At 61.7% G+C, this 57,671-nt stretch carries 48 protein-coding genes and 1 pseudogene (2 of these 49 cut by a window edge); 20 read left to right on the top strand and 29 right to left on the bottom strand.

The features are described 5' to 3' along the window. From FJ988_RS19495 to tnpA, 3 genes and pseudogenes are all read left to right on the top strand, one after another. Positions 1–96 carry the end of a thiamine pyrophosphate-binding protein gene (locus FJ988_RS19495; RefSeq protein WP_140819967.1) on the top strand. The gene continues 1,578 nt to the left of window position 1, outside the view, so only the last 96 of its 1,674 coding nucleotides appear in the window; its start codon lies off the left edge, out of view; the stop codon is at positions 94–96. Continuing rightward, positions 81–893 (top strand): SDR family NAD(P)-dependent oxidoreductase, encoded by an 813-nt coding sequence (locus FJ988_RS19500; RefSeq protein ID WP_246688598.1) that lies wholly within the window; start codon positions 81–83, stop codon positions 891–893. The genes FJ988_RS19495 and FJ988_RS19500 overlap by 16 nt, the downstream gene beginning before the upstream one ends. Before the next feature lie 105 nt (positions 894–998). Then, positions 999–1,400, top strand: a pseudogene (gene tnpA / locus FJ988_RS19505) (IS200/IS605 family transposase); the annotation flags it as partial. Between the two features lie 249 nt (positions 1,401–1,649). On the opposite strand, the gene FJ988_RS19510 reads toward tnpA, so the two are convergent. From FJ988_RS19510 to FJ988_RS19525, 4 genes are read right to left on the bottom strand one after another with little or no spacing between them, the layout of a single operon-like run. After that, positions 1,650–2,654: an ABC transporter ATP-binding protein gene (locus FJ988_RS19510; RefSeq protein ID WP_140819968.1), complete on the bottom strand. Its 1,005-nt coding sequence runs from the start codon at positions 2,652–2,654 to the stop codon at positions 1,650–1,652. Between the two features lie 4 nt (positions 2,655–2,658). Beyond that, positions 2,659–3,693, bottom strand: a complete 1,035-nt coding sequence (locus FJ988_RS19515; RefSeq protein ID WP_348644483.1) for an ABC transporter ATP-binding protein — start codon at positions 3,691–3,693, stop codon at positions 2,659–2,661. Positions 3,694–3,698: 5 nt separating this feature from the next. After that, positions 3,699–4,484 (bottom strand): ABC transporter permease, encoded by a 786-nt coding sequence (locus FJ988_RS19520; protein ID WP_140820055.1) that lies wholly within the window; start codon positions 4,482–4,484, stop codon positions 3,699–3,701. Positions 4,485–4,540: 56 nt separating this feature from the next. Further along, the gene (locus FJ988_RS19525; RefSeq protein WP_140819969.1) at positions 4,541–5,554 is read right to left on the bottom strand and encodes an ABC transporter permease; all 1,014 of its coding nucleotides are present in this window, start codon (positions 5,552–5,554) and stop codon (positions 4,541–4,543) included. Between the two features lie 122 nt (positions 5,555–5,676). On the opposite strand from FJ988_RS19525, the gene FJ988_RS19530 reads away from it, so the two are divergent. Then, positions 5,677–6,492 carry an IclR family transcriptional regulator gene (locus tag FJ988_RS19530; protein ID WP_181183601.1) on the top strand — a complete coding sequence of 272 codons (816 nt, stop codon included), beginning with the start codon at positions 5,677–5,679 and terminating at the stop codon, positions 6,490–6,492. Positions 6,493–6,513: 21 nt separating this feature from the next. Here the strand turns inward: FJ988_RS19530 and FJ988_RS19535 are convergent, their stop codons facing one another. Then, positions 6,514–7,953, bottom strand: a complete 1,440-nt coding sequence (locus tag FJ988_RS19535; protein ID WP_210242779.1) for an NAD-dependent succinate-semialdehyde dehydrogenase — start codon at positions 7,951–7,953, stop codon at positions 6,514–6,516. 338 nt (positions 7,954–8,291) lie between these two features. Here FJ988_RS19535 and FJ988_RS19540 point away from each other — a divergent pair, with 338 nt between their 5' ends. Together FJ988_RS19540 and FJ988_RS19545 are read left to right on the top strand one after the other, a co-directional pair. Continuing rightward, entirely contained in the window at positions 8,292–9,845 is a 1,554-nt protein-coding gene (locus FJ988_RS19540) for an ABC transporter substrate-binding protein (protein WP_181183610.1), read from the top strand. A 137-nt stretch (positions 9,846–9,982) separates the two neighbouring features. Next, positions 9,983–11,134 (top strand): GNAT family N-acetyltransferase, encoded by a 1,152-nt coding sequence (locus FJ988_RS19545; protein WP_181183602.1) that lies wholly within the window; start codon positions 9,983–9,985, stop codon positions 11,132–11,134. Positions 11,135–11,142: 8 nt separating this feature from the next. Here FJ988_RS19545 and lhgO read toward each other — a convergent pair whose 3' ends face one another. After that, entirely contained in the window at positions 11,143–12,348 is a 1,206-nt protein-coding gene (lhgO, locus tag FJ988_RS19550; protein ID WP_140819974.1) for an L-2-hydroxyglutarate oxidase, read from the bottom strand. Positions 12,349–12,398: 50 nt separating this feature from the next. Continuing rightward, on the bottom strand, positions 12,399–13,277 hold the full coding sequence (locus tag FJ988_RS19555; RefSeq protein WP_140819975.1) for an SMP-30/gluconolactonase/LRE family protein: 879 nt from the start codon (positions 13,275–13,277) through the stop codon (positions 12,399–12,401). 158 nt (positions 13,278–13,435) lie between these two features. On the opposite strand from FJ988_RS19555, the gene FJ988_RS19560 reads away from it, so the two are divergent. The 5 genes from FJ988_RS19560 (at position 13,436) to FJ988_RS19575 (ending at position 17,423) form a co-directional block, all read left to right on the top strand. Next, positions 13,436–14,227, top strand: coding sequence for an HpcH/HpaI aldolase/citrate lyase family protein (locus FJ988_RS19560; protein WP_140819976.1), 792 nt, complete (start codon positions 13,436–13,438; stop codon positions 14,225–14,227). A gap of 8 nt (positions 14,228–14,235) precedes the next feature. Further along, complete coding sequence (locus tag FJ988_RS19565; RefSeq protein WP_246688602.1) at positions 14,236–14,736, top strand: RidA family protein; 501 nt, start codon at positions 14,236–14,238, stop codon at positions 14,734–14,736. Beyond that, a complete protein-coding gene (locus FJ988_RS31395; protein ID WP_281407750.1) occupies positions 14,737–14,865 on the top strand; it encodes a hypothetical protein in 129 nt (42 codons plus the stop codon). It begins immediately after the preceding gene. 50 nt (positions 14,866–14,915) lie between these two features. Next, positions 14,916–16,484 carry an ABC transporter substrate-binding protein gene (locus FJ988_RS19570; RefSeq protein WP_140820056.1) on the top strand — a complete coding sequence of 523 codons (1,569 nt, stop codon included), beginning with the start codon at positions 14,916–14,918 and terminating at the stop codon, positions 16,482–16,484. Between the two features lie 216 nt (positions 16,485–16,700). Further along, positions 16,701–17,423, top strand: a complete 723-nt coding sequence (locus FJ988_RS19575; RefSeq protein ID WP_140819978.1) for a GntR family transcriptional regulator — start codon at positions 16,701–16,703, stop codon at positions 17,421–17,423. 9 nt (positions 17,424–17,432) lie between these two features. Here the strand turns inward: FJ988_RS19575 and FJ988_RS19580 are convergent, their stop codons facing one another. From FJ988_RS19580 to FJ988_RS19655, 16 genes are all read right to left on the bottom strand, one after another. Continuing rightward, positions 17,433–18,257 (bottom strand): SDR family oxidoreductase, encoded by an 825-nt coding sequence (locus tag FJ988_RS19580; RefSeq protein ID WP_140819979.1) that lies wholly within the window; start codon positions 18,255–18,257, stop codon positions 17,433–17,435. 13 nt (positions 18,258–18,270) lie between these two features. Beyond that, positions 18,271–19,563 carry an amino acid deaminase gene (locus FJ988_RS19585; RefSeq protein ID WP_246688604.1) on the bottom strand — a complete coding sequence of 431 codons (1,293 nt, stop codon included), beginning with the start codon at positions 19,561–19,563 and terminating at the stop codon, positions 18,271–18,273. 410 nt (positions 19,564–19,973) lie between these two features. Further along, on the bottom strand, positions 19,974–21,167 hold the full coding sequence (locus FJ988_RS19590) for an OmpP1/FadL family transporter (RefSeq protein WP_140819981.1): 1,194 nt from the start codon (positions 21,165–21,167) through the stop codon (positions 19,974–19,976). Positions 21,168–21,416: 249 nt separating this feature from the next. Beyond that, positions 21,417–23,003, bottom strand: a complete 1,587-nt coding sequence (locus FJ988_RS19595) for an AMP-binding protein (protein ID WP_140819982.1) — start codon at positions 23,001–23,003, stop codon at positions 21,417–21,419. A gap of 183 nt (positions 23,004–23,186) precedes the next feature. Beyond that, a complete protein-coding gene (locus FJ988_RS19600) occupies positions 23,187–24,113 on the bottom strand; it encodes an alpha/beta hydrolase (RefSeq protein WP_140819983.1) in 927 nt (308 codons plus the stop codon). Then, the gene (locus FJ988_RS31520) at positions 24,110–26,584 is read right to left on the bottom strand and encodes an NAD(P)/FAD-dependent oxidoreductase (RefSeq protein ID WP_140819984.1); all 2,475 of its coding nucleotides are present in this window, start codon (positions 26,582–26,584) and stop codon (positions 24,110–24,112) included. Before FJ988_RS31520 ends, FJ988_RS19600 begins: the two co-directional genes overlap by 4 nt. A gap of 23 nt (positions 26,585–26,607) precedes the next feature. After that, positions 26,608–29,838 (bottom strand): cytochrome P450, encoded by a 3,231-nt coding sequence (locus FJ988_RS19610; protein ID WP_140819985.1) that lies wholly within the window; start codon positions 29,836–29,838, stop codon positions 26,608–26,610. A gap of 295 nt (positions 29,839–30,133) precedes the next feature. Further along, positions 30,134–31,165, bottom strand: coding sequence for an AraC family transcriptional regulator ligand-binding domain-containing protein (locus FJ988_RS19615; RefSeq protein WP_140819986.1), 1,032 nt, complete (start codon positions 31,163–31,165; stop codon positions 30,134–30,136). A 71-nt stretch (positions 31,166–31,236) separates the two neighbouring features. Continuing rightward, positions 31,237–32,166 (bottom strand): electron transfer flavoprotein subunit alpha/FixB family protein, encoded by a 930-nt coding sequence (locus FJ988_RS19620; RefSeq protein ID WP_140819987.1) that lies wholly within the window; start codon positions 32,164–32,166, stop codon positions 31,237–31,239. A gap of 157 nt (positions 32,167–32,323) precedes the next feature. After that, positions 32,324–33,073, bottom strand: a complete 750-nt coding sequence (locus tag FJ988_RS19625; RefSeq protein ID WP_140819988.1) for an electron transfer flavoprotein subunit beta/FixA family protein — start codon at positions 33,071–33,073, stop codon at positions 32,324–32,326. A gap of 372 nt (positions 33,074–33,445) precedes the next feature. Then, positions 33,446–34,345: an NmrA family NAD(P)-binding protein gene (locus tag FJ988_RS19630; protein WP_140819989.1), complete on the bottom strand. Its 900-nt coding sequence runs from the start codon at positions 34,343–34,345 to the stop codon at positions 33,446–33,448. A 618-nt stretch (positions 34,346–34,963) separates the two neighbouring features. Further along, a complete protein-coding gene (locus FJ988_RS19635) occupies positions 34,964–37,126 on the bottom strand; it encodes a beta-galactosidase (RefSeq protein WP_140819990.1) in 2,163 nt (720 codons plus the stop codon). Between the two features lie 25 nt (positions 37,127–37,151). Further along, positions 37,152–38,297, bottom strand: a complete 1,146-nt coding sequence (locus FJ988_RS19640; RefSeq protein ID WP_140819991.1) for an ABC transporter ATP-binding protein — start codon at positions 38,295–38,297, stop codon at positions 37,152–37,154. A gap of 67 nt (positions 38,298–38,364) precedes the next feature. Then, positions 38,365–39,216, bottom strand: coding sequence for a carbohydrate ABC transporter permease (locus FJ988_RS19645; protein WP_140819992.1), 852 nt, complete (start codon positions 39,214–39,216; stop codon positions 38,365–38,367). Beyond that, positions 39,216–40,100 carry a carbohydrate ABC transporter permease gene (locus tag FJ988_RS19650; protein ID WP_140819993.1) on the bottom strand — a complete coding sequence of 295 codons (885 nt, stop codon included), beginning with the start codon at positions 40,098–40,100 and terminating at the stop codon, positions 39,216–39,218. The genes FJ988_RS19645 and FJ988_RS19650 overlap by 1 nt, the downstream gene beginning before the upstream one ends. Positions 40,101–40,164: 64 nt before the next feature. Beyond that, positions 40,165–41,436, bottom strand: a complete 1,272-nt coding sequence (locus FJ988_RS19655; protein ID WP_140819994.1) for an ABC transporter substrate-binding protein — start codon at positions 41,434–41,436, stop codon at positions 40,165–40,167. A gap of 114 nt (positions 41,437–41,550) precedes the next feature. Between FJ988_RS19655 and FJ988_RS19660 the strand changes: the two genes are divergently transcribed. The 4 genes from FJ988_RS19660 to FJ988_RS19675 all read left to right on the top strand — a co-directional run bounded on the left by FJ988_RS19660 (position 41,551) and on the right by FJ988_RS19675 (position 45,390). Beyond that, positions 41,551–42,741: an ROK family transcriptional regulator gene (locus tag FJ988_RS19660; RefSeq protein WP_140819995.1), complete on the top strand. Its 1,191-nt coding sequence runs from the start codon at positions 41,551–41,553 to the stop codon at positions 42,739–42,741. Between the two features lie 115 nt (positions 42,742–42,856). Next, complete coding sequence (locus FJ988_RS19665; RefSeq protein WP_140819996.1) at positions 42,857–43,150, top strand: hypothetical protein; 294 nt, start codon at positions 42,857–42,859, stop codon at positions 43,148–43,150. Further along, positions 43,122–44,246, top strand: coding sequence for an MFS transporter (locus FJ988_RS19670; protein ID WP_246688605.1), 1,125 nt, complete (start codon positions 43,122–43,124; stop codon positions 44,244–44,246). The genes FJ988_RS19665 and FJ988_RS19670 overlap by 29 nt, the downstream gene beginning before the upstream one ends. A gap of 109 nt (positions 44,247–44,355) precedes the next feature. Beyond that, positions 44,356–45,390: an alpha/beta hydrolase gene (locus FJ988_RS19675; protein WP_140819998.1), complete on the top strand. Its 1,035-nt coding sequence runs from the start codon at positions 44,356–44,358 to the stop codon at positions 45,388–45,390. A gap of 165 nt (positions 45,391–45,555) precedes the next feature. Here FJ988_RS19675 and FJ988_RS19680 read toward each other — a convergent pair whose 3' ends face one another. Then, positions 45,556–47,208: a GMC family oxidoreductase gene (locus FJ988_RS19680; protein WP_181183603.1), complete on the bottom strand. Its 1,653-nt coding sequence runs from the start codon at positions 47,206–47,208 to the stop codon at positions 45,556–45,558. Between the two features lie 382 nt (positions 47,209–47,590). Between FJ988_RS19680 and FJ988_RS19685 the strand changes: the two genes are divergently transcribed. After that, the gene (locus tag FJ988_RS19685) at positions 47,591–49,561 is read left to right on the top strand and encodes an FAD-dependent oxidoreductase (RefSeq protein WP_140820000.1); all 1,971 of its coding nucleotides are present in this window, start codon (positions 47,591–47,593) and stop codon (positions 49,559–49,561) included. A gap of 44 nt (positions 49,562–49,605) precedes the next feature. On the opposite strand, the gene FJ988_RS19690 is transcribed toward FJ988_RS19685, so the two are convergent. After that, positions 49,606–50,649 (bottom strand): zinc-dependent alcohol dehydrogenase family protein, encoded by a 1,044-nt coding sequence (locus FJ988_RS19690; protein WP_140820001.1) that lies wholly within the window; start codon positions 50,647–50,649, stop codon positions 49,606–49,608. Between the two features lie 479 nt (positions 50,650–51,128). Further along, complete coding sequence (locus tag FJ988_RS19695; protein ID WP_140820002.1) at positions 51,129–51,857, bottom strand: TetR/AcrR family transcriptional regulator; 729 nt, start codon at positions 51,855–51,857, stop codon at positions 51,129–51,131. A 619-nt stretch (positions 51,858–52,476) separates the two neighbouring features. Here FJ988_RS19695 and FJ988_RS19700 point away from each other — a divergent pair. The 4 genes from FJ988_RS19700 (at position 52,477) to FJ988_RS19715 (ending at position 55,450) form a co-directional block, all read left to right on the top strand. After that, positions 52,477–53,016 (top strand): VOC family protein, encoded by a 540-nt coding sequence (locus FJ988_RS19700; protein ID WP_140820003.1) that lies wholly within the window; start codon positions 52,477–52,479, stop codon positions 53,014–53,016. A 36-nt stretch (positions 53,017–53,052) separates the two neighbouring features. Next, complete coding sequence (locus FJ988_RS19705; RefSeq protein WP_140820004.1) at positions 53,053–53,928, top strand: alpha/beta fold hydrolase; 876 nt, start codon at positions 53,053–53,055, stop codon at positions 53,926–53,928. Between the two features lie 264 nt (positions 53,929–54,192). After that, a complete protein-coding gene (locus FJ988_RS19710) occupies positions 54,193–55,041 on the top strand; it encodes a DMT family transporter (protein ID WP_246688606.1) in 849 nt (282 codons plus the stop codon). Between the two features lie 226 nt (positions 55,042–55,267). After that, a complete protein-coding gene (locus tag FJ988_RS19715) occupies positions 55,268–55,450 on the top strand; it encodes a hypothetical protein (RefSeq protein ID WP_140820006.1) in 183 nt (60 codons plus the stop codon). A gap of 81 nt (positions 55,451–55,531) precedes the next feature. Here FJ988_RS19715 and FJ988_RS19720 read toward each other — a convergent pair whose 3' ends face one another. The 3 genes in view from FJ988_RS19720 to FJ988_RS19730 are tightly spaced (at most 4 nt apart) and all read right to left on the bottom strand, a layout consistent with a single transcriptional unit that may run on beyond the window. Then, the gene (locus FJ988_RS19720) at positions 55,532–56,386 is read right to left on the bottom strand and encodes an ABC transporter permease (protein WP_140820007.1); all 855 of its coding nucleotides are present in this window, start codon (positions 56,384–56,386) and stop codon (positions 55,532–55,534) included. A gap of 4 nt (positions 56,387–56,390) precedes the next feature. Beyond that, the gene (locus tag FJ988_RS19725; RefSeq protein WP_140820008.1) at positions 56,391–57,302 is read right to left on the bottom strand and encodes an ABC transporter permease; all 912 of its coding nucleotides are present in this window, start codon (positions 57,300–57,302) and stop codon (positions 56,391–56,393) included. After that, positions 57,299–57,671, bottom strand: the end of a protein-coding gene (locus FJ988_RS19730) for an ABC transporter ATP-binding protein (protein ID WP_140820009.1). Its footprint extends 788 nt past the window's final position; only the last 373 of its 1,161 coding nucleotides appear in the window; the start codon falls outside the window, past its right edge — the gene reads right to left on this strand; it ends in the stop codon at positions 57,299–57,301. Before FJ988_RS19730 ends, FJ988_RS19725 begins: the two co-directional genes overlap by 4 nt.

The following is a 57,671-nucleotide window of genomic DNA, read 5'->3' on the forward strand; positions in this document are numbered from 1 at the left end:
GCGCTGCGCGAGGCGATTGCGCTCAAGGCGCCCGTCGTCTTGGACGTCGTCACGGACATCGGGCCACGCACGCCCTCGCCGTGGAAGCCTGCCTGAACGCCGCCGAAAAAGATTTGAAATGGAGTTTTGACATGGCGCCCAATTACGATCTGACAGGCAAATGCGCGTTGGTGACGGGAAGCGCGTCGGGGATCGGCCTGGCGACGGTGCGGCGCCTTGCGGCGAGTGGCTGCAAAGTCGCGTTGAACCATCTTCCCGATGATCCCCGCGGTCCCGATGAAGTCGCCAGCCTGGTGGCCGAGGGATATGACGTAGTTGGGTTTCCAGCCGCGATCGGTCAGGGCGGTGAGGCCGACCTCTTGCAGTCGGTCGCCGAGGAGTTCGGGGGCCTGGATCTGCTCGTCAACAACGCCGGCACGCCTGGTGCGAAGTCCTCGATTCCGGCCACAGCGCTCGACGACATTACCGACGCCTTGTGGTCGACTGTGCTGGAGACCAATCTTGTCGGCCTCTTCCGGGCCACACGCGCCGCGGCGCCGCTGCTGCGTCAATCCGGTGGCGCGGTCGTAAACCTTGCATCCGTGTCGGCGTTCACATCGCGCGGATCAAGCATGGCCTATGCGGCGAGCAAGGCCGGCGTCATGACGCTGACAAGGCATCTTGCCCAGGGACTGGCCCCGGCCATTCGCATCAACGCTGTGGCACCCGGAGCAGTCGACAGCACCTGGGACATACGCTGGACCGACGAGCAAAGGCGCGCCTCCATCGAGGCGACGCCGTTGCGCCGGCGCTGTTCTCCTGAAGACATCGCCGAAACCGTCATCTATCTCGGCTTCGCGGCGCCGATGATCACCGGCCAGACCATTGTCATCGATGGCGGGCTCACGCTTTAAAGTCCCCGATAGGGGATCTGTAAACCCCACGCCTTTAGGCGGCCTGGGATTGCGGCGCTTCCAGTGTAGATTGGCTGGATGGAAGCGTAGAAGCGCGGCAGCCACACAGCCTGGGACTGCAAACATCATCTGGTGTGGGTGACGAATTACCCCTACGCGGTGCTTGGCGGCGACGCGGGCAACCGCTGCCGGGAGCTATTGCGCGAGACGGCAATGGCACACGAGATGATCATTCACGCCGGGTCGATCAACCGTGACCACGTGCATGTGCTGGTGTCGATACCGCCGAGCCTGTCGGTGTCACGCGCCGTGCAGCACCTAAAAGGGCGCAGTTCGCACAAGCTGCTGGGCGAGTTCGCGATATTGCGCAGGCGCTACTGGGGTCAGCATCTGTGGGCAAGGGGCTATTGGGTTGCCACGAGCGGCAACGTCACGGACGAGATGTGGATGGAATATATCAAGAACCAGACGCCGCCGGAGCCCGACGACAACTTCAACGTGACGTGAGCGAGCACCCCGTCCGCCCATTGGCGGACCGATCCGGCTTTGAGCCGTAACCTGAAGCCACCGCCTTTAGGCGGTGGAGCATTCACAGTCCAACCCTTCAAGGGACGACAAAGCTTCATCTCTCTGCGTCCACGACCTCCTGGCGCAGAGACGAACACACTTTTCCTGGAATTGCTTTTGAGCCGCTGGCGCAACGTTGGGCGCGCCATGCGCCGAAGCTTGCCGTGGCCACGCCCAGTCCGGCGCAGGTCAATCCGGGAAATGACAGGCGACGCGTCCGCCGTCGCCTGTTTCTGCGAGGTCTGGCTTGACCGAGGCGCAGATCGCTTGAGCCTTCGGACAACGTGTACGAAAGGCGCAGCCCGAAGGCGGCGATAGCGGACTTGGGATCTCCCCCTTGAGCACGATATGCTCCCGGCCTCGCTCAGCCACGGGATCGGCGATCGGCACCGCCGACAGAAGCGCGGTCGTGTAGGGGTGACGGGGATGCCGGTAGAGTGTCGCCGCATCGGCAATCTCGATAATCCTGCCCAGATACATGACCGCCACATTCTTGGAGATGTGCCGCACGACCGAAAGGTCATGGGCAATGAACAAGTATGCAATGCCAAGCCGCTGCTGCAGGTCTTGCAAAAGGTTGAGGACGCCCGCCTGGACGGACACGTCGAGCGCCGAGACCGGCTCGTCGAGAACAAGGGCATCAGGCTCCACCACCAGCGCGCGGGCGATGACCACACGCTGTCTTTGGCCGCCTGAGAGTTCGTGGGGAAAGCGTTTGCCGTGCTCTGGCGTGAGCTGGACCTGGCCAAGAATTGCGCGGGCGCGATCCCTGCGCTCGGCCTTCGGCATGTCGAGGATTCGCAACGGCTCGGCGATGATGTCCTCGACAGACATGCGCGGATGCAGCGAGGAGTAAGGATCCTGGAACACGAATTGCAGGTGCTGGCGCATCCTGCGCATTTCGGGCGCCGGCAGCGACAGGATATCGGACCCCCGATAACGGACCTCACCGGACGAGGGTTCTGTCAGTCGCAAGACGGCCTTGCCGAGCGTGGACTTGCCACAGCCCGACTCGCCAACCAGCCCCAAAGTCTCGCCATGGCGCAGCTCGAAGGACACGCCGTCGACGGCCTTTACCTGGGCGACCTCGCGTCGCAGGATCATCCCGGCCATGACAGGAAAGATCTTCCTCAAGTCGCGAACGTCGAGGACGACATCCCCGTCAGCGCCGCGCTGTCTGTCAGGTTGCTTCATGACGCTATTCCTTCACCCGTGCTTCGGCGCTGTCCCATTCGGGAAGGGCGTTGGCGAAATGACATGCCGAGACATGGCCGGACCCCCCAATCGTCGTTTTAGGCGGCGCAAGCTGTTGGCAGATATCGCCGGCGCGCTCGCAACGCGGATGAAAAGCACAGCCTGGTGGAAATCGTCCAAGCGCAGGTGGGGACCCGGCGATGGAGTACAGCCGTCCACCGGACTCCGTCAGCTTGGGGATCGATGCGATCAGGCCCCGTGTGTAGGGATGGCGTGGATTCTGGAACAGGTCGAACACGTCGGCCTGCTCGACGACCTGGCCGGAATAGACGACTGCCACACGGTTGGCGTGACCAGCCAGCACGCCGAGATCATGGGTGATCAGGACGAGCCCAAGCCCCAGTTTAGCCTGGAGTTCGCGCAGCATGCGCATGATCTGGGATTGCACCGTGACGTCGAGCGCGGTCGTCGGCTCATCAGCGATCAGAAGGTCCGGTCCGTTGGCGACAGCCATGGCGATCATGACGCGCTGACGCATGCCGCCCGAAAATTCGTGCGGGAACTGCCGCAACCGGCGGTCAGGCTGGGGTATCGAGACGAGCTCGAGCAGCTCCAGCGCGCGCTGGGTCGCTTGCCGGGCGTTCATCTGCGGCTGATGCAGGCGCAGCGCCTCGATGATCTGGTCACCGACGCGCATTGTCGGGTTAAGCGAAGACAGCGGGTCCTGGAAGATCATCGCGATCTTGGCGCCGCGGATGCGGCGCATCTCCCGCCTCGGCTTGGTGAGCAGCTCCTCGCCCAGATATTGGACTGAGCCAGAGACGACGGCGTTGGGGGGAGCAAGACCCAGTGCGGCCAGCATTCCGATCGACTTGCCCGAACCGGATTCGCCAACGATGCCGAGGACCTCGCCGCGGGCGATGTCAAGGTCAATGCCGCGCACGGCTTCCAAGACTTGGCCGTGCTTGCGAAAGCCGACGCGCAAGTCACGAACACGCAGCAAAGGCGGATGGCTGGCGGGCGAAGAGAACTGCATCATGTCTGTCACCGGGATCTCGGGTCGAAATAGTCGCGAACGCCGTCGCCGATGAAGTTGAAGCCCAAAACCACGCTGACAATGGCCAGGCCAGGTCCGAAAGCTATCCACCAATTGTAGAAGAAGGCGGCGCCGTCCGAGATCATGGAGCCCCATTCCGGGGTGGGCGGCGTGGCGCCGAGCCCGATAAAGCTCAGGGAAGCAGCGAGCAGTATGACCTGACCAAGGTCCATGGTGGCGCTGATCAGGATGGGCGTCCAGCACAAGGGCAAGATGTGCTTGAGCAGGATCCTCGCATTCCCGGCACCGCCGGCGATCGCTGCCTCGACATGCTCGCGCTCTCTGACCTCCAGGACCTGTGCACGCATCAGACGAGCATAGACGGGCCACCAGACGGCGATCATGGCGAGAGCGGCATTGCCAAGGCCAGGCCCTAGCGAGGCCGCGACCGCCATGGCGAGCAGCATCGGCGGGAAGGAAAGGGTGACGTCGACCAGTCGCATGATTGCCGACCCAACCAAACCGTCGCGGTAACCTGCGATCGCGCCGGCAGCCGAGCCCAGGACAACGGAGAAGATCACCACGACCAGCGCGATCGGCAGCGAATGCCGGGCGCCATGCAGGGTGCGCGACAGGACATCCCGGCCGAGCGCGTCGGTCCCGAACCAATGTTGCCATGAGGGTGGTTGGAGGCGCCGCGCGACCATCTCGAACGGCTCGTAGGGAGCGATATGGTCGGCAAACAGCGTCACAACGATCCAAAACAGGATGACAGCGACCCCGAACAGAAGCATCGGCGAGGCGAGTGTGCCGGCGAAAGGCTTGCGAAGGTAGAGGCGGGCAGTGGCGATCACGTCAGCCTCACGCGCGGGTTTGCGATGACATAGGCAATGTCCGTCAAAAGATTCGTGACCAGGAACATCATCCCGCCGACGATTGTGACGCCGATAATGGCAGGGAAATCCAGCGAACGGGCGGCCTGCACGGCGTAGGAGCCCATGCCCGGCCAGGTGAAAACGGCTTCGGTCAGGACTGCGCCGGTGATCAGGTAAGCGAAGGAATAGCTGATCAGCGTCAGGACCGGCACCAGGATGTTGCGGAAGGCGTGGCGGAAAACGACCCGCAGTTCGCCAGCACCCTTGGCCCTGGCCGTCAGGATGAACTCCTTGGCCATCACGTCAAGCATGTTGGCGCGCACAAGCCTGGAAATCGTTCCGGCGACCGCCCAGCCAAGGACGAGCGAGGGCAGGACCAGATGCGAGACGGCGCTGCGGAACCCGTCGATGTCGCCAGCCAAAAGGGTATCGACGGTCATCAGGCCGGTAATCGGCGGCGGCGGCGTCATGCGTGGATCGATCCGTCCCGGCCCGGGCAGGATCTGAAAATGGACAGAGAGCAGGAAGAGAAGCGCAAGCCCGATCCAGAAGACGGGAAGCGAGGATCCAAGCAGCGCGAACACCCGGGCTATCTGGTCGACGGCGCTGTCGCGATAATAGGCGGCCAGAAGGCCAAGCACGATGCCACTTGTCGTGCCAACGAGCATAGCGGCGATGACCAGCTCAAGCGTGGCGGGCAGGCGCGCGGCAATGTCGGTCAGCACGGGTCGTTTGGTGACGAAGGATGTTCCCATGTCGCCATGCAGCAGGTTGCTGACATAGGTGACGTAACGCTCAGGCAGGCTCTTATCCAAGCCCCAGCGCTGGCGGGCCGCCGCGACGACCTCGGGGTTGTTCAGCTGTTGCTCCGAGACGAGCGCGGTCAGCGGGTCACCTTTGGTCACCGTGGTCAGGAAGAAGGCCATGGTGACGATGCCCAGCACCAAGAACGGCATTGCGACGAGGCGCCGGAATATATAGTGCGACATGGGAGAGAACCTTTGTCATCGACGAAATGCAAGGCGACGCGTTGAGGTCATTGACGTGTCCCTCGGGTCGCGTCAACGTATGTGGAATTAAATTCCACATGTATGCTATTGGAGGGTTGGCCGTGAAGAAGCGCACCAAGACGAGCGGAGACGAGGCCGACGAGGCAACGCTCTATCCGACGGCCCTTGCCCGTGGGCTTGACATCCTTGCCGCGTTCACGCCGGCCGACCGCACCCTTGGCAACCAGGAGCTGATCGAACGCACAGGGTTGCCGAAAGCCACGATCTCGCGGCTGACCTTTGCGCTCGTCGGCCTGGGTTACCTGACCTATGATCAGGTGCTCGGCCGCTACAGCATCGGCGCGGCCACCATTGCACTTGGCTATTCCGGCCTCAGCGCCAATCCGGTAATCGCGATCGCCAAACCGCTGATGCAGGAGCTTGCCAACCAGACCAACCTCACGGTTGCCATGGGCGAACGCCAGGGCATGGAAATGCTTTACCTGGCCAGCTGCCGTTCGCTGAGTCCGGTGACGCTGCGGCTGAGCATCGGCTCGCGCCTGCCGATGTGGACGAGCGCCATGGGGCTCGCCTATCTGGCGGCTTGCCCGGAGACCTCGCGCAGCCTGATCGTCGATGAGCTGATCGCCGCCGATCCGGAGAATGCCGTCCGCATCAACAGCCTCGTCGCCGTGGCAGGGGAACAGCTTGCCCGCGACGGCTTCGTCGCGTCCCTTGGCGAATGGTACCCCTATATCAATGCCGTTGGCGTGCCCTTCGAGCCGACCGATGGGTCGCCGATGCTGTCCATCACCTGCGGCGGCATAACCGATATCGCCACGCGGGCCGTCTGCATGGACAGGCTGGGGCCTGCCCTGCGCGATCTGGCCAGCGAATTGCAGCTGCGCCTGATCGGGCAGGCGCCCGCCGGCAGGTGAGGGGGCAGGGCGGGACACGATCTAGCTCGCCTGCAGATGCGTCACGAAACGGGTGTTGTGGTAGGGCTCCAGCGCATCCGCGCCGCCCTCGGTGCCATGCCCCGATTCGTTGATGCCGCCAAACGGAACTTCGGGCAATGACAGCCCCTGATGATTGATCGATACCATGCCGGCGCGGATTTCGCGCGACATGCGCCCCGCGCTTGCGGCCGAGCTCGTGAAGCCATAGGCGGCCAGCCCAAACCCCAAGCGGTTTGCCTCCGAGATGGCGGCGTCTAAATCTTGCACGGGCGCCATGAGGGCAACCGGGCCGAAAGGCTCCTCATTCATGGCGCGCGCCGTTGTCGGGACCCGGCTGAGCACGGTGGGCTCGAAGAAATAGCCGGCATTTCCGGGTCTGCGGCCGCCCGTGGCCAGTTCCGCGCCTGACTGTACGGCGTCCTGCACCAAGGAAGCGATGGCCTCGACGCGACGCTCGCTGACGAGCGGGCCCATCGTGGTCCCCTCGGCCAGTCCGTCGCCAACCTTGAGAGCTCGGGCCTCGGCAACGAAACGGTCAACGAATTCGTCATAGACAGGCTCGCCGACGAGGAAACGCGTCGGCGATATGCACGCCTGGCCGGCATTCCTGTACTTGAAAAAGGCCATCGTCTTGGCGGCTTTAGCCAGATCGGCGTCAGGCAGAACGATGACGGGGGCGTGACCGCCGAGCTCCATCGTTGCGCGCTTCATGTGCAGCCCAGCCAGGCTGGCAAGCTGCTTGCCGACAGGTGTTGAGCCAGTGAAGGAGATCTTGCGGATGATCTCGTTGGGGATGAGATAGGACGAAATCTCGGCCGGTACGCCGTAAACCAGGTTGACAACGCCGTCCGGGATGCCGGCCTCGGCGAAGGCGGCCACGAGGCTTGCGGGCGAGGCCGGCGTCTCTTCGGGTCCTTTCAGAATAATCGAGCAACCAGCCGCGAGCGCGGCGGACACTTTGCGAACCACCTGGTTGATCGGGAAGTTCCATGGCGTGAACGCGGCGACTGGACCGACAGGCTCCTTGACGGTGAACTGCATGACATTGCCAAGCCTGGGCGGGATGACGCGCCCATAAGCGCGCCGGCCCTCCTCGGCAAACCACTCGATCAGGTCCGCGGCGGCAAGCGCCTCGGCGCGCGCCTCAGCCAGGGGCTTGCCCTGCTCCAGCGACAGCAACCGCGCGGCCGCTTCGGCGCGCTGGCGGAAAATATCGGCTGCCTTGCGCATGATCTTGCAACGTTCGAAGGCGGATACCGCCAACCATGTGGCGAAACCCTTTTGCGCCGCGGCCAACGCGGCATCGAGATCGGTCGCGCCTGCTTGCGCCACCTTGCCAATGACGGCCTCCGTCGCCGGATTGACGACCGGCAGGAACCGTCCGGCCCGCGACGGACCCCAGCTTCCATCGATGTAAAGCAGCACGTCAGGATAGTCCATCATACACCTCTTCCAAGCGATCTTTCACAAGATTTTGCTGCGGACGACCCGGGTTGGATCGCCGCTTCAGCGCCCGCAAACGAGCACAAAATTTCTGTTGCAAATTCATGTTGGCACGGCTTAGTGTCCGGTTCAATGGGACATGGAATTAAATTCCAGATTTCCCGTGAACTTGCCAGAAGTCTGATCAAACCGCGCCGGGACATGAGGCTGGCGGCGGGCGGATAGGTTCGTGCCCTTCCTCCCGCGCTCACAGGTGCAAACAGCAATGCAACCGGGAACAATGGGAGAAAATCATGAGCAGCAGTCGATATAGACGAATGGGTGCAGCGGGCCTGATGCTGATCGCCGCCATGGCGGCGACGGGTCGTGGACCTGCGTTTGCCGCCGACGACAAGCCTCTTGTCGTGGCAAGGGATCTCGACTTCCCGTCGCTCGACCCGCAAAGGGCGTTTTGCGACTCGTGCATGATCTACAACAGCGCTGTCTATCAGTCGCTTGTCACGCTGGACAAGGACAACAAGGTCGTCCCTGTGCTGGCTTCCAAATGGGAGATCAGCCCCGACCAGACCAAATTCACCTTCACGATCGACCCCAAAGCCAAATTCGCCGACGGTTCGCCGGTCGAGTCCAACGACGTGAAATGGTCGTGGGAGCGGCTCAAGAACATGAAAGGCAGCGCAGCCTTCTTCATGGGCAGCGTCGCCAAGCTCGAGACCCCTGATCCGAAGACCCTGGTGGTGACGACCAAGTCGCCGAATTCGGAGTTCATCAACATCACCGCAAGCTCGTTCATGAATGTCGTCAACAGCAAGCTTGCGATGCAGCATGGCGCCAAATCCGACGAGACGGCGCCGACGGCCGACACCAGCGAGGCCTGGTTCCTGGCGCACTCGGCCGGCAGCGGCCCCTTCGTTCTCGATGGCTACGAACCCAATGTTGAGCTGCGGCTGAAGCGCAATGAGGGTTACTGGGGCAAACCGGCCGCGCTGAAGGAGGTCATCATCCGGGCCGTCAAGGACGCGGTCAGCCAGGCACAGATGTTGCAGAACGGTACGGCCGATATTGCCATGCAGATCGATCCTGAAACCGCTAAACAGCTGCAGGGCAGCAACGTCAAGGTCGAGACCGCCCCTTCCTTCAACTTCATCTACGTTGCGTTGTCGCCCGGCGCCAAGGCCAACAAGGTGCCGCTGACGCCCGAGGTGCGCGAAGCGATCTCGCTGGCCCTCGACCGCAAGGGAATCCTCGATCTGACCCTTGGCGGGCAAGGTCGCCTGATCAGCACGCCAATCCCGCTCGGCTTCCCCGGCAGCCGCGGCTTTGCCGACCAGCCCACCGACGTCGAGAAGGCGAAGGCACTGTTGGCCAAGGCAGGTTATCCTGACGGTTTCGAGCTCGCGGCCGCATTTCCTGCGCTCAACGTCTATGGCGTCGACCTCTCGCTGCTCATGCAGAAGGTGCAACAAGACCTTGCCAAGATCGGCATCAAGGTGACGCTGGAGCCCATGCAATTCTCGAACTGGCGCGAACGCGTCAACGGCGACGGCATTCCGCTGACCGCAGTCTACTACGCGCCAGACTATTTCGGCACTTCGCAGTATCTCGACTATTTCGCCATGATCCCGGGAACGAATTGGTCCAAGCGTGCCGGCGCCAGCCGTGATCCGTCCATCCTCAATCCGCGGATCGCCGATCTCTACAAGAAGGCGCTTGCGGCGTCCGGCGACGACGCCGAGAAGCTCTGGCACCAGGCCGGGCAGGAAATGATCGACGACCGCATCATCCTGACCCTGGTGAGTCCGGATCTGATCCTGACCTACAATCCCGACATCAAGGGGGTGCACTACAGCACGTCGGCGATGTTGTCGCTGGCCGACCTCAGCCGGTAGCTCTCGGCACATAAGCGATGACCTCACCTAAGCTTCCAGGACCGGGGACCTCGACGTCCCCGGTCGCTTTCCCCGAAATCCGCGTCCTCAACGCTCCCGAGGAACTGACGGCTGCGGCGCATGTCTTTCGCTCGGCGATGGTCGGCCTGCCCGCTCTCCACGTCGTGGATGAGGGGGTGCTCGGCCGGCTCTTCGAGCCAGCGCGTGCTTTCGGCGCATTCGATCGCGGCGAACTGGTTGGCACGACGAATTCGCATGCATCGGCGATCCGGGTGCCGGGCGGCTTTTGGCTGCCGCAGGCGGCCGTCACCCATGTTGGCGTGTTGCCGAGCCACCGGCGCCGTGGCATCGCCAAGGCGATGCTGGCCGCCCAGCTTAGGCAGGCGCGCATGGCGGGCGAGCCAGTGGCCACGCTGCGGGCCACGGAAGGCCGCATCTATGGCAATTTCGGTTACGGCGTCGCCACCAGGGTCATGGATGTCGACCTGGTCCGGTCGGAAGCGAGGCTGCGACCTGGCCTCGAAGCGGCAGCGATCGTCAGCGTCGAAGCGGCCGATCAATGCTGGGAGCGGCTGCGGCAGATCTTCGAAGGCCAGGCTGGCCCGCGGGTCGGCGCGGTGTCGCGCGGTGCGATCTGGTGGCGCGCCAGCCTTGCGCGCGTCGCGATCGGCCCAACGCGTGCCTATGTGGCGATCTGCGGCGATGCCAGGGGCGATAGTGGCTATGTCCGCTACCACGCGGCCAGCGGCGGCGACTGGTTTGAAAGCAAGGACCGGGTGGTGATCGTCGACGACCTCGTCGCCCACGATGCCCGCGCCTATGTCGCGTTGGTCGGATTTCTGCTTGATCTCGACATCGCCCATCGCATTGTTCTGCCGACCCGCCCTCTCGACGACGTCCTTCCCCTTGTCCTGGAGGACGGTCGCAGCATGCGGGTGAGTGCCATCCGCGACGAGACCTGGCTTCGTCTGGTGGACGCGGAGGCGGCCTTCGCCGCCAGTTCCTGGGAAGGCGCCGGCGCCGATCCGGTGGTGCTTCAAATTGTCGACCGCTTGCTGCCCGAGAATACGGTCAAGCTGCGGTTCACGGCCGAAGGTATCGAACGCGCAACAGGCACGCCCGACATTGTGGCCGACATTGGCTCGGTGTCGGCCGCATATCTCGGCGGCACACGCTGGTGGCAGCTCGCGGAGGCCGGACGTCTTGAGGTCGGTGACCGGTCGGCGGTGGCAAGACTCGATCGACTGATGGGCAGCCCGGTCTTGCCGCATGGCGGCACCTTGTTTTGAATGTCCGGTCATTGCCACCCGAACTGGCTGGCAGCGGTCTGCACGACGTGATCGGCAATGGGGATCGCCGAAGTTGCCGCAGGCGAGGGTGCGTTGCAAACATGGATGCTGCGCGAGGTCCCGCGGATGATGAAGTCATGTTCGATCGAACCGTCGGCCATGACCGCCTGGGCGCGGATGCCGGAGGGATGGGGCTCAAAGTCTGCGAGGGTCAATTCCGGGCAGTAACGCCTGCAAAGCGCCAGATACCGGCGCTTGCTCAGCGAGTTGTGAAGTTCCGAGAGACCGAGCCGCATGTGATTGCGAGCCAGCTTGCGGAAGCCGCCATAGCCCAGATATTCGCACATGTCGCCAAGGTTGACGTCGCCGAAACGGTAACTCTCGCGCCCGAATGCGAGCACGGCGTTCGGGCCGACCGTAACGAAGCCGCCGATCATGCGTGTCAGGTGGACGCCGAGGAAGGGGAGCGCAGGATCCGGCACCGGATAGATCAGGTGGTTGACGATGCCGTTCCTTGCAGATCGAAGCCGATAATACTCGCCGCGGAATGGCACCAGCTGAAAGTCCAGTTCCAACCCGCACAGCTTGGCCATCCGGTCGGCCATGATCCCCGCGCAAAAGATGGCATGACGAGCCCTGACACTGCGGCCGCCGACCTCCATCGTCACGCCGGCGGCATCCTCGCGGACCGCCGTCACGGCCCCACCTGTCAGGACATCGCCGCCCCTTGCCACAAGGTCGTCACCCATCTTACGCGCAACAAACCCGTAATCGACAATCCCGGTCGTCCTTACGAAGATGGCGCCGCGCCCGGTTATGTGCGGCTCGCGTCGTGACAATTCGGCCGCATCGATGCGCTCGATGTCCATGCCGTTTTCCAGACCACGCTGGTAAAGGCCGGACAGGCGGGGCAGATCCTCGGGCTCGGTCGCGACAATCATCTTGCCGCATTGCTCGAAAGGTATGCCGTGATCGGTGCAGAAGCGCGTGGTCGCCTCGACGCCGGCCTTGCAGAAACGGGCTTTAAGGCTCCCGGGCTTATAGTAGATTCCGGCGTGGATGACGCCGCTGTTGCGGCCGGTCTGGTGGCGTGCGAGCCCATCCTCCTTTTCGAGGAGCGCGATGGAGAGGTGCGGGTAGCGTTGGGCTAGGCGCCGCCCAGTCGCCACGCCGACGATGCCGCCGCCAACAACTGCCACGTCGTATTCTGCCATGTCGTCTCAGTCCTCGGATTCTTTGTGGTGTTGCATCGCCGTCCGGCAACTCAGGTGACTGCCCCGAACACCGGGGTCGCAAGGCCAGTCACCTTTAACTCGGCCGATACCAGGGTGCCGGGCTGGTGCGATCCTCCCCTGTCGGTGGCGAGCGAGGTGATGAACATGGTCTTCAAGTCCCGTCCGCCGAAGCATGGCATTGTCGGGGCTCGGACCGGCAGGCGGATAATGTCAAGGCGCTGGCCGTCGGGAGAGAGCTTGGACAAAACGCCGGCCGTGACGCCGGCCGTCCAGTAATTGCCTTCGACATCGACGGCGGCCCCGTCGGGAAGCCCATCGCTCTCGGCGAACGTCGCCAGTGAGCGGCCATTCGAGATCCGGCCCTCGCGATCGAAATCATAAGCGCGCACATAGGCCGCGCGAGAATCAGCGTGGTACATGGTCTTGCCATCGGGACTCCAGGCCAGCCCGTTCGAGACAAAAAGGCCATCGATGATTTTGGTGCAGCGGCCCTCCGGCGTCACACGGTAGAGCGCCCCCGAAGGTGCCCGTGGCAGTGCGTCATGCATGCTGCCGACCCAAAAACAGCCGTCTGGCCCGACCTTGCCGTCATTGAGGCGGTTGACGGAGATGTCAGGCTCGGGGTGGACCAGAAACTCGAGCACGCCCGAGGCTGGATCGAAAAGATGGACGCCTGTGCGCAGGGCAACCACAAGACGTCCCCGGTCCGCGATTGCGATGCTGCCGACCGGTGTCGGCATGGGATAGCTATTGGTCTCGCGCGATAGCGGGTCGAACGCGTAGACGGCGGGCGCGAGGATGTCGACGAACCAGAGCCGTTGCCTGTCTACGTCCCAGACCGGACTCTCCCCAAGCCGCATCTCGAAATCGATGCATTTGGCGAAATGGATGGTTGGGTCAGCGGGCATGAATCCTCCGGTAGGCGGCCAACAGCATCCTTTCGGGAGCCTTGGCCGGTTCAAAATCTCAAACCTGTGTTCGGCTGCATAAAATACGCTCTTGCCTATTTTTGCAATATGATACATCAAAATGGGGCAAAGAAGATTTCGGCGACGGGAGTCGGCATATGGAAAACGCGCTCAGGACGCGGCTGCTCGCCGGGGATGTCTGCTTCAACGGCTGGCTGTCCATCGCTAACGGCTACTCAGCCGAAGTGATGGCCAGGGCGGGTTGGGACAGCGTCACGATCGATCTACAGCACGGTGTGCAGGACTATCAGGGCATGGTCCACTGCCTGCAGGCAGTAGCGGCATTCCCTGTGACACCGCTGGTGCGGGTCGCAACGAACGAACCAGGCATGGTCGGCAAGGCCCTCGATGCCGGTGCCTGGGGGATCATCTGCCCAATGGTCAATACCCCGGACGATGCCAGCGCCTTTGCCCGGGCTTGCCTCTACCCACCGCGCGGTGCGCGCTCCAACGGACCAAACCGGGCGGCCGCCTATGGCGAGTCCACGCCCTACCAGGGCCTCGCCAACGACCGCGTGCTGGTGTTGCCGATGATCGAGACGGCCGAGGCGGTCAGCAATCTGGAGTCAATCCTCGATGTGCCTGGCGTGAGCGGCGTCTATGTCGGGCCAAGCGATCTGGCCCTGTCGAGGGGCATGGAGCCGAAATTCGACCTCGAAGACGACGCCACGCTCGCCATCTATGCCACCATAGTCCGTGAGACCGCCAGGAGGGGACAGGTGGCCGGCATCCACACTATTGGGCCAGCCTATGCAGGTCGCATGGCCGAGATGGGTTTCCGTCTGGTCACGATCGGCAGCGACGCCTCCCTCCTGCTCAGGGCCGCGCGCGACGCTTTGGCGATAGCCCATAGCGCTGCGGCGAGTGGCGGCGCGCTGAAAGGGGCATGACAACTGCGATGGCACCGATCACCAGGCTTCATTCCGATCCGAGACCAGACGATCAACTGCGGCTGCTTGGCATTGCCTTGCCGCCGCCGCGCCGGCCCGTGGCAAACTTCGTTCCCGCCATTCGCCACGGACAACTCCTCTATCTGTCGGGCCAAGGGCCGGTCGACGGGCAGGGGACGGCCCGCCGCGGAACCGTCGGCCGCGACGTCACCGGTGAGGAGGCTTATCAGCACGCCCGCCAGACGGCCATCAACCTGCTGTCGGTCGCAAAGGAGGCCCTGGGTTCCCTCGATTGCATCGAACGCGTCATCAAGGTTCTTGGCTTCGTCAACGCCGTGCCGGGTTTTGAGGACCATCCGCGGGTGATCAATGGCTGCTCGGACCTTTTGCTGGATGTCTTCGGTCCCATCCGCGGAGCCCATGCGCGCTCCGCGATCGGCGCCGGCTCCCTGCCGCGTCAGATCACGGTGGAGATCGAGATGATCATCGCGGTCAAGGAGGCGGGCTGAATGGCCGCAATGGGCATGATCGCGCGGCTGGAACAAGCCCAGCCTGCAAGAGGAACAAGGCGGCCGCGCGCGCTGGCCGCCCATGCAGAAAAATGTGAGCGCGCGTTCAAGAAATACCAATGGGAGTAATTATGACAAACTCACTTGAAAAGAACCTCATTCGGTCCTGGCGTGCCGCCATGCTGGCCACGCTCATGGCCGTCCCTGCGACCATGCCGACAGACTTCGCCGCCGCGCAGGGCAAGCCACTTGTGATCGCCCGCAATCTGGCGATCAATTCGCTGGACCCGTCACGGGCTGCCTGCGACACGTGCCTGATCTATTTGAGCGCCGTGTATGAGACGCTCGTCCGTCTCGGCCCTGACGGCCGCTCCGTCGTCGCGGGGCTGGCCGAGAGCTGGCAAGCCAGTGACAACAACACAAAATTCACCTTCAAGCTCAACCCGAAGGCGGTCTTCTCGGACGGCTCGCCCGTCGAGGCCAAGGATGTGGTCTGGTCATGGAACCGCCTGGCAAATGCCCAGGGCGGAATGTCCTGGCTGCTTGACACGATCAAGACCATCGACACCCCGGATGCGCACACCATCTCGATCACGCTGAGCCAGCCCGACGCCGAGTTCATCGGCAAGGTGATGGGACCGAATGCGGCGATCATCAACAGCGTCGTGGCCGAACGCAACGGGGCACGCGCGACAAAGGAAGCGGCCAACACCGACACCGCCGAACCCTGGTTCCTGGCGAATTCGGCCGGCAGCGGTCCGTTCGTCCTTGAGGCCTATAGCCCCAATGACGTGCTGCGCTTCAAACGCAACGAGAAGTATTGGGGCGATCCCGCCAAGATCGATGAGGTGGTGATGCGGCAGGTCAAGGACTCGATCGCCCAGTCCCAGATGATCCAGAACGGCGACGCCGACATCGCTATGCAGATCTCACCCGACACGGCGCTCACCATGCAATCGCCGGATATCAAGGTGGACAAGGCGCCGTCCTACAATTTCATCTACATGGCGATCAGCCCCGGCGCCAAGGGCAATACGGTGCCTTTGACCAAGCCGGTGCGCGAAGCGATCTCGCTGCTGGTAGACTATGACGGCCTTGTCGACTTCGCAGTGGCCGGAGCCGGAAGACTCCAGGCCTCGCCAATTCCAAACGGGTTCCCCGGAACCGACGGTCTGCCGCAACCGAAGCAGGATGTGGACAAGGCCAAGGCGCTGCTTGAGCAAGCCGGGCTTAAAGACGGGTTCGATCTCGAGGCCAAGTTCCCCAACCAGAACTACTATGGCGTCGACATGTCGACCCTCATGCAGAAGCTTCAGCTCGATCTCGCCAAGGGCAATGTCCGCCTGAAGCTGGAGCCGATGACCTTTGAAGTATGGCTCGATGTCGTGCGCGGCGATGGCACGCCCTTCACGGCCTCCTACTACGCACCGGACTATTACGGTTCCGGCCAGTTCGTGAAGACGTTCGGCATGATCAAGGGCACCCGCTGGTCCAAGCGTTCGGGCGCCGACAAGGTCGAGGGCGTGATGAATCCCAAGGAGGAAGAGCTTCTCACCCAGGCGCTGGCCGCACCGGAGGCCAAGCAGGGCGATCTCTTCAGGCAGGTCGGGCAGGAGATGATCAACGATCGCGTGATCGTACCCTTGGTCAACCCCGACAACATCCTGGTCTACCGAAGCAATGTGGTGGGCGTGCGCTACTCAATCAACGAGTTCTTGCCGCTGCGCGAGTTGAGTTTCGGCAAATGATATGGCTGCCGGCGACGAACCCATCCTGCGGTTTCGTCGCCGGCTGGTGACGCCGCTCCGGCCTGGGCCACCGACGGTAGCGGTGGCCCGTCGCGTTGGAGCGGGGTTATCATATGCATACGGGCGATTCCGTTTTCGTCGTCGATGGTCTACCGTTGGTGAAAAGGAATTGGAGTCGTATTGCGGCATGGGCCATTCCAGAGCGGGACATTCGTCATGAAGGCCGACAGCTTCGAGGCGGCTGAAGAGGACCCGGGTCTCAATCGCAACAGCCTGTCTGAGCGGATCTATGCGCGGCTCCGGCTTGCCCTCATGACCGGGGAATACGAGCCTGGCGGGCGCCTCAACATCCGCAAGCTCGCGGCAGGCTACAAAACTTCCCCCACGCCGGTTCGTGAGGCGATCATCCAGTTGGTGCGCGAGGGCGCCCTGGAACTGCCGCTCGGCTACCAGCCGCGCGTGCCCGTCTTGTCCATCCCGAAATACATCGACATCCGCGAAACCCGCGCCCCCTTGGAGCGGCTCGCCGCGGAGCTAAGCACGGTCAATATAGGTGATGACGATGTGCGGCGGTTGCGTCGCCTGCACGCGGCCTTCGTCGATTCGGAAGCCTCGGAACATTGGAAGGCCGCGCTCTCCGCGAACCAGGAGTTCCACTTCACGATCTACCGCGCTTCCAAAAATGACGTGCTGGTCAGGGTTATCGAGAATCTCTGGCTCTTGGCCGGACCCTTCGTGAACAATCAATATCCCAATATCCGCCAGGCGTCGTCCGATGTGCACCCCCATTTGCTGATCATAGACGCCCTTGTCCGGCGGTCGCCCTCGGAGGTCGGCGAGCTGGTGGTGCGAGACATGCGTGAAGGTTCCTATAGGATCCTCGAGCAACTTCGCCTGGCTGAAGAGCGCAAGGGCAAGCGGCGCAGGAAGCCAGAATGACAGGTCCGGTCAGTCTGGCCTGGTCGCTGTTCGTCGCGCCTTCAGTTTTTCGGCACCTATGATCTCGTTGCGTTCATACATCTGCCTGAGGCTTTTGGGCTTGACACCGATAGCGCGCACGAATTTTGCCCGCTCGGGCGGGATGTAGGCCTCAAGCGCTTTCTTGGCGATGGCATCCAGTATCACGCCGGCGACCAGCTCCGGCGTCACCGGGTTGCCAGCGAAGGCCAACGCCATGGCGTCGTCCCCTGCCTCCTTCGCAAGCATGGGGGTTTCGGTGGCCGTTGGGTATACGATGGTGAAGTCTACAGGGCTTTGTCGCTCCTCAATCGCAACCGCATGGTGGAAGGCGCGCAAGGCGTGTTTGGCGGCGGCATAACTTGCGATGCCCGGGAAGGGCAGGAACGCATTCATACTGGCTATGGTCACGAGGTGTCCCGAGCCTTGTTTCTTGAAACGAGCTAGGGCGGCCAGCATTCCCGTTGCAGCGCCCATGAAGTTCGTCTCCATGGTATGCCGGTGCCGTTCCACTGAAACATCGGCGGCGAAGCCCGTGTGGACGATCGCTGCGTTGTTGATCAGCACGTCAAGGCGGCCGTGGGCGTCCCAGATACGATCGAGAGCGATCCGCCAATCGTCTTGCGAGCAGATATCGAGGCGCTGCGCCGAAGCGTTCGGGCCGATCGAGGTGGCGACGTCCAGCGCTCCCGCCTCATTGATGTCGGCAATAACCACCTTATGTCCAGCCTCCACCGCCAAACGCGCGGTGGCAGCCCCGATCCCGCTCGCGGCACCGGTGATTAGCATGATCTTGGATTTCGTCTTGCGCGCCATTTTCGCCGTATCCTTAGAAATAGGTCCTGATGGAGCCAGTGATGCGGAACGCGTCGTCCACCAGGTGGATAACGCGCCATTTGTCAAACGTCAGGCAGGGGTGTGAAATCCCGAAGCCCATCATGTCGCCCACGCGTAGCGGCGATTCCTCGGGGATTTCGAGGTGGCAGTGCTGATCGTTGAGACGGGTCACCTTATGCCCTGCTGGGACGGCAAGCGGCGACGGCATCCCGCCGCCCGGGCGGTACCAGGAAAGGGCAACGGGCAGATCGTCATAGGAGGCGTCGCGCTTACCGAAGCCGATGATGGCCTTGCCAGCCTCGGGCCTCGATTGGACATAGGCCCAAATTTCCAGCGCCGGCCTCAGTCCGCCGTCGAACGTAGCGAGTTCGGGGTTGCGTTCGCGCATGGCCTCCATGGCCCGTACATAGAGCGAGGCATCATGTGTCAGGTAACAGCCGGAGCGCAAAAGGACCATTGACGGCCGCCCGGTGGCAGCCCGGGCCAGTCGCTTCGCCACGATGTCGAAGAATGAAGATCCGCCTGCTGAGAGAAGGACGGTTGCGCTATCGAAAAGGTCTTCGGCGGCGCAGACCTCCGCGAGTTCTACCACCTTGGACAGAAAAGCCTCGACCAACGACAATGTTTCCGCGTTCGTTGATGCGCGCATCAGCCCCTCGAAGCCTTCTATGCCGGCAAGGGCGAGAGCACCGCCGGTGGCCCTGATTTCGCGCGCAAGAGCTAGCGCCTGGGCCACCGTTCGGCATCCCGTGCGGCCACCGCTGTAGCCGAGCTCGACCAGGACGTTGAGTGGTCGCGATAGGCCTGTCTCGCGAACTCGTGCGGCAAGGACGCTCACATTGGATGGGTCGTCGACGAGGCAGAAGAAATCGAACTGCGGATCGGTGGCGAGCTCGTGTACAACATAGTCGATGGCACTACGCCCAACGAGCTGGTTGGCCAGGACGATGCGTTTAAAGCCAAATTGCCGCGCCACCTGCAGTTGGTGCGTGGTGGCGACGGTGATTGCCCAAGCGCCGTCCGCCAATTGGATGTCGAAGAGCTGCGGGCTCATCGTGGTCTTGCCGTGGGGCGCGATTTCGGCACCGCATTGGGTAAGGAAGGACCGCATCCAGGCACTGTTATGATGCAAGGCCTGGGATCTGATGATAGCCGCCGGAAGCGGGACATCCTCGCGGAGTAGCTCCCATGCCTGGGCCCCGACATCTGCCAATCGCATAGAGGAAACGTGCCCAGGGACGCCTTTCTCCAGCGCGCTCAAGGGCGCGATCAGAGACTCAGTCATTGCCATCTCCTTATTTTGCTATATCAAATTGCAAAATAAGTGTTCGCGTGCAACCCAATTTTTCTATCGGCAAGAATTCTCACAGCGATATCCGTAGCGTTCACGGAATTGCGCGGTCCTGTGTGCCCGGAAACAAAGGCGGCGCTTGTGGGCCCATTTGTAGATTTCAAAAAAAGCCCCCAAGACCGCACCGGTTTCACGGCGGTATCTGGGCGGATGAGACCACCCGAAATCGGAGGATCAGGCATCGCCGGAGGCGGGTAGGGCTTTTGAATCAGAGGCGCTCGCCAAGAGGACGTGGTTTCTCAAGGCGAGCCAGCCTCGGGGGCTCCAGGATCCCTTGGCCCGCCAGGAACTTCAGCGAGATGGTGCGCGACCAACCTTGAGCCGTCCCCATGGTGGCAACACCACTAGAATTTTAAGGTGTACGCCAAAGCACCACTCAGCGCCCAGTCGGCGTTCGCCGACGCGTCATAGGTCGCCCCCGATGCGACACGCTGCGCGCCCGCCGTGAGGTAGGAGAGGCCCGCGCCAAGCGAAAAGGTGCCGAGATCGGTCTTGTACTCGGCGCCGAGACCGAGTGTCCAGGTGTCCGTGGTTATGTCGGCGCCAGTCCCGACGCCCTGATCCCAGGTTAGATTGACCGTTCCGGAAAGCTTGCTGTCGAACTCGTGACCAACACCCAGCTGCAGCGTGTAGCCGTCCGTGTAGTTGAACACTTTGTTCGCTGTGCCCAATCCGATCACATCATAGCTGAAGGCTTGGAGGACGCTCCACTGGGTCCAGGTGGCCGAGCCATACACGAGCCAACCCGGCGCGACGCCCGTTTGCGCATATAGCTTGACCGATTGCGGCAGCGTGCCGGAGCCGCGGGCCGGCAGCATGTCGGTGATCCCGTTCTCGATCGCAAACTCGGAAGGCGTGTAGCTGCCGCTGCCTTCGTGCTTCACCTGCGAGCGGTAAAGCAACTGTACGCGCAATGCGTAATCCGGGATGTCATAGCCAACGCCGAGGCGGTAGCCAAGCTTGCCATCGTCCTTAAGATGGACCGAGCCGATCCAGGTGTCCTCCTTGTAGTCGAACGTCTCCCAGAACAGGCCGCCGATGGCGTAGAGCTTGCCTGGCCCGGCCTCGATCCGCGCCGCACAGGCCGTGCCATACTCGTCGGCAGAGAACTTCATCGCTGAGGTGGGGTTGGGGAATGGATCGCCTTGCGCCATCGCCGTCGCGAACTCCGCGTTCTGCGCGGCTTGGCTGTAGGTCGCAGACCCGCCAAACGGACGGGTGTAGGTAAACTCGCAAGACAGATTGTCTCCGAGCCGCGCGGCGACAGCCAAATTTGGGATCACATAAGAGTCCGAATAGGGCTTATCGTCGACTGGATGCCCCATCAGGCTCGAATAATCGCGGCGCGGATAGACGTAGACGAGAGACGATTGCGTGATGAAAGGGCTGTCCTCGTAGAGGACATCGGTGTTGGCCTCACCCTCAGAATACCCCCCCGCCAACACGGGCAGGGCAAAACAGCTGCAGGCCAAGACGAGGGCCAAGAACGGCCCGTTTGGTTTGGAAATCTGCAAAAGCTCCCCCTTCCACCCTTTCATCCCAAGCCTTCTTCTACTGTCCCCGTAGGCGCAGGCTTGTCCTGTTCGATCGCGTCTGGCCTTCGGCATAGACATAACGGTGGCGCTCAAAGGCGCAGCCCGGCATGGATGCCAATCAATTTGATATGGCCGCTGTTCGATCCCCTATTCTTCCAAACGCGACCAGGACGAGCTTATGGCGAACGGTCGTGCCGACAATGGGCGTCGAGGACAATTTGGGGTCCGAGACGGTCACATTGACCCTGAGGTTCATCGCTCCCTGGCCCGCAGATCCTTGCGTAGGATCTTGCCAGACGCGGACTTGGGCACCCTTTCGATGAATTCGACGACGCGAACGCGTTTATGCGGCGCGACCCTTTCCGCCACGAAGCTAATGATCTCGGCCTCGCTGATGCGAGCACCAAGCTGGACCACGACAAAGGCCTTTGGGATCTCCTCGACGCTATCGGCTTCGGTAACGCCGATCACGGCGGCATCCGCAATGCACGGATGCGTCAAGAGCAGCGCTTCAAGCTCTGCGGGCGGTACCTGGTAGCCCTTGTATTTGATAAGCTCCTTCAGCCGATCGACGATGTAGACAGCACCGTCGCAGTCGACCGTAGCGACGTCGCCGGTATGCAGATAGCCGTCGGCATCGAGAATCTCACTTGTCGCGTCTGGGTTGTTGAGATAGCCCGCCATGACATTGGGGCCCTTGACCCAAAGCTCGCCTGGTTGGCTCATACCGGACAGGGGCCTTGCAATCTCTTGGCCGGTTTGCGGATCGACCAGCTTGTTGTGTGTGTTGGCGATCGGCAGGCCGACCGAGTTGAGCGGAATATCATCGCGATCGAACGGGATCACATGGCTAACTGGGCTGAGTTCGCTCATGCCGTAGCCTTGGCGCACCCGAACCTTGAGGCGTCGGGCAACTGCCCGGCCCAATTCTTCATCGAGCGGTGCGGCGCCGGAAAAGACGGTATGGATGCTGGACAGGTCGTGCCTTTCGATAGCGGGGTGCTTGGCCAGCGCCACGGCAATGGGCGGCGCGATAAACAGATAGGTCAGCTTGTACGTTTCTGTGATGCGCAAGCATTCGGTCAAATCGAATTTGGCCATCGTGACAAGTCGGGCACGCCGCTTGAGCGCCACGTTGAGCAGCACCGTGAGGCCGTAGATGTGGAAGAATGGCAGCACGGCAAGGAGTATATCGTGAGGCGTGATACCGAAGCGTGTCTCTATCTGCGCAATGTTGGCCACGAGATTGCGGTGAGTAAGGCTGACGCCCTTCGGCAGGCCCGTCGTTCCGGATGAGAATGGCAGGACCGCTACGTGTCTTGCCGGATCGATCGACAGCTGTGGGGCGGGCATACCGTCGGCGAGAAGGTCTGCCAAGCTTGGATGGCCGTCGGCACCGTCGATGACAATGAGCCGGTCCCGGGAGATGCCCACAGCCTCAGCGGCGACCTTCGCCTGCGGAAGCAGCGATGAGACGGTGATAAGCAACAGTGCCCCGGCGCCGGACAATTGCTTGGCGATGTCCTGCGCGGTGTAGAGGATGTTGACTGGAGTAGTCGTCCCACCCGAGCGCAAGATTCCATGGAGGACTGAGGCAAAGGCGGGGATGTTGGGCGCAAGCAGGCCCACGACGACGCCGGCACCAACACCGCGTGTCGCGAGCGCACCGGCAATGGCCTCGATATCGTCGATGAGGTTTCGGTAGGTGGTGACGGTCCCCGAGCTTCCGTCGACGAGGGCGACACGCTCAAGCTCGTGCTTGGAAATGCTACCGAATAAATAGTCGAAAACCGTCACATCGGGGATTTCGACAGGCGGGAAAGGGGAGGCGAAGCTCATTGTGTCGTTCCTTCGAGGCACCGGACGGGTCAACTGGTGAGCGTTGGTCTAGTGTCCCGTCGCACCGACGCGGCGGCTGCGCCCCACATGAGCCACCGCGTCGGCGCTTTGCCGCCCCGGGAGGATGCCTGGACGGGACGGCTCTTGAAGCGGCGACCGAGGAGTTCCGGGTAATCCCGCCTGCTAGTCCGACCGTGGCTTCTGCGAGGTGCTCCTGTGCAACTGCCCGATCGCTTCGATCAACAGGGCGCGCGCCTGACCCGCACTCGGCACTCCCTCGGCCAGTTCCAGCCAGCCATGGATCAGCCCTGGGAAGGGCAGATACACGGTAGACACTCCGGCGGCGATCAGTCGCTGGGCGTAGCGCACACCGTCGGGCAGGAGCTGGTCGCAACCCGCTGTGGTGACCAGCGTCGCCGGCGCCGCTATCGGGTCGGGCGCCAGCAGCGGAGCGAGCCGCGCATCGGGCTGGTGGTTGCCACGGTAGGAGGACCAGAAATAGTCGATGTCGCCGCGATCGAGGCCCAGCCCGTCAAGGCTCTTGTCAGCGACAGCGGCCGGCACATCAAGCCCTGGATAGATCAGGACCTGTGCGTTAACGGGTTCACCATTGGCCGCCCGCTCGGCACTGACTGCCGCGGCCAGATTGCCACCGGCACTGTCGCCGCCGACGCCAACCCAAGTCGCGCCCCGCGCGGCATAGGCGACAACGCGCTTGCAGTCCTCGAAGGCGGCCGGGAAGGGGTGCTCCGGCGCCAGACGATAGTCGACGGAGATGACATGCAGGCCAAGTTCGCTGGCGATCGCGCGGGTGAGCCGGTCATGCGTATCGGCACTGCCCAAAACCCAACCACCGCCGTGGAAATAGATCAAAACATGACCGCGGTCGCGCTCATTATCGGGTCGGTAGCGTCGCACCTTAACCGTCTCGATCACCTCATCCGTGATTGTACCGGCGAAAGGCGGTTCCGGTCCGCGGAACATGGACACGAATTCCGCGTATTCGGCGCGTTGCTGGTCGGGGCTGATGGTGAACCTGTCCGTGGCGACCATTTCGGCCAGCAAGGGTGCCAGATCGTCCGCTGGCACAGGGCGGCTGGCGGCGGTCATTGCACGACCCTCTTGGCTGTCGTCGATGCTGCCGGGCTGCGTCGCCTGCCGATCGAGGAGAGCCAACCGATAGCCGCCTCCAGCCCTGACACGACACCATGATAATGGGACGGGAACAGTCGCGCGACCAAATCGGGGATCTTCGCGCTGGCGCCTATCAGCACGCGGGCACGACGCCGCGCGATGCCATCAACAATCGCCCGTGCGGCGGCTTCCGCACTTATGGTGAGGACTTTGTCAAACTCGGCATTGGCCTTCTCGGCCGCTACATGTTCTTCAGCCGTCATAGCCGAGCCGATGCGCGATGCCAGCGCAATATTGGTCTTGATCCCGCCCGGATGGACGCAGGTGACGCCAATTCCGTCTGGCCCCAACTCGGCTCGCAGCGCCTCGGTGAGGCCGCGCAGTCCGAACTTGCTCGTGGCATAAGCGACGTTGCCGGCCGGGGCAACGAGACCGAACACGCTAGATATGTTTGCTATATGTGCGCCCCTGTTGCGGCGCAGCACCGGCAAGAGCGCCCGCACGAGATCGATCGGCGCCTGCAGGTTGACCGCCAGCAGCCAGTCGAAGTCTTCCTTGGAGCATTGCGCGAAGGACCCACTGAGCGCTACCCCGGCATTGTTGACCAGGAGCCGCGTGGCAGGGTGCTTCTGCGCGAGTGTCTCACCGAGCGCTTGAACGGCTGCGCCGTCCGTCAAATCGACCGCGTAAGACGTGAAGACCGAATTCGGGTGTCCGGACCGTAACTCGCCAAGAACAGCATTCAAGCCTTGCTCGTCGCGGTCGACGACAACCACGTCGCAGCCGCGATCGGCAAGTTGCCTGGCAAGCGCTCGCCCGATGCCGCCTGCGGCGCCGGTGACGATCGCGGTCCCTGAGAAGTCGAACCCAGACATGGAAAGCTCCTTTGCGGCTGTGGCGGGACTGGCAAGCTGGCCCGCAGGGCCTGCTGCTTGCAGGCGGCGGAACTGGAGGGCCGGATCTCTGGAGAAGTCTCTGCGGAAGAGCCGCAGGTCGAAGATGTAATTCTGGTGCAGACGCCATGGCGTGCGGTCGCCCTGCTTCGGGAACGCGGTGATGGCGCGCTGGACATAGCCTGAGCGCAGATCAACGAAGGGGAGCGTCGCCCCCGCCTTGGTGGGATGCGGCCTGACGAAATCGAAGCCGCGGCGCTCAAGATGGCAGATCAGTCGCGCAACGGTGCTGCTGACCAGGTCTGCCTTGAGCGTCCAGGAGTTGTTGGTGTAGCCGATCACAAGGTTGAAGTTGGGAACGTCCGACAGCATCATGCCTTTGTAAACGAGGCTGTCGGGCAACGAGACCGGACGGCCATCGACGCACAATGTCATGCCGCCGAGCGGCATCATTTGCAGCCCGGTCGCCGCCACGACAATATCCGACGGGATGAACTGGCCGCCGCTGGTTTGGATGCCGTTTGCGACAAGGCGCTCTATCGTGTCGGTAACCACGGCGGCGCGGCCATCGCGGATGGCGACGAACAGATCGCCGTCTGGAACGGCGCAGACGCGCTGGTCCCAAGGATTATAGGGCGGGTTGAAATGTGTGTCGACGTCGAGATGGGCGCCGAGTTCGCGCTGCGTCTCCTTGCGGATGAGACGTCTGCACAGGCGTGGCAGGTGCCGTGCCATCTCATAGGAGAAGATGTTGGAGACCACGTTTTTCCAGAACATGATCCGGGCGACCAGCCTTGGCGGCAGGGAAAGCCGCTCAAGCCGGCCGACCATTGTATCCTCGCCGGGAACCGAAACGATATAACTGGGCGTGCGCTGCAGCATCGTCACGTGGCTCGCGGCCTTGGCGAGCGCGGGAACAAGAGTTACCGCGGTCGCACCGCTGCCGATGACGGTTACGCGCTTGCCCGTCCAGTCGAGCTTCTGCGGCCAATGTTGCGGTGAGATGATTTCGCCGCCGAAGCTGTCCTCGCCCTCGAAGTGAGGCCGATGTCCCTGATCGTAGCGATAATAGCCGGTGCAGACCGACAGCCAGCGGCAACGGATGCGCACCAGGACGGTGGCGCCCTCACGCACCGTCTCGGCGGTGACGATCCAGCGGGCTATGCTGCTGTCCCACGCGGCATCGACGACGCGATGGCCATAGCGGATGCGACGATCTATCCCGTGCTCGACGGCTGTGTCGCGCAGATAGCGCAGAATTGCAGGTCCGTCGGCAATGGCGCGGCTGTTTGGCCATGGGCGAAAAGAATAGCCCAGCGTGAACATGTCGGAATCGGAGCGGATGCCGGGGTAGCGGAACAGGTCCCAGGTGCCGCCGAGATCACCACGCGCCTCAAGCAGCGTGAAACTGCCATGCGGACGCTGGCGCGCCAGATGACAGGCCGCGCCGATGCCAGACAGGCCGGCGCCGACGATCACGACATCGACGCTTTCGTCCAACGTGGTTGGAGCGTCAGGCGACGCGGACGCGTGGAACATGGCCGTCTCCTTCATAGGTTTTAGGGTCGATGGGGTGCTCACCAGACATCGCTCACGTAGCGACCATCGGCCCGCAAGCTGTCCAGCCACTGCCGGGCGCCGCCGTCTGCGGCGGCCTCAGGCTCGCCGGAGCATTGCTTGTGGATTTCGATAAGTGCGGCCTCGACGCCAGCCCCGAGGCGCGCTGCGTCGCCGCACACCCTGACCGAGGCGCCTTGCTCGATCAGCGACCACAATTCGGCCCGTTCGGCGATCATCCGGTCCTGGACGAACTTATGGCCGTCCACCGGCGCGAAGGCGTAAGTTGGCCGCAATTCGACAGTTCCCTGCCGTTCGGCCGCTTCGAGCTCTTGGCGGTGCAGGTAGTCGACGTCGGGGTGGTCGCAGCCGAAATAAGTGATCAATGGCGCCGCCTGGCTTTGCCCGGCGCGGTCGCCGATCATGCCTCGCAAGGGTGCCAGCCCGGTGCCGGCGCCGATCAGGATGGCGCTACGGTCAATTGGTAAGCGAAACGCGTCGCTGCAGGGCACGACTTTGGCCAGCACCGTGTCGCCAACCCGTAAGCTTGCAACATAGTTGGATGCGACGCCCCGATAGCGGCGCCCTTCCGGGCTTGCGGCATCCCGATGCGGCGCATCGACCAGTGAGACCATCAGGTCGACTGCCGCCGGCGACACGACATTTGAGGACGAGATCGAGTAGCGTCTCGGGCTGATCGCGGGCAGCCGGGCCAGGAATGTCTCAAAGGGAAGATTGATCGACCGGTAGCGCTCGAGCAGGTCAAGCACGCTGATGCCGGCCGCTGTGACTGACTGCTTGAACGCTGCCACCGGTTGCTCAGCCAAAGCCATGAGCGGCGCCCGCTCGGGCGGACACGGACAATGCTCGGCCAACAATCGCAGGTCGTCGGGGCTCGCCGGCTCCTGCAGCTCGACATAGTCAGCAAGTATCTCGCGAAGCGTGATCGGCCGGTCTTCAGGCAGAAGCATACGCAGCCGCCCGGTCGCCCGCACGCGAACGGGGCGGTCGAGCTCGAGGCCGAACCGGTCGCCGACCCGATCGACGAGCTCGTCGGGATTGCTTGGCAGCACCGCGAGGTGATCGCCGGTCCGGTAAGTGACACCCTCGGGTAGATTGAGCCGCAAAAAGCGCTTGGACCGTCCTAGCGGATGAGCAAGATCGGCCATCTCGCCAGCGTCTGTCACGGTCATGGCCAGCATGCCACGCCGGCGCGCCCGTTCCGCCTCGCGGCTGGCGACAGGTTCCAGCGTGAGGTGAGGGGGCTCATTGCGAGACGGCTCGCCCTGCAGGGCGGCTGCAGCGACACCGCGGCTGCCGACAGCGTCCCAAAGACCCTGCGACCAATCTTCGACGCCGCCGACGAAATTGCCGCCAACATCGACGGCGCCGCGTTCGACAAGGCGTGTGGCGCCGGCGGCGGCAAGCCGTTCATCGATCAAGGACGGAATGCGCTGATAGGTGGCAGCATAGGTGCGGTCGCCCACGCCGAGGACCGCATAGGTCACGCTTGAAAGCGAGCCGGGGTGCAAGGTTTCCGTCCAGCTTAGGAACCTGTCGGCATCGTCCGTGGGGCGGCCATTGTAGGAAGATGCCACGATCAGCAGCAATGCGTTTGGGCTCATCTCGACGATTTTTTCCGTAGCGTCATTGAGCGGCGCGACCGACGTGCCGAAGCCGCGATCCGCAGCGCTTGCCGCCAACTCTCGGGCAACGCCCGCCGAAGTGCCGAGATTTGAACCGTGGAATACAGCAAAAGACGCGAAATTGCCGGCGGCATTCGCAGCCCTTGTGGGTAGACGCGGCGAGGCGGGTGCGGTGAGCGCTTGCTTGGCGAGACGATCGGCCGGTTTCCTCGGCTCCGGCCGGAGCATGAAACCATCAGGCTTGATGGTGAGGGTCACGCCGATCGTCAACTGATAGTTCGTCCGGTCATTGATGGTGAACCTATGGATCAGCATTCCGAGCACCAACGTCGCCTCGTGTAGCGCGAACTGCCGCCCTATGCAGGCTCTTTCGCCATTTCCGAACGGCTTGTAGACGTGGCCCGGGCGCGCAGCGCTCGCCTCCGCAGAGAAACGGTCGGGGTCGAAGCTGTGCACATTGGCGCCCCACTCCGGCTGCCGATGGAGCGAGGGGATGAGGATCTGGATGCACTCCCCCGGGGAAAATGCGTAGCGTCCGCCTACGATTGTCTCTTCGACCGGTGTCACCGCATATCCAGGGGCAGTCGGCCAAAGGCGCAACGCTTCCTCGAGGATTTGCCGAACATAAGTGAGCTTGCCGACATCCTCATAGCTTGGGCTGATATCGTCGTCTGCGCCCCATAAGCTGTCCACCTCGCGCTGGGCGCGGGCAAGGACGGTCGGATGCTTGGCGAGATAGTAGAGCGAAAAGGACAGCGCCGCGCCTGTGGTCTCGTGGCCGGCGATAAGGAACGTCATGACCTGGTTGCGGATGTTGGCATCATCGAGCGGCTCGCCGGTCGCTGGGTCGGGCGTGTTGAGCATGCGGCCAAGCAGGTCGTCGGTGCGGTTCGGTTCCTCGGCACGCCGACGCTCTATCAGCGACGTGATGAGATCCTGCATCGCCATGATGTCCCGCGCATAGGCTTGCCTGCGCCGGAACCGCAGACGTTTAGCGATCTTTGGAAGTTCATTTGCTTGCTGGGCATAGGTGAGGGCGCCGATCATGGACGCGACGAAGGGGTGCAGTTCTTCTGCCGCGAAGGAGCCGAAATCGTGCCCGAACCCACACATGCCGATCGTGTCGAAGGTGAGACGGGTCATGTCCCGCGACACGTCGACGGGAAGCTCCTTGCGGCCCATCTGCTCCCAGTAAGAGATCAGGCTGCGCGCGGCCGAGACCATCATCGCGTGGTATCCGCGCATCGCCTCCCGCGTGAATGCGGGCATAAGGATGTTGTGGGCCTTACGCCAATTGGGCTCCTCATTATACGCCGTGAACAGGCCGTCGCCGCCAATGTCCCGGAGCGTCACGAGATCGGCATGCACGCTCTTTACGAAGCGGTCCGTATCTGATAGCTCGGCGACTAGGTCCGATCCGGAAACCATCACCATCTCGTTCTCGAAGACGCGGAGCCGAAAGATCGGTCCAAGCGCCTCGGCTTCGGCCAAGAGGTAGTCCATCAGGCGTCCGCCGCTAGGGATGCTCAGCGCGTGGCCAAAGAAGGGTAGGACAGTGCGCTCAGGGATCTGAGACGCCTCGTTTGCCAGCTTCGTCCTGCCCATGACGACCTCCTCTGCCATCCGCCCTTCAGAGCGCGCCCGCTCGCAGCGGCGTTGGGTGCGCCGCAACCCGGCTGCGGTCGATCTGACCACGGACCGGCTTGTCTCAAGCGTCTCGAAATCGGCAGCAGCACCTGGGCAAGGCCAAGATTTTTTTCGATCGGACGCGACCCCTCGTCGACATCCGTCTGGCCCGGTGCGTCCGGGCTGCTCCTTGATTATTCGAAGTTTTCGAAATCTAGCGAGGCGGGATCGGCGCGATAAGTGGTCAATCCGTCCTATTGCGGGTCATTTTCGGTCATACTCCCTTCATCTCGTCTCGCAGGACGCCCGGTGTTTCACCTGTCCAACGGCGAAAAGCGCGCCGAAAATTGTGAGGGTCAGTGAAGCCCACCAAGAAGGCAATTTGCTCGACGGACACCTGGGAGTTCGCCAGCAGTTCAAGCGCCCTGTCCTTGCGCAATTGGTCAAGCACGCTCTGGAAGGACACTCCATTCTCACCCAGCCGGCGGCGCAGCGTGCGCTCGCTCATGCCGAGTTCGCGCGCCACCGTCACGACGTGATTGCGTTCCTGGAGTCTGTGCCTAAGGACCCGTTCCACGGACTCGATGATCTCGGCGGCTTCGCGCTTGCGGACCCGGCTGTGGGCTATGAAATCGAGCAGCTGTCTGTGGCTGAAGGGATCGGCGGTAGCTAGGGGCCGCTCATAAAACGTCTTATCGAATATAAAGGCGTTCTCCACCTGACCGAAGTGGACAGGACAGCGAAAGATCCGTCGATAGACGTCGACATAAGGCGGGGCGGGATATGTCACGTCAACGCGGATAGGTTTGAAGTCGTTACCCATGAGCGCCGCTGCTATGCCCATGAAACTTGCAAAAGATTCCTCGACCAGGAAAACATAGGTATCCGGGTCGTGAAAACGGCTGGTCGCAGTCACGACCACGCCCTGCTCGTCGCAACGCGTATCGTAGCGCAGCATGCTGCCGACATCCTTTTGCAACTCGATACCAAGCTCCACGGCATCGCCTACGGTCGGCGCCGTGAGCATGGCGTAGCCGACCAGGCCAGCGGATGTGATCTTCTGCCGCAAACCAGACTCGAGGCCGAGCGCACGTCCCTTCGCCAGTTTTAGGGCGCGCAGTATTGCCAACCGCCCCTGACGAAACGAGACACGGCATGAGGGGTCTGCGAGGTCGTCAACCGTGATCCCCAGGCCAACCAGAAGCCGTGTCACCTCGATGCCGAAGTCGGCAAGTGTTGCCGCAAGGCTGCGGATGAGGAAGGCTGGGATGTTGGCTGTTACATAAAGTGGATCTGATGCCTTCATTTTGTGCTCCTCCGGATACCATCCGCATCACACTGCCACTGCCTGCCGCCTGATTATCGCGAGCCATGATCTTAAAGCGCCTTTTGCAGTTCCGGTAGGATAACGAAGAGATCGCCGACGAGACCGTAATCGGCAACCTGGAAGATCGGGGCTTCCTCGTCCTTGTTGATGGCGACGATGACCTTGGAGTCCTTCATGCCGGCAAGGTGCTGGATGGCGCCGGAGATGCCGACAGCGATATAGAGGTCGGGCGCGACCACCTTGCCGGTCTGGCCGACCTGCCAGTCGTTCGGCGCATAGCCGGCGTCGACGGCAGCGCGGGAAGCGCCGACGGCGGCGCCAAGCTTGTCGGCCACCGGCAGGATGACTTCCTGGAACTTCACCGAGGAACCCAACGCGCGACCGCCCGAGATGATGATCTTGGCCGAGGTCAGCTCCGGGCGGTCGCTTTCCGACAAGCGATTCTCAACGAAGGCGGAGATGGCGGGGCCCGCAGCCACGGCAACATCCTCGATGACAGCCGCACCGCTGCGCTCCGTCATGGAAAATGACGCCGTTCGCACCGTGATGACTTTCCATGCTCCCGCCGCCTGGACAGTCTGGATGGCGTTGCCGGCATAGATTGGCCGCTTGAAGGTGTCGGGCGAGACCACCTCGATGATCTCAGATACCTGCGCGACGTCGAGCAGGGCGGCGACGCGCGGCATCACATTCTTGCCCGCGCTGGAGGCTGCGGCCACAAACGTATCATAAAGGCCGGCCAGCGAAAGAATGGTCTGGGCAAGCGGCTCGGCCAGCCGCTCGGCAAGCTCATCGGCTTCGGCGAGCAGCACCTTGCGCACGCCCTTCAGCTTGGCGGCGGCGTCGGCAGCAGCCTTGGCGCTCTTGCCGGCCACCAGCACGTCGACATCCGAGCCGATCTGGAGAGCCGCCGACAGCGCCTTGGCGGTCTGGTCGGAAAGGCTTGCATTGTCGTGTTCGGCGATGAGAAGAATAGCCATTGTTTTATCCCTGACTTTCGTCTTCGAGGCTCCCTGAAATCCGGTCAGGCCGAGCCGAAAACGGTTGGTTTCGAGAACCGGATCGGAGCGTACATCCGTAGGTGAGCACCGGAAGCGCAGAAGCCAGCCGTTTGCAGGCCGGCCTCATCGGATTTCCTCAGAGCACGCCGGCTTCGTTCTTCAGCTTTTCGACGAGCTCGGCCACCGACTTGACCTTGACGCCGGCCTTGCGGCCGCTCGGCTCCTCGGTCTTGACCACCTTGAGGCGCGGCTTGACGTCGGCGCCGTAGTCGGCCGGGCTCTTCTCGTCGAGCGGCTTCTTCTTGGCCTTCATGATGTTGGGCAGCGAGGCATAGCGCGGCTGGTTGAGGCGAAGGTCGGCGGTGACGATCACCGGCATCTTCAGTTCCACCGTCTGCAGGCCGCCGTCGACCTCGCGCGTCACCTTGGCCTTGTCGCCGGCAAGCTCGATCTTGGAGGCGAAGGTGCCTTGAGCCCAGCCGAGCAGTGCCGCCAGCATCTGGCCGGTCTGGTTGCTATCATCGTCGATCGCCTGCTTGCCGAGGATGACGAGGCCAGGCTTCTCCGCCTCGACCACGCCTTTGAGCACCTTGGCGACGCCGAGCGGCTCGGTCTGCTCGTCGGTCTTGACCAGGATGGCGCGGTCGGCGCCCATGGCGAGCGCGGTGCGCAGCGTTTCCTGCGCCTGCTGCGGGCCGATCGAGACGACGATGATCTCCTCGGCCTTGCCGGCTTCCTTGATGCGGATCGCTTCCTCGACCGCGATCTCATCGAACGGGTTCATCGCCATCTTGACGTTGGCAAGCTCCACGCCCTGTCCGTCGGCCTTGACCCGGACCTTGACGTTGGCATCGACGACACGCTTAATCGGAACCAGGATTTTCATGAAAGACTTCCCTTTGCCTAAGAGTATTTCTGATTACCCTGTCCCGAAAAGTGGATGTCACCTTCCGGTTGGCCAGGGCGTCGGAAACGCTGCACCATGATGAAACATCAGCGTGCCCGCTTCCGGAACGAAGGCGTCGGCAGCTTCAAGAAAGTCCTCCGCCGGGCCTCTGACCTGGTGAGTAAAACGCCCGCCACGGAGATAAGACCGAGCTTCGAAACCGCCTGGCAGTATTGAGGCCATACAGGACCTGGAGACGGAAGCGGTATCGAGTGACGCGTGGCCGTTCGCTGACAATATCGAGCGGTTGATGTGAAGCCCCCGCAAGTCCATCGGAGGAGCTGCTGGCAACCGGGCGAGCATCCTCATCTCTTAAATAAAGCTTGCTCTGTATCTGGCGATGTATTCCCGCAGAGTCGTCGGCGCGCGGCCAAGCAGTTCCTCGAGAGTTTTCGTATGCTGCTGTTTCTCCGCGTGCTTACTGGAATAACGCGCATAAGTGGTTAGCGCCTCAGCATGCTCCCCCAATGCCAGCTTAAAAGATTCGTCGGACTCTACCCAAGTTACCTTCTCGCCAATCTCATCAGAAATCATCTCTGCAATCTCACCAAAGCGATGCCGCATCGGCCCGGTTAAGACATAGGTTCGACCGACGTGCTGCTTTGGGCCTTCCCGCAAAATCTTGGCAAACACTTCGCCCATGTCGTCTTCGGAAATCCAGAGCCTTGCCGCGTCACCTTTCATGGGAAGTTCGCGCCGCTCTCTGACAGACTGGGCCCCGGCTGTGACCAAGTGAAAATCGGTCCACGTTGGTACGTTCACGAAGGTTATTGGAATGTCGGTGCCCCTGAAGGCTTCCATCGCCATCCAATGCATCGCCACACCGGCATTGGTGCGCAGCCACTCTTCCGTCATATCCTCTTTTGCGATCGGCGGGATGGCTATGAGGCGGACAAGGTGCTCAAAGACGGGCGACCCTTTGGCGGCCGCTAGAACGTTTGCAACAGCTGTGACCTCGTCGGTGAAATCAGGGGTGACCATCAATGCGCCGTGGATACCATCGAATGCACGATCCAAGCTGGTCTTGTCCAACCAGTCGGCCGACATGATTTCGGCACCGGGAAACTCGGCCCTTAGCTTGTCTCTACCTGCCTCGGATCGGCTAGTTAGCCGCAGCCTAACATCGTCCTTGGCGGCCAATTCTCGAGCCACAGGCGCCGCAATGTTTCCCGTCGCTCCTAGGATCAGTATAGGTCTCATTGCAACTTCCATCGCTCGTTCACAAAAGCTGATATTAACAGGATTAGGGATATGGTCAACGCTCGCAAGGAGGTTGCGGAGGCGGCCGGCTGGTGCGCACGGGTCGCAGTTGACGAATTGAATCGAGTTGGCGCCTACAGCTTGGCGGGACTCACTGCCTTGGCGATTTCGATCGGAGGGGAAACGAGGATCTGATCCTATCTTGAAACGACGTAATTTCAATTATTTAGCGCTAGGATCAATTCATTTCTTCCGTCGAATAGGTTCCAACGAACCACTTGGGCGTCGCTGACTTCCGGGATCGCTCTTTCAAGCTGTCTCCGCATACCGCCTGTCGTGCGACTGGTTGGGTTGAAATTCGTGCTGGGTGAAAGACAAACTGATTAACGATCAATAAATTGCGCGAGTTGGTGACGGAACATGCAAGCGGGTCGTTGGCCGAGTTGGGCGAATGCTAAGCTTCCGGATTGGACTGCTTTCAGCGAGGCGGCCGGTCGCATCGTTGTCAGCGCTACCTGGGTGGACGCGTGAACACAGGTTGCATCAGGCCAGTGAAGAAGGCATCGCTGACGATATTGTTCTCGCATACATGAGCGTTACGGAAAGCAAATCGGAGCCAAGCAATCGCACTCAAAACTCGATCGCGTTGGGCAGCGAAAGGGATATTATGGCGCAGCCGTAGGCTTCGAGTTCAACGATGCCATCAACCAAATTGCCCGTGAGCAAGTCTTTGCCGGGTGGCACATCCTGCACGGCGATAGGCTCTTCCCTAGTGTTGAGGATGAACATCAACCGGCGATCCTCGGCTTCGCGGATCGACACCTCCACCCCTCTCGGCAAATCCGGCAGCAACGGCGAGACATCCGCCTGGGCCAGGACGACATCGGCAATGGCTTCTGCCAGTTCCTGCGTTAGATAAGTGCCGACATAAACGACGCGGCCCTTGCCAACCTGCCGGCTGGTGATTGCCGGCTGCCCGGCGCAGAACCGGTTCGACCATTTACCCAGCACTTCGGTGTCGTCGGCGACCTCGAGCAGTTCATAGAGGTGGGCGGCGTCGAACTGCCTGTTGCCGAAGGTGACGCGGTATTTGCGGTCCGCCGATGACGACGGCAGCGGCGATGGCGGCTCGTAGGCGCCCATCGCCACCTGGCGGAACAGTGGAAACAGTCCCGTGCCGCCCTCCGGAACGAGGCGGCCGAACTCGCTGACCCTGACGCCGCTCAATGCCGAGAGGGTTTTGCCGGGGGCCTGGTCGCGAATGATGTGGTTGTTCTCGTCCCGTGTTCCGGTCAGCGCCGAGAGGATCAAGGTGCCGCCATTGCGGACAAATGTCTCGACGGCGTCGTTCCACTGATCCTTCCACATCACCCAATGCGGGACGTATAGCGCTTTAAGCCGCGACAGGTCGTCTTCCGGATGGATGAAACCGCACGCTATGCCCTGGCGGTAGCAGTGACGGTGCAGGATCATCGCGTCGTCGAGCGGGCTCGGCAGTCCGATCGGATAGGTCTTGTGCGCCTCCTGATTGTCGAAGTCGGCGCCGGCGATGCCCACGTCCATCTTGACCGCGGTGCCGAGGATCCGATCCTTGATGGCGGCGATCTCATGGAAGAAGCGGCTTGCCTCGTCGTAGCGCCGCCTTGGAACGTCGTCGTGATCGAGGACGCCCATCCAATAGATCTCGGCGCCGAAATGCGCCGGGCGCCAGCGGAAGAACATGATGCCGTCGGCGCCGCGCGCCACCGATGTCATCGCCATGCGCCGCATCTCGCCGGGCTCCGGCGTCATCGTCGAGAAGCCCGGCTGGCTGCCGAAGCCCGAGGCCTGCTCCGGCACGATGTAGTTGCCGGAATAGGCGCGGCAGATGTCGAGATGCAGCGCCTGCGTGGCGGCATGGCCGCCGGTGCGCCGCATCTCGTCGTAGAGCATCGGGTAGATGTCGAAGCCGATGAAATCGAGGTCCTGACCGAACTGGCCACGGAAATCGATGTCGACGAGTTGGCCGAGATTGTGGAAGATGAACCAGTCCGGATTGGTCGCGCGCAGGATCTCGACCTGGTCGTGCTGGAAGGCAGCGGTCGCCGCGGCCAGAAACCGGTGATAGTCCTGCACGTGCCCGGGGCTCGGGTAAGACGGCATCAGCGGCCGCGGCAAGTCGATCTGCGAGAAATCGTCATAGGCGGTCGCCCAGAAATGGCCGCCCCAGGCGAAATTCAGCGCGTCGATCGCGCCGTATCTGTGCTGCAGGAATTTCTGGAACTCCAGCCGCGTCGCCGGGGCGAAGGATTCCGAAACGGTGGTGTTGAGCTCGTTGTCGGTCTGCCAGCCGATGACGCGGGGATTGTTCCTGTAGTGCCCGGCCATTGCGCGCGTGATGCGGCGGCTGTGGCCGCGGAACACCGGGCTGGTGGTGTCGGCATGCTGACGCGAACCGTGGCTTGCGGGACGGCCGTTGACGTCGACGCGCAGCACTTCGGGATAGTTGACGGTCAGCCAGCGCGGCGGCGTCGCCGTCGGCGTGCACAGGATGGTGTCGATCCCGACGGCGCCGAGAACCTCGATCGCCCGGTCGAAGAGCCCGAACTCGAACTTGCCCTCATAGGGCTCGAAAATATGCCAGGCGAACTCGCCCATGCGCACCGTGTTGACGCCGGCAGCAGCCATGCGCTCGGCATCGCGCCGCCAGCAGCTTTCATAGACATGTTCGGGATAGTGCGGCGCTCCCAGCAGGAAGCGGTCGAGACTGAGCGGTCGCCAAACGGAGAGCGGGGCGGGCGTCTTGCGCGGCATGCGGATGATACTCTTGGATTTCAGGTCAGGTTGAGGGGATTGTTTTGGGCCGGGTCAACGTGCGGCCGTCGGGTCCGAAGAGGTAGGCGTCGGCCAGATCGAAGCCGGCCGTCATGCGGGCGCCGACGCCGATCGGGGACACCTTGTTGAGCTGCACGGTGAAATTGCCGGTGCCGCTGTCGGAATTGGTCGCCTGAAGTGGCGAGGCGTCGAGATAGAGCACCGTTTCGCGGCCGAGATGTTCGACCAGCCGCACCTCGCCGGGGAAGGTGACGGTCCCGGCGGTGGCCTGCTCGACGATGCGCAGATTTTCCGGCCGGATGCCGATTGTGACGGCATCGCCGGCGGCAAGGCCGCTGGCATCGAGGCCGCCCATGGCGAATGGCGGAATTCCGGCGGCGGCCAGCGTGACGCCGGGAGCGGAGACGGACTCGACCCGCGCCTCGATGAAGTTCATCCGCGGCGCACCGAGGAAGCCGGCGACGAAGAGGTTGGCGGGGTTGGCGTAGAGCTTGAGAGGCGAGCCCACCTGCTCGATCAGCCCTTTGTTCAGGACCACGATCCGGTCGGCCATGGTCATCGCCTCGACCTGATCATGGGTGACGTAGATCATGGTGGATCCGAGTTGCGCGTGCAGGCCCGAAAGCTCCACCCGCATCTGGGTGCGCAGCGCGGCGTCGAGGTTCGACAGCGGCTCGTCGAACAGGAACACTTCGGGCGAGCGGGTGATGGCGCGGCCGATCGCGACGCGCTGGCGCTGGCCGCCGGACAGCTGCTTCGGCCGCTTGCCGAGCTGCTCCTCCAGGCGAAGGATCTGCGCGGCGCGTTTGACCGCGGCATCGATCTCGGCTTTCGGCCGATTGGCCATGCGCAGGCCGAAGCCCATGTTCTCGGCGACGGTCATATGCGGGTAGAGCGCATAGGACTGGAAGACCATGGCGATGCCGCGGTCGCCGGGCTCTTCCCTTGTGACGTCACGGCCGTTGATCACGACCTGGCCGGAATTGATGGTTTCGAGCCCGGCGATGGTCTTCAGCAAGGTGGACTTGCCGCAGCCTGAAGGCCCGACCATGACGACGAACTCGCCCTTTTCGATCGTCAGGTCGATCGCCTTCAGGGCATGGTAGCCGGCATAGTGCTTGTCGACCTTGCGCAGTTCAACGCTGCTCATCGCGAGGCGCCTTTCGCTGCTTGCCGGATGCGTCCGCATGGTCCGGCGTGGATTGGTGGTAGGAGCCTCATCCCTTGACCGCCCCCATGGTGAGGCCGCTGATGAAGTGCTTCTGCATGAGGAAGAACATGACGACCGGGGGCAGGGCGACGAAGATCGTCGCCGCCGACACGATGTTCCAGGCCGACGTCCATTCGCCGCGCAAATTGTTCAGCCCGGCGGTGACGGGTTTGACCGCGTCGCTCTGGGTGAGCACGATGGCCCAGAAATAGTCGTTCCAGATGAAGGTGAAGGTGAGGATGGCGAGCGCGGCCAGCGCCGGCCGCACCAGCGGGACCACGACATGGCGCAGCACCTGGGCGGGCGAAGCGCCCTCGGCACGCGCGGCCTGGAACAGTTCGCCCGGCAAGGCAGCGATGAAGTTGCGCATGAACAGCGTCGCAAAGCCGGTCTGGAAGGCGATGTGGAAGACGATCAGCGCGTAGATCGTGTCATAGAGGCCGAGCCGCACCATGAGGTCGCGGACCGGGATCATCATGATCTGGGCCGGCAGGAAATTGCCGCCGACGAACAGCGCGAAGATGAGGTTCGAACCGCGGAACGGATAGCGCGACAGCACGAAGCCGGTCAGCGTCGACAGGATCAGCACACCGATCACCGAGGGAATGGTGATCAGCAGGCTGTTGAGGAAGAAGCGCAGCATGGCGGTCTGCTGGAAAACCGCGGTGTAGTTCTCGACCAGGCTGAATTTCTGCGGCCAGCCCCAGTAATTGCCCGCCATCAGCTCTTCGTTGGACCGGATCGACGTCAGCATGACGGCGATCAGGGGCAGCAGCCACAGCGCGACGACCAGGGTGACGCCGCCGACATAGAGCACGCGCTGGATTTTTGCGTCTTCGGGGATCGGGCGCGGGTACATCAGGCGTTGCTCCGTTCGGCTCTGAGGAGGCCGCGCAGATACCAGGCGATGAAGGCGATCATGATCACGAACAGAACGGTGGCGATCGCCGCGCCGTAGCCGAAGCGGTAGGAGAAGATCGATTCCTCGTACATCTGATAGGCGAGCACGGTCGAGGAGCCGTAGGGACCGCCGGTGGTCATGACCGCGACCATGTCGAAGGAGCGCAGCGCGCCGATCACGGTGACCGCGATGGCGATGAAGCCGACCTGCGAGAGCTGCGGCAGGACGACATGGCGCAGCATGCGCCAGCCGCGCGCGCCGTCGACGCGGCCGGCGCCGATCAGATCCTCGTCGAGGTTGTTCAGCCCGGCCAGGAACAGCACCATGCAAAAGGCGATCTGCGGCCAAAGCCCGGCGGCGGCGACCGCGAAAGTGGCGAAATTCTCATCGGAAAGCAGCGCCGGCGTGGTGCCGCCGAACAGGCCGTAAATCAGCTGCAGCAGCCCGTAGTTCGGATCGTAGACCCAGCCGAAAACGACGCCTACGGTCACCGTCGCCAGCACCAGCGGGACGAAGAACAGCGACTTCAGAATGCGCATGCCGCGGATTTTCTGGTTGACGATCAGCGCGAAGCCGAGGCCGATCGGCGGCGCCAGCATGAAGATCAGCAGCCAGATGATATTGTTCTTGAGCGAGACGTAGAATTGCGGGTCTTCAGCCAGCTCGACGTAGTTGGCGAGGCCGACCCAGGTTTTCGCGCCGATACCGTCCCAGTCATGCAGCGAAATCCAGACCGTCTCGAAGGAGGCGGCCAGAATCACCAGGCCGAACAGGACGAGGCCCGGCAGAAGGAGAAGTGCCGGTGTCATCCAATGACGATTTCTGCGCCAGAAGCGGGGCATGGGAATTCATCCAAAAGAGACGGGACCGCCGGGGAGAGGCGGCGGCCCGCCAGGCCCGGGAGGACTAACCGAAGATCCGCTTGCGGGTCTTTTCCAGACGCTCGAGGATCTGGTCGCGCCGTTCGGGCTTGACCATGAATTCCTGGAGCCCCGTCATGCCTTCCTGGGCCATGTCCGGATCGGTGTCGCGATCGTAATATTGCGACGTGCCGACCACCTTCTTCAGTTCCTCGACGGCGGCGTTGACCAGCGGATCCTTGCTGGGCGGGCAGTCGTTGCGCGGCGGGATCGCTCCCTCGGCGGCGAGAAAGGCGCCCAGGTTTTCCGGCTTGTAGAAATAGGCGAGGAAGTCGCGCGCGCCCTGCTTGTTCTTCGCATTCGCAGGCACGTGAACGGAATTGACGGAGAAATCCTCATACCTGGCGACGCCGGGGGCGACTTCGGGAAACGGCGCGTAGGCGAGTTGCGGAATATCGGCCTCCGGGAAGGCGGATCTTACGAAACCGCCGAGGTCCATCATGGCGGCTTTCTTCTGCGCAAGGGCGGCGCCGGCCTGTTCCCAGCCGAAGGAACTGTGGTTGGGCGAGAAGAACCCTGCCTTGATCAGATCGTTCCATTTGTCGAAGACGGGCGTCAGCATCGGATCGGTGTACTGGACCTTGCCGTCCATCAGCGCGATGTGCTTGTCGAGACCGTTGACGCGCAGGTTCATATGGTCGAACCAGCCGCCTGCCGGCCAAAGCTCCTTGGTGCCCATGCTCATCGGGACCATGCCCGCTGACTTCGCCGCCTCGCCGAAGGCGAGAAAGTCGGTCCAGGTCTTCGGCGGCGTCCAATTGTGTTCGGCAAAGACGTCCTTGCGGTAGAACAGGCCCCAGAGCAGGCCGCCCATCGGCAGGCCATACTGCTTGTCGCCGACGGTGACCGCACTTGTCGTGGCGCCGAGCACGCCCTTGTAGTTCTCGCGGGCAAACAGATCCGAGATGTCGTCGAACAGGCCCTTGTTGACGAACGCCTTCATGCGGTTGCCGGAGAACCAGAAACAGATGTCGGGAGCGCCGACGACCAGGTAGCTGCGGATCGCGGTCTTGTGCGCCTCGTGATCCATGTTGTTGATGGTGACCTTGGCGCCGGATTTCGCCTCGTATTCGGCTGCGAGCCTGTGCAGGATGTCGCGTTGCCCGACATTGCTGAGGTTGGAAATGATGGTGATTTCCTGCGCCTGCGCCAGTGCCGGCAGGCAAAGCCCGCCGGCGGCGGAAGCGGCGAGAGCCGCGCCGGTGCCCTTCAGGAAACGGCGCCTTGTCGTGGACAGAGTCGTAACGTCGATGGCCATGGCTTTTTTCTCCTCCCTGAGAGCAGCCGGATTCCGATTGAACCGGGGCAAGTCGTAGCGTATGCAGGTGAAGCCGGTCAATAGTTAATTTACAAAATTAATAATGAGGCAGAAATGAAGCTCAAGGGTGATCAGCAGACGTCGCGCGCCATGAACCGACGACTGATCCTGAACATGATCAGAGCCGACGGACCGATGAGCAGGGCGGACATGGCCGCGCGTAGCGGCTTGAGCCCGGCCGCGGTGACCTTCGTGGTCTCCGAACTTTTGGACGAAAATATCCTGGTCGAAGGCGAGGCCAGTCAGGGGGCGCCGGGGCGGCGGCCGATCCCGGTCAACATAAACTATGCCGGCCGGTTGGTGGTCGGTCTCAAGCTCAAGGTCGGCGCCGTCGACTGCGTGCTGACCGATCTCGCCACGACGCCGCTTGTCTCCAGGCAGGTCGTGGTGCCCGATCCGTCTCCGCAAAGCACGGTGGAGGCCTGCGCAACCGCGGTCACGGAACTGCTTGCGGATCGCCGCGCGCCGGCCGGCGCGCAGCTCAGCGGAATAGGCATCGCGGTGCCGGGCGTCATCGACAACGGCGTCTGCCGGCTGAGCCACCGGTTCAACTGGGTCGATGTGCCGATCGCCGCCATGCTTGCCGAACTCGTGCAGGTTCCGGTCTGGGCCGACGACGACACCAATGCCTTCGCGCTCGCCCAGCAACTGTTCGGGCTCGGCCGTCACCATCGCACGGTCGGCGCGCTCGCGATCGGCGCCGGCATCAGCTGCGCCGTGGTCATCGACGGCGCCGTGCATCACGGCGCGAGCGGAGCCGCCGGCAAGATGGGGCATTCGATCTACGATCCGAACGGGCCGGAATGCGAGTGCGGCCGCCGCGGCTGCCTGCAAACGTTCTTCTCGGAGCCGGCGATGGTAAGGCGCTGGAAGGAGGCGAGGGGTCTTTCCAGCGAGGTAAGCCGCCACGACATGCTTGACGCGGCACGGGCCGGCGATCAAACAGCCGTGGATATATTGCGCGAGGCGGGCGAAGGCATCGGCAGGCTGCTTGGCGGCTTCTGCAACATCGTTGATCCGGAAGTGATCGTCGGCGGCGGCGAAGCTGTCACCTTCGGCGACTATCTGTTCGAGCCGATGCGTGAGGCCTTGCAACGCCATGCGATGTGGACGCCGCCGCCGATCACGCCGGATTGGGCGGACGATTCCTGGGAGAGAGGTGCTGCTGCTCTAGCAACTCGGAGGCTCTTCGACTTCGAAAGCCGGCCTGGCGAAGTGGGCCACGATATTGTCGAGGCGTTTTGATTTTCTTGGTAGGGCGCCGACGGGCGCCGCAGCGCAACGCGCATTGATGGGGCGGTTGTTTTGCGATCGGAATTCCATGCCGGTCTTCGTGATCGAATTGCCGCACCCTGACTAGATGTCACTGCCAGCGGCGCATCGTCTCAAAGGCCGCGGCGACGTTTCCACGGAAACCGCCTCCCTTTTGTGGGCGATCTCGGCCATCTGGATTGGCCGCAACGGATACAAAAGAGGCCAGAAGATCACTTGCTGGCAGCCCGTCGCGCCATACGCTGATGCCGATCGCGACATCGAGAAGCGCGACGTGTTGAAGGACACCGGGAACGGTCTGAACAGCTATCTCGACTTGTCTGGGAGGTTCAATGCTTCGATGGATATTGGGCTTGAGCGCCGCCTATGCGGTGGCGCTTAGCGGCACGACGGTCATGCCCATTGTTGTCTTGTCGATGAGCAAGGTCGCAGGCTACGACGAGGGATTGGCGACGATTGTGGCAAGTGCCGAACTGGCCGGCATTGGCATTTTTGGCCTGCTGACGCCGAAGCTCGGCTTGAAACCGACCTGGGTGCTTGCAGTCGCCAGTCTGTTTGCAGTGCTCGCGGGGGAGGTGGCCAGCTTCTACCTGCAGACCCCATTGCTGCTCTCAGCGGCGCGTCTGATCACCGGCCTCGGCGAAGGGTGTGTCTTCAGCCTGGTCAGCATGAGCCTGGCATCGCGGGCTGATGCGGAACGACTTTGGGGCGCTATTAACCTCATTGGGGGCTTGGCCATGGGACTGCTCCTGTTTGTCGTGTCGTTGATGCCGCAGCGGCAAACCGATGCGCCTGTTTTTCTCATGCTGGCAGCCTTTACCGCCATTATGGGGCCGCCGCTCCTGCTGATCTTTCGGAGCCGAATAGCGGTGACGGAAGCGACCCACCATTCCAAGCTCGCCGGAGGCAAGATGCTCGCTGTCATGGTCGTTGTCTTGCTCATCTATATGGTCCAGGCGGCGCAGTGGGCCGTCTGCGGCTACGTCGGAGAGAGGGTCGGCCTTAGCGCTTCGCAAATTGGCCTCTACCTCGCTGGCGCTTCGCTCGCAGGCTTCCTAGGCGCGGTCGTCCCCGCCACCGCCCAGGACAAGGCCAAGCGCTTGCCGTTCGTGGTGCTCGGCTTCCTGATTATGGCCGCTTCAATCCATTTTCTGTTCAATGTGCTGACGGTACCGGTATTCGTTGTCGCTCAGGTGTTCGTCAACATAGGCTTCTTCATCGTGACGCCATTTTTGACCGGAGTGTTGACAGAAAACGATCCGGACGGCTCGCTGATGTCGCGCATCCTGGTTGTGGCAATCGTCGGCGCCACCATCGGCACCGCAGTAGCCGGGCCGATCTTCGCAGCGTCCGGGGTTTCGTTTTTTGGCTGGTCCTGCCTAGCTCCGCTCGCGTTGGCCGCACTGGCTGCCACCCTGGTTTTCGGCCACCTGCATCGCACCCTGCCGGCAAAGCTAGATCGTGAAGCAGTGGAATAGTATTGGCTGGGACCCAGCGCTGTCCAGTCGGGTCTTACGGTCTCGGGCGCAGCAAAGATCCGGCAATCGCGGAAGCCGGCCATCGTCAAGGCTGCTGGCGGCGCTGTCATTGTCTTTCATTCTTGCCGCCTGTGGCCATAGTGCCGACATTTTGCGCCCTGTGGCCGGTGTCTCGGGCATATCTACCGCACGCGTCGACATGCTCGTTGCAACGACCCGAGAACCATCGCGCGACGCAGCCGTGCGCTACACGGGGCAACGAGGGGAGGACGTCAGGCTCGACAACATCGTGGTTTCGGTGCCGCCCGCGTCCACGCGACAGGCGGGTAAAATTAAGTGGCCGAACCCTCAGGCCCCCGATCCTCGACGCTCGTTCGTCACCGTGAAAGCCGACCAGATGACGAACCGGCACATAAAGTCCTGGTTCAAGACGGCGAGCGGCGGAAATCACCGCGTCCTGATCTTTGTGCATGGGTTCAATACGAGTTATGCCGATGCGGTCTTTCGCTTCGCGCAAGTCGTACACGACGCTGGAATCGAAGCCGCTCCCGTTCTTTTCACTTGGCCTTCGCGCGCCAATCCTTTGGACTACGCCTATGATCGTGAAAGCACGATCTACTCAAGATTCGGCCTGGACCTGGTTTTGAAATCCGCTGTCGACGATCCGTCGGTTGAAGACGTCACCATCTTTGCCCATTCCATGGGTGGCTGGCTGACAATGGAGGCACTGCGGGACATGGCGTTGAGGGAAGGCCGAGTTTCCCGGAAAATTCATGATGTCATACTGGCCTCACCAGATATCGACGTCGACGTTTTCAAACGCCAGGTGCTCGAGATAGGGTCAAGGCGTCCGCATATTACCATCATTTCGTCCCGAAACGATCTTGCGCTCCAGACGGCGAAATGGCTCGCTGGTGACGTGGACCGTTTGGGGGCAACGGATTTCAAGCCATACTCGGCCATTCTGTCGAAGTACAATATTTCCGTGATCGACACTTCGGACCTCAGCCAAGACGACTTCTTCGGCCACAACGCCTATGCACAAAACCAGGATCTGCTCCGCAGTTTGGCGGGTTTGTACGTCTCTCGAAGCAAAAACGTGATAGCTCCTAAGAGATTTGGCCGCGACTGGCCCCATTTGTAAAACCACAGGCTTGGAAACATGCCCGATCGGAAATGTCGACATCGGCGACGCAGTGCACACCTTCGCACGTTACCTGGGCAGACAAAGCCGAGTCACCGGTACCAGTTGGTGGGCATGACGTGGTCGGGTTGGAAGTCTGCGCGGGGGCCGCTGCCGAGGCCAAAGTCACACCGCAGCGGCAACTGATTTCGCCGGCGCAGCCCCGCTCTCTGTGAGGATGTGGTCGGCGACCCGCAGAGCATTGGCGGCGATGGTCAACGAGGGGTTCGTGCCGCCCGATGTTGGCATGAACGAACTATCCACGACGTAGAGGTTGGATACGTCGTGCGCCCTGTTGTTGCGGTTCAACACACTGGTGTTTGGATCGTCGCCGAATCGGCAGGTGCCGCAGACATGTCCCAGCATCTTACTGTCGTGCGCCCGCCGCACCGCCTTGAATCGCTTCGGCGCGATCGCCTGCGCCATCATTCTGCGAAATTCGCGCAGCCTCGTGCGGTCATTCAATCCGACCTTGTAGGTCAATCGCAACCCCTTGCCATCGGGTGACAACGCGAGGCGGTTCTCGGCATAGGGGAGATCTTCCAGGAAGGCGACCATGACGTGGGCGTCCCTAACGACTTGGGCCACACGACGTTCAACGAAAGGTCTGATGACTGGAAAGAGAACTGCTAGCGGTTCCCAAATCTCGCGCATCGTCTCCCGGAAATAGGCCGCGACGGACCGGTTCGGCGGAAACCGTCCGTTGGATTGGACAGTGCCGTACTTAGTTCCGTTGCGCTCGTAGAAGTCGTTGAACGCCACTTGCTTGAGAAAACCTTGGTTCGGAGCGGTCCGTGGGTAGAGGAGATAATAGTCCGTGAGATGGCGCATCAGATTGCGGCCGACCTGTCCGGAACCGTTGGCAAGGCCCGGCATTTCCCCGGAACGCAGGAGGATCGCCGGGGAGTGGATCGCTCCCGCCGCGAGCACGACCGTCTCCGCCCGAATAGTGATGCGCTCACCCCGCACCATCGCATTGATACCGGTTACGACACCGGCCTTCGCTTCCAGGGTTTCGACCTCGCAATCCGTCACCAGGTCGGCACCGTGCAACCATACTGCCGGCGAGAGGCAAGCCTTGACGCTGTCGCCTTTACACTGCCTCGCGCAGACAAAGCCCAGACATTCCATGCAACCCGGTTCGAAGTTACAGGCCATTGGCAGGCGATAGGGATGCAGCCCCTTGCTGGCCAGCGCATCGAATATCTCCCGATTGGCCGGCGTCAGCGGCGGCGGGATAGTAGTGCCGCACGACTCCCCCTGTGGACGAAAAGGATCCGGTGTGGCTCGCACGCCGTAGAGTGTTTCGGCCTTGGCATAGTATGGCTCAAATTCTCCAAACGTGACGGGCCAAACGTCTGGAACATTGGCGCCTGGCGCATCGCGGAAGTAGCGGCCGGGCTGGAAATCCGACGGGAAGAAGCGCTCCATCACCATCCCGTACAGCGCGCTGCTGCCGCCGGTGCCGATACCGAGGAGCGGAAGGATGGCTCGTCCGGAACCGGATGTCACATCGTCTATCGGCTTGTCGAGCCTGCCCGCAAGCCGCCGCTGCTCCGGGGTCGGACCATCGGGCTGACCCTTAACCAAGGCCTCCAACCAGTTGCCCGTCAGAGCGTCGGCAGAGAAGTAGGATGAGCCCCGCTCCAGGAAGAGAACCTTCCGGCCAGCCTTGGCAAGCGCGTATCCTAATGTCGCACCGCCGATGCCCGTGCCGATAACAACAACGTCCCATTGGCGGGATACAAGGTCGGATAGAGGGATGGGGGGCGGAAGCATGGCCATGTCCATAAACTGATTTACATCAGCTTATATGGAGGTTGGTTTGTACGCAAGCTCGGTCCGGCTCCGAGTTTGTCCGAAGGGCGTGCGCTTCAAACTCTCCATTTGCAGAAATGCGGTCGCGGGATCTCAGGCCTTTATCAGCCCTGCTAAGCCGGTAAATCGGGCTTCCCAACCCTAGACATGCAAATGCTTTCCTGCGGAAGGCGGCCTTATCTGCCTCCAAGTGGTGTAATCGATCAATTCCTGTCTCCCTGAGAGGTATCGCCTCGAAATCTCATCATTTCAACGCGATGCGAGGTCCCGCAACTTTACGGTTTGCCGTCTCCAAAAAATCAATTAATATCCAATTATTCAACAACTCAGCCATGGTCAACCGATGACGCAAAGCCAGTTTCCGCATCTGCTCTCGCCGATCAAGCTCGGCAAGGTGGAGCTTCGCAACCGGATAATTTTCCCGGCCCACGAGACGCTTCTGCAGAGCGACGACGGACTGCTCAATGACGCGTACATCGCCTATCAGGTGGCCCGGACCCGCGCTGGGGCAGGGCTGAACATCCTGACTGCGGCCAGCATCGATGATTTCTCCTTCACGCAGCCAAGTCAGCCGCGCCTAGATAGCGACGAGACCATACCGGGTTATCGCGCCATGGCTGACGCGATCCACGCGGAGGGCGGCAAGGTTTTTGCACAGCTACTGCACGCAGGTCGGGAAATGTACAGCGCGGCAGATGGCAGCGCTCCGTTGACCTTCTCGTCCTCAGATACTTATGCCGAGCGTTTCCATATAAGGCCGCGCGCGCTGACAATAAGCGAGATTCGCAAGATTGTTGAGGCATATGGCGCGGCAGCGGCGCGTGCCGTCGAGGCGGGGGTTGACGGTATCGAGATTTGCGGCAACCAGGGAAACCTGCCTGCCCAGTTCCTCGCCGCCACGATAAATAGTCGCACCGATGAATATGGCGGCAGCCTTGCCAACCGTTGCCGCTTCATCCTCGAGGTCGCGCAATCGGTACGGTCGACGATCGGACCGGACATCGCTTTCGGCTTCCGTCTCTCGGCGGCCGATCTCGACAATGACGGGCTGGAGGAGGAGGAAAGCCTGGAGGCCCTTGCGCGGCTCGATGCATCGGGGCTGGTCGACTACCTCCACATCGTACTAGGCACGCCGTCGACGCGCGCCGGGGCCATGCACATAGTCGCGCCGATGGAGGCGGCTGAAACCGGGTACGTCGTACCCTTCGCCGAACGGGCGAAGAAACGGCTGAAGCTTCCGCTGGTTGCGACTGGACGGTTCAATACCCCGCAATCGGCGGAACTGGCGATTGCGAATGGTTTCATGGACGCGGCCGGCATGACGAGGGCGATGATCTGCGATCCACGCTTCGTGTCGAAGGTTCGCGAAGGTCGCATCGATGACATCCGGGCCTGCATCGCATGCGACCAAGCCTGTATCGGCCACTTTCAGCGCGGATATTCCGTGTCCTGTATTCAATTCCCCGAATCTGGCCGTGAACTAACACTCGGCGCCTATGGCAAAGCCGATCGTGCTAAGAAGGTGATCGTTGCGGGTGGTGGGCCAGCGGGTATGAAGGCGGCTTCGGTCGCCGCGATGCGTGGACACCACGTCATCCTATGCGAGGCGTCGGGCCAACTTGGTGGCCAGGCCATCTTGGCGAGTAAAGTGTCAGGGCGAGCGGAATTCGGCGGTATCGTAACCAACCTTGCGCGCGAGGTCGAATTGGCGGGCGTAACCGTTCGCTTGAAGCAAAAGGTCACCAAGGAGCTTATCGAGAGCGAAGGGGCAGATGCGGTCGTGCTGGCCACTGGGTCGACGCCACGCTTGCCGTCCCCGGAGCGCATCGAAGGGATCAAGCACGTCACGGCCCACGATGTCATTGCTGGGACCGCCAAAGTGGGCCAAAGCGTCCTTATTGCCGACATCACCTGTGACTGGGCAGGGGTCGGCGCAGCCCTGCAACTTTCGCAGAACGGCCACGATGTCACGATCGCCGTAGTGGGCATCCAACCTGGCGAGACGATGCCAACCTATGTTCGCGATAAATCCGCAGCGAGGCTTTTCGAGGCAGGTGTCAAGATTATCAACTATGCACGCCTCTACGGCGCCGACGGGAACACAGTATATCTTGAGCACGTGGCAGCGCTGAAGCCTATCGTGGTCGAGGGTGTCGACACGCTTGTGATCTGTCACGGCGGCGAAGCGGACCGTAGGCTGGAGCGTGAGATTGAAGGGCTGCCGATAGAACGACATATCGTCGGTGACTGCCTCACGCCGCGTACCGCCGAGGAGGCCGTTCTGGAAGGCTTGAAGGCGGCTATAGCCTTGTAGGTTGGTTGCGCGGGCGACACCCGTAGTGCCGCCGCGGCGCTGTCTCACGAGAAGTCGGTTACCACGGTAACTCCAGGTGAATCCGCCCGGTCCATCGAGACCAGGGCAGAGATGGCCCCTGTGAAATTGGTTGTGGCGCCTATCAGACGGTGGACAGGCAGAAGTCCGCGGCCAATCATCCCAAACATGGGTTCATAGGCATGGGATTGCATACCAAGGCTGCCGTAGATTTCTAATTCCCGCACGATAACGTCTTCCATCGGGATCGGTGGAAGACTCTGCGACCCGACTGTGAGGCCTACTTGGATGTGACGCCCTCGTTTGCGAAGGCTCTTTATTGAATTGAAACAGGTAACCTTGTTCCCAAGCGCGTCCATGGATACGTGCGCGCCACCGCCGGTTGTCTCCGCTACCGCTGCGGCGACGTCCGCGAAGTCGTTGGCGTTGAGGCACACATTCGCTCCGAGCGATTTTGCCAGCGTCAGCTTTTCGGATGCCACGTCCACTGCAACAATCTGCGCGCCCAACGCGTGTCCGATCATGATCGCGGACAGCCCGACACCTCCGCACCCGTAGACTGCTAGCCACTGACCGGGTTTCAGTCGGCCCTGTTCGACGACAGCCCTAAAAGACGTCACAAAACGGCAGCCCAGGCTGGCCGCGGCCTGGAACTCAAGTGAGTCTGGCAGCTTGACGAGGTTCAGGTCTGCCTGCTCCACGGCGACATATTGAGCGAACGACCCCCAATGGGAAAAACCGGGTGAAAATGGCACGTCGCATATGTGTTGATTGCCAGTCCTGCATTGATGACAGTGCCCGCATCCCGACGAGAACGGCATCGTCACGCGGTCACCGATGGCCCACCGTGCGACGTCCTTGCCCGTTGCCACCACGGTGCCGGCGAACTCGTGTCCGGGCACATGCGGCAGGACGATGGATGGGTCGTGTCCGACCCAGGCGTGCCAGTCACTACGACAAACACCGGTCGCCCCAACCGCAATGACAGCGCCGCCTGGAGTAACCTCGGGATCGGGAACGGTGCTGATTGTGGGAGCTCCGGAAAAGGCTTCGTATACGATTGCTTTCACTAATCGCTCCTTGGTTGTCCGAACTTTGTGGGCAGAGCGCGGATGCCTCGCGCGCGGGTCAGTCCAGGCAGTTGCATCGTGTTGGGGCGCGTGCGTACCTGCTTTGACTTAGGGGCAAAGAACGTGTGACTGCGATACGGTTGCCTCCCAAGAGGTGAGATCAAAAATCAGATCCGAGATAAGCCCGACAACCTCTCAAACACGATTTTGATCAGCTTCACCAACCGCAATTCGCTCAAACATACCCCGGATCAAGACAGTTGTCGACCCATTCTCGCCATAAGATCTGACGTTAATAAAATTAATATGGGTGCAGCTCAACCCTCTTAAGGCGGGGGCAACGGTTTGCGATCGAATGAAGCTGAATGGGCACCGGCCAATAGAAGCTGGCCACCATTCGTTAGAAGCTGGCGGGGCTGTTGCGCTTCCCGATCGGGGTGGGACCACAGCCCGGTATAGCCGTGCGAAGGACAGCCCGACTAACCTGAGTCATTGGCTGCTTCGGCGCTGCCTTCATTTACGGGCAGCACCTCCGGCAAGAACATGCGCAGATAGGCAGTCTGCATGCGCATGCTTTCCTGGAAGGCGTCGTCATCTATATGCCCATGAAGCACGTAAGATCGTGACCACAACGTATCAACGATCTCGATACCAAAAGCAAACTTATGCACAAGGCCCGGTATCTCGGGGAGAATGAAAAGCTCCATCAAAATATTGACCATCGCCTGGGCGAGCCTGTCATTTTCGGCAATGTTGGCCCGGCGCGATTCCCTATGCAAAATCGGCCCCAAGCAGGCTTCGCTCATAGGCCGGTGATCGTTGAAGGAGGCGCGGGCATGTTTACCGACCTCGTAGAGCCAAGCCTGCCAACTAAGGTCCCGGCGGCGAGCCAAATTCCGGCCAGCTGCGATCGCGTCCTCCGACGACTTATGAAGGTAACGTTTGCTTAGCTCTATTCTGAGCGCCGCCATAGTAGGGAACAAGTAATTTATGGACGCCGGCGATATGTGGGCGTGGCGAGCGATATCGTAAAAGCTGATATCTTCTATGTTTGCTGTCTGGAGTAGATTTTCCGAAGCATCAAGGATCTTCTCGAATCGATCCATGCTTCGTTGTTGCGAAGGCTGCCTAGCAACATGCTCGATTATGTCGGATCGACCCTTGCGAAGCGAGGATCGCGGTCGAACACGGGTCTTGTCGTCTGCCATTCAGGTCACTCGATCAAGGAAAGCAGCCGCCGCTCACGGGCTCGGTATGCGGCAGAGCCCAAAGCGCCCGGTCTGGCGGCGTGTTGAAACGAGCTAGTCCCAAATCCAATAACAATCGAATCATCCCGCTATGGCGCAGCCGCTCGGTCTTAATAGCCTATCGACTAGAACGTTGGCTAGGCACGCGCCCAGAGCCGCTTGGAACCGATGCAATTCGACGTCCCCGCTGAGCTTCGAGATCATTCAACAATCTTCGCCAAGGGATATTCGTCTAGCCAAAGCGTCTTGGCTGGAAACGCGATTTCTATCCCATCGTCCAATGCTGGACTAAGATATGTTGGACCCTGATCCGACATGTGAACCGGCTGGACGCCTGGCTCGTGTCGGCAGCGCCGTTGGAGAGGCCTCGAGCGACCCCCTTGGATCTCGGAAGTCTGTCGCGTTCGAAGCAATAGTCTCATCGAGACTATGAGGACAATTCCAGTTTATCCCCGTCCAGACGCTCAAGGCAATATCAGATTAAAGATTGGAAAAATTACAACGCTTGGCGGATTTTCGCTTGTTGAGCCGACATTATCCATATAAAAAACGATATAAATCAACTTAGGTCACCTTTCTGATGGCGGCTCAGCCTCCCCGCAACGTTTCTTCGTATCCGCCACCGACTCTCGGGCCGATCGCGCAGGTGGCCTACCTCGTGGGCGATCTCGACGTGGCCGTGCGTTATTGGGTCGAACATTTCGGCGTAGGGCCGTTCTTTGTTCAAAAGCACCTGAAGTTCACGGAATTGGTTGTGAACGGGGCGCCCAGCGATGTGGATTTCAGCATCGCGCTGGCTTGGGGTGGCGGCGTTCAAATCGAGTTGATCGAACAGCACAACCAAGCGCCATCGGTATTTCGGGGCTTTCCCTACGGCGCAATCCACCACGTCGGAATCCGGACCATGCGGTTGGCCGAGGATGCGGCTCGTCTAAGAACGGCCGGCATGCGTGAGGTGCAACGCGGTGTCGCAACGAGCGGCACAGTCACCGCTTTCTTCGATGGAAATCCGGTTTGCGGGATTGTCGAGCTCATTCAGCCTGCAGATGGTGGGACGCTGTTGGAAAAGATGAAGAAGGCAGCCTCGGAGTGGGACGGGAAGAGCCTTTATGGAATTTGATGCGGCGGACTTGGGTGATCAAAAGGGAAGGTGGTGATGAACAATTTCGCCTCTTTGGAGGGTAGCTTAGCGGTTCCGGGCTTCGGCGAGATCTATTACCAGGATCATCGCCCTGCCATTGACCGTGGCCTTACCCCGGTGCTTTGCCTCGCTGGGTTCTGGCGCAACTCATCAGACTTCAACCGACTGGCGGCAAAAATTGCGCCTGAGCGACGGGTCGTGGCGCCGGATCTGCGTGGGCGAGGCAAATCATCCAGGTCGTTTAACGCCGCAGACTATCATTTCGACAAACTCGTCGCCGACGTCTGGAGGCTGCTCGACGAGCTCACGCTGCCGCGGGTCGTGGTGGTTGGAATGGCGCTCGGCGGTTTCATTGCCCTGCACATGGCAAGGACCAAACCCGATCGGATCGCCGGCATCGTGCTGAACGATGTCGGGACCGAGACTGCGTCGCCGGGCGCAAAACAGATCGCCGCCCACATGGATCACAACACATACACTTTCGATGACGCGCTTCGAAAGGTACGAGATCAGCATGGACCCTATCTTAGCGAGTTCAGCGAAGACGACTGGCGAGCATTCACACTTCAGGCCTATCGCGACATCGGCGGGGGTCGCTACGTCCGCGATTTCGACGAACTGACGCAGCGCGAGACGGAGCGGTTCAAGGCCGCCAAGCCCTCGTTCTGGGACGACTACGTGTCGCTTGGCCCCATTCCGGTGGCCATCCTGCGCGGAGAGTTTTCGGGATATTTGACGCTGGAGATGGCGAAGAAAATGGCTGCGGGGCACCCGCGAGCCATCCTGACCACGATAAGTGGCCGGAGCCACTGGCCGATGCTGGATGAGGAAGCCTCGTTGCGCGCGGTCGGCCATCTCCTTGCCGAGACCGATAGGCCGGTCGGGGGCTGAGGAAGCCTTGCAGTGGCTCGACACGGCCGGGGGTGGCGGACCGCCACCCTTGGGCCGGGGTCGACACGGCGCCATGTGGTGCAACAAGGGTCGCACAGCGACGCTTTGGTTTCGCGCCCCAGCTTCCCGCCCTGAAACTGTAGTAGGCGTGCTTCGGATGTCCCTGGCGGCGAAATGGCGAGACCGCGAGCAGGTGCAAGGGGCCTCGTGAGCCAATGGGGTGGTTGTACGCGCATGGCCCGGAATGACAGGTGGGCGGGAACGGTGTTCGTCCTTGCCGCCACGCTTGCCTGGAGCGCAAGCGGCGTCTACATGCGCCTGCTCTCCGTCGACGTGTCGACGACGATCGCTTTGAGGGCGCTTTTCGGCGCACTCTTCCTGGGGCTCGCCTGCTTGCTCCTGCCCAATAGGCGCGACCAATGGCGTGCGCTGGCCCATCCGGCGGGATTTGCCCTGGTGCTGTGCCAGGTGACCGGCCAGGCGTGTTTTGTGGGCGCGATGTACTATACGAGCATCGCGAATGTCATGTTCATCGGCGCCACGCTGCCGTTTGTAGCTGCGCTGCTCGCCCGCCTTCTCCTGAGAGAGCCCTTGAAGCGGTCGACGATGGTTTCGGGACTTGTCTGCCTATTCGGAGTCACGGTGATCGTGGTCTCGTCCGGATCCGTGGGGCTGCGGGTTGGGGACATTCTCGCTTTCGGCCTGACGCTATCCTACGCCGTCATCGGGCTGCTACCAAAGATCAAACCGGACCTCCCGATATTGCCGCCTGTTTTGGTCGGCTGCCTTGTGACCTTCGCGCTTTTTCTGCCAATGGCATCTGTCGGGGGCATATCTCGCTTCGACTGGGGAGTCCTTGCCCTGTTCGGCGCGACCAACAGCTGCCTGGCCCTTGTCCTGTACCTGTCCGGTGCCAAGCTATTGTCCGCGGATGAGGCCGCGCTGCTCAGCACCGCGGACGTCGTACTCGCACCAACTTGGGTCTGGCTCATGTTTTCGGAGCGACCGGCGCCAGCGACACTCGTTGGCGGCGCCATTATTGTCGTGGCGATCGTCCTGCACGCGGTTCTGCAGTGGCGCAGAAGCGATATCAGCACCAACCCTGCTGTATAGGATGCCGCGACAACGAACTGGACTGACGAAACGCCCTTCACGGCGATGCCTGATGTCGACCGAGCTGAAAGCTAATCTTGTCGTTCCCGGGGGAGCCGCCACCGCGCATGCGATCCACTGGTAGGTCTCGGCGGTGCTTGGACCCGTCGGGGTCCCCGCCAACATCAGGCGTGGCAGCACTGTCGATGAGGAGGCCTTGATCCCGGCGCTACGCGGCAGGGCCATCTTGGCTGCCGGACTGGGCATTTTCGAAGATGACCCCTACGTGCCGCAAGCGCTGATCGCCCAACGTGTTCCTGACATCCAAAATGGCGTCGCCACATGCCCCGCGCGGCGCGTCATGGCCAACCTGGTTGTCGACAATCTCGTGCCCTGGTTCACGCAGGGGCGCGCGCCGACGCCGGTCTGAGCGTTGCACTCCACTGGATTTGTTCGAGCAGCGCCGGAGCGCGGACTTAGCGCCTCTTGCCCAGTTCCCGCGCATGAAACGCTAAGCGGCTATGCCCTGCAGGTCCTTGTCTTCCTCGATCGCGGCAAGCGCCTCGAGCTTGAGTTCCCTGCGTTCGTGGCGCCGGCGCCTCAGCTCGACATAGATCACTCCGGCGACGGTAATAAGGATGAACAGCAGGCCCAGCGCGTTGATCTCGGGGGTGAACCCGGTGCGCACCATCGAGCCGATGTAGACGGTGAGCGTCTGCGCGCTGCCGCGGGTGAAGAGGGTTATGTTGTAGTTCTCAACAGACTGGAAAAAAGCCAGCACCGCGCCGAGGACGATAGCGGGGTAAAGGTGAGGCAGAACGATCCGGCGCATCACCTGGCCATGGCTCGCGCCGAGATCGAGCGCCGCCTCCTCCAGGCCTTTATCGAAGCTCTGAAGCCTGGCAAGCACCAGAAGCATCACGTAGGTTGCGATGTAGGACACCTGTCCCAATGCTGACAGGTGGAGGCCTGCGGAGATGTTGAATTCTTTCCAGAACAGCAAAGTCGAGATGCCGACAACCACGCCGGGCGTAAGGATCGGCGCGATCAGGATCCCAAATAGGACCGGCCGTGCCTTACTCTGCCAGCTGTTGAGCAGTAGTGCCGCAGCGGTTCCTGTGGGCACCGATATGGCGACCACCACAAGTGCCAGGAAGAATGTATTAATGCCCGCATCCAGCATGGGCTGATCGTTCCAGAGGTCAACAAACCAGCGCGCCGTGAAACCATGCCACGGATAGACAGATGGAAAGCGTGAATCGTTGAATCCGGCACCGCCCATGATTATCAGGGGCAGAACCATATAGGCGATGCACAACCCCAGGAAGCCATTTGAAAGCGTTTTGGTGAAGGTCGGCTTTCTCATGGGCTCACCGTGCGATATCAGCCAAGTTTACCTTGAAGATCCGGATCACCAACGACACGAATATTGTGCATACCAGCAGCAGGACGAAGGCGTAGGCTGATCCGGTGTTCCAATCCAACCCCTCAAAAAACCATTGCATGATAACTTCGGTGAACCAGCGCGAACTTGGCGAAGCAAGCAGTTTGGGCACAAAGAGCGCTCCGGCGCACATCATGAAGACCATGACGCAGCCAGACGCGATGCCGGGTTTTGCATGGGGGATGATCACTCTGCGGTGAATTTGCCACCAGCGCGCGCCCATGTCCTCAGCAGCCTCGATCTGATTGGTGTCCAGGGTAGAAAGGGATCCGTAGACAGGGAACAGCATGAATAGGAAATAGGTATAGACCAGGCCGATGATGACGCCGTTGTAACCACTGATCCAGCGTATCGGGCCGGCACCGAACAGTCCCAGCAGCGCATTCAACGGGCCTTGATATGCCAAAATAATGTACCACGCGAAGCTGCGGAGCAGTTCGCTTATCCACAACGGGATGAGTAGGATGAGGAAAAGCGTCGCGACACTGCGTCGGTTGACCACCTTGGCAAGGATGTAGGCCAAGGGATACCCGAGCGCCAATGTGATCATGGTGACCAGGCAACTGAGGGCGACCGTCTGGAAGAAGACGTAGAGGTGGATCGGAATGGACAGGAACAGGAAGTCCTTAGTGGCGTTCGGATTCAGAAGGGTCAGGTAGTTCTGCAAAGTGTAGTGGTCGTTCGGACCGCCGACCTGGTCGGCCGGCAGGAACGGCCGGAATGACGCATCGACGAGGAAAAGATAGGGGAGGACAATCAACGCCAGCACCCAGAAAGCCGTCAGCGTAACCATCAGGACAGTCGCGCCAAGGCCATATCTGCGCACCACCTCCTTCATTGAGCGAACTCTAAGGCAAAGGACTGCCTCCCCCGCGTGTTCTCGCCCTGTTCGCTGTCTCGCACAGCCAATTCGTCCTGCAATACCGTAGCCTTGTCGGGGTCGAACTCGAGCCGCGCTTCTGCGTCTAGAGGCGGAACCCATACGGACGCGTCGTTTGGCACCTGCACCGTATATCGTCGACCGCGATTGTCACTGGCGTTCACACTGATGAAGTTTCCCTCGAAAGCGACGCTTGTAATCTTCACCGCGGCTGAGTTCGCGCCCCGTCGCGGGGTCGCGCCCAGTGGGCTGAGCGTCACACGCTCTGGTCGGACATAGAGCTTCGCCTCGGAATACGCCTTGACGCCAGGTCCCACCCTGGCTCGC

The organism is Mesorhizobium sp. CU3, assembly GCF_006442965.1.
GTDB lineage: Bacteria > Pseudomonadota > Alphaproteobacteria > Rhizobiales > Rhizobiaceae > Mesorhizobium.

Bases quoted from the DNA above. Each gene is read 5' to 3' on its own strand.
- FJ988_RS19510 (WP_140819968.1), bottom strand. From the start codon at position 2,654: ATGAAGCAACCTGACAGACAGCGCGGCGCTGACGGGGATGTCGTCCTC.
- FJ988_RS19595 (WP_140819982.1), bottom strand. From the start codon at position 23,003: ATGAGCTTCGCCTCCCCTTTCCCGCCTGTCGAAATCCCCGATGTGACG.
- FJ988_RS19520 (WP_140820055.1), bottom strand. From the start codon at position 4,484: ATGCTTCTGTTCGGGGTCGCTGTCATCCTGTTTTGGATCGTTGTGACG.
- FJ988_RS19525 (WP_140819969.1), bottom strand. From the start codon at position 5,554: ATGTCGCACTATATATTCCGGCGCCTCGTCGCAATGCCGTTCTTGGTG.
- FJ988_RS19665 (WP_140819996.1), top strand. From the start codon at position 42,857: ATGTCACTGCCAGCGGCGCATCGTCTCAAAGGCCGCGGCGACGTTTCC.
- FJ988_RS19680 (WP_181183603.1), bottom strand. From the start codon at position 47,208: ATGCTTCCGCCCCCCATCCCTCTATCCGACCTTGTATCCCGCCAATGG.
- FJ988_RS19580 (WP_140819979.1), bottom strand. From the start codon at position 18,257: ATGGCGCGCAAGACGAAATCCAAGATCATGCTAATCACCGGTGCCGCG.
- FJ988_RS19570 (WP_140820056.1), top strand. From the start codon at position 14,916: ATGCTGGCCACGCTCATGGCCGTCCCTGCGACCATGCCGACAGACTTC.
- FJ988_RS19545 (WP_181183602.1), top strand. From the start codon at position 9,983: ATGGTCGGCCTGCCCGCTCTCCACGTCGTGGATGAGGGGGTGCTCGGC.
- lhgO (WP_140819974.1), bottom strand. From the start codon at position 12,348: ATGGCAGAATACGACGTGGCAGTTGTTGGCGGCGGCATCGTCGGCGTG.
- FJ988_RS19540 (WP_181183610.1), top strand. From the start codon at position 8,292: ATGCTGATCGCCGCCATGGCGGCGACGGGTCGTGGACCTGCGTTTGCC.
- FJ988_RS19700 (WP_140820003.1), top strand. From the start codon at position 52,477: ATGGCGGCTCAGCCTCCCCGCAACGTTTCTTCGTATCCGCCACCGACT.
- FJ988_RS19725 (WP_140820008.1), bottom strand. From the start codon at position 57,302: ATGAAGGAGGTGGTGCGCAGATATGGCCTTGGCGCGACTGTCCTGATG.
- FJ988_RS19695 (WP_140820002.1), bottom strand. From the start codon at position 51,857: ATGGCAGACGACAAGACCCGTGTTCGACCGCGATCCTCGCTTCGCAAG.
- FJ988_RS19625 (WP_140819988.1), bottom strand. From the start codon at position 33,073: ATGAAAATCCTGGTTCCGATTAAGCGTGTCGTCGATGCCAACGTCAAG.
- FJ988_RS19560 (WP_140819976.1), top strand. From the start codon at position 13,436: ATGGAAAACGCGCTCAGGACGCGGCTGCTCGCCGGGGATGTCTGCTTC.
- FJ988_RS19610 (WP_140819985.1), bottom strand. From the start codon at position 29,838: ATGGGCAGGACGAAGCTGGCAAACGAGGCGTCTCAGATCCCTGAGCGC.
- FJ988_RS19575 (WP_140819978.1), top strand. From the start codon at position 16,701: ATGAAGGCCGACAGCTTCGAGGCGGCTGAAGAGGACCCGGGTCTCAAT.
- FJ988_RS19585 (WP_246688604.1), bottom strand. From the start codon at position 19,563: ATGACTGAGTCTCTGATCGCGCCCTTGAGCGCGCTGGAGAAAGGCGTC.
- FJ988_RS19640 (WP_140819991.1), bottom strand. From the start codon at position 38,297: ATGAGCAGCGTTGAACTGCGCAAGGTCGACAAGCACTATGCCGGCTAC.
- FJ988_RS19555 (WP_140819975.1), bottom strand. From the start codon at position 13,277: ATGCCCGCTGACCCAACCATCCATTTCGCCAAATGCATCGATTTCGAG.
- FJ988_RS19685 (WP_140820000.1), top strand. From the start codon at position 47,591: ATGACGCAAAGCCAGTTTCCGCATCTGCTCTCGCCGATCAAGCTCGGC.
- FJ988_RS19650 (WP_140819993.1), bottom strand. From the start codon at position 40,100: ATGCCCCGCTTCTGGCGCAGAAATCGTCATTGGATGACACCGGCACTT.
- FJ988_RS19565 (WP_246688602.1), top strand. From the start codon at position 14,236: ATGGCACCGATCACCAGGCTTCATTCCGATCCGAGACCAGACGATCAA.
- FJ988_RS19660 (WP_140819995.1), top strand. From the start codon at position 41,551: ATGAAGCTCAAGGGTGATCAGCAGACGTCGCGCGCCATGAACCGACGA.
- FJ988_RS19635 (WP_140819990.1), bottom strand. From the start codon at position 37,126: ATGCCGCGCAAGACGCCCGCCCCGCTCTCCGTTTGGCGACCGCTCAGT.
- FJ988_RS31395 (WP_281407750.1), top strand. From the start codon at position 14,737: ATGGCCGCAATGGGCATGATCGCGCGGCTGGAACAAGCCCAGCCTGCA.
- FJ988_RS31520 (WP_140819984.1), bottom strand. From the start codon at position 26,584: ATGAAGGAGACGGCCATGTTCCACGCGTCCGCGTCGCCTGACGCTCCA.
- FJ988_RS19615 (WP_140819986.1), bottom strand. From the start codon at position 31,165: ATGAAGGCATCAGATCCACTTTATGTAACAGCCAACATCCCAGCCTTC.
- FJ988_RS19590 (WP_140819981.1), bottom strand. From the start codon at position 21,167: ATGAAAGGGTGGAAGGGGGAGCTTTTGCAGATTTCCAAACCAAACGGG.
- FJ988_RS19630 (WP_140819989.1), bottom strand. From the start codon at position 34,345: ATGGAAGTTGCAATGAGACCTATACTGATCCTAGGAGCGACGGGAAAC.
- FJ988_RS19535 (WP_210242779.1), bottom strand. From the start codon at position 7,953: ATGGACTATCCTGACGTGCTGCTTTACATCGATGGAAGCTGGGGTCCG.
- FJ988_RS19515 (WP_348644483.1), bottom strand. From the start codon at position 3,693: ATGATGCAGTTCTCTTCGCCCGCCAGCCATCCGCCTTTGCTGCGTGTT.
- FJ988_RS19705 (WP_140820004.1), top strand. From the start codon at position 53,053: ATGAACAATTTCGCCTCTTTGGAGGGTAGCTTAGCGGTTCCGGGCTTC.
- FJ988_RS19620 (WP_140819987.1), bottom strand. From the start codon at position 32,166: ATGGCTATTCTTCTCATCGCCGAACACGACAATGCAAGCCTTTCCGAC.
- FJ988_RS19720 (WP_140820007.1), bottom strand. From the start codon at position 56,386: ATGAGAAAGCCGACCTTCACCAAAACGCTTTCAAATGGCTTCCTGGGG.
- FJ988_RS19600 (WP_140819983.1), bottom strand. From the start codon at position 24,113: ATGACCGCCGCCAGCCGCCCTGTGCCAGCGGACGATCTGGCACCCTTG.
- FJ988_RS19645 (WP_140819992.1), bottom strand. From the start codon at position 39,216: ATGTACCCGCGCCCGATCCCCGAAGACGCAAAAATCCAGCGCGTGCTC.
- FJ988_RS19655 (WP_140819994.1), bottom strand. From the start codon at position 41,436: ATGGCCATCGACGTTACGACTCTGTCCACGACAAGGCGCCGTTTCCTG.